Annotated in this window: 54 protein-coding genes and 2 pseudogenes (2 of these 56 running past the window's edge); 29 read left to right on the plus strand and 27 right to left on the minus strand. The window is 57.6% G+C overall.

The genetic code is table 11. The features are described 5' to 3' along the window. Both ACP7B3_RS10390 and ACP7B3_RS10395 read right to left on the minus strand, forming a co-directional pair. A protein-coding gene (locus ACP7B3_RS10390) for a hypothetical protein (protein WP_426178749.1) crosses the window boundary here: on the minus strand, positions 1 to 214 show its 5' portion. 539 nt of this gene lie to the left of the window's left edge; 214 of the gene's 753 nt are visible here — the first part of the coding sequence; its start codon is at positions 212 to 214; the stop codon falls past the left edge of the window. 769 nt (positions 215 to 983) lie between these two features. Beyond that, positions 984 to 2,231 carry a hypothetical protein gene (locus ACP7B3_RS10395; protein ID WP_426178750.1) on the minus strand — a complete coding sequence of 416 codons (1,248 nt, stop codon included), beginning with the start codon at positions 2,229 to 2,231 and terminating at the stop codon, positions 984 to 986. Positions 2,232 to 2,416: 185 nt separating this feature from the next. Here ACP7B3_RS10395 and ACP7B3_RS10400 point away from each other — a divergent pair, with 185 nt between their 5' ends. Further along, positions 2,417 to 3,736: a hypothetical protein gene (locus ACP7B3_RS10400; RefSeq protein WP_426178751.1), complete on the plus strand. Its 1,320-nt coding sequence runs from the start codon at positions 2,417 to 2,419 to the stop codon at positions 3,734 to 3,736. Positions 3,737 to 3,763: 27 nt separating this feature from the next. Here ACP7B3_RS10400 and ACP7B3_RS10405 read toward each other — a convergent pair whose 3' ends face one another. The 6 genes and pseudogenes from ACP7B3_RS10405 to ACP7B3_RS10430 all read right to left on the minus strand — a co-directional run bounded on the left by ACP7B3_RS10405 (position 3,764) and on the right by ACP7B3_RS10430 (position 11,602). Beyond that, positions 3,764 to 5,131, minus strand: a complete 1,368-nt coding sequence (locus ACP7B3_RS10405; protein ID WP_426178752.1) for a site-specific integrase — start codon at positions 5,129 to 5,131, stop codon at positions 3,764 to 3,766. Positions 5,132 to 5,135: 4 nt separating this feature from the next. Beyond that, the gene (locus ACP7B3_RS10410; RefSeq protein ID WP_426178753.1) at positions 5,136 to 5,651 is read right to left on the minus strand and encodes a hypothetical protein; all 516 of its coding nucleotides are present in this window, start codon (positions 5,649 to 5,651) and stop codon (positions 5,136 to 5,138) included. Further along, entirely contained in the window at positions 5,644 to 7,611 is a 1,968-nt protein-coding gene (locus ACP7B3_RS10415; protein WP_426178754.1) for a hypothetical protein, read from the minus strand. The genes ACP7B3_RS10410 and ACP7B3_RS10415 overlap by 8 nt, the downstream gene beginning before the upstream one ends. 11 nt (positions 7,612 to 7,622) lie before the next feature. Beyond that, complete coding sequence (locus tag ACP7B3_RS10420; RefSeq protein WP_426178755.1) at positions 7,623 to 9,854, minus strand: hypothetical protein; 2,232 nt, start codon at positions 9,852 to 9,854, stop codon at positions 7,623 to 7,625. Positions 9,855 to 10,219: 365 nt separating this feature from the next. Continuing rightward, positions 10,220 to 11,125: pseudogene (locus tag ACP7B3_RS10425) on the minus strand (YifB family Mg chelatase-like AAA ATPase); the annotation flags it as partial. Positions 11,126 to 11,338: 213 nt separating this feature from the next. After that, a complete protein-coding gene (locus tag ACP7B3_RS10430) occupies positions 11,339 to 11,602 on the minus strand; it encodes an accessory factor UbiK family protein (RefSeq protein WP_145158091.1) in 264 nt (87 codons plus the stop codon). A 423-nt stretch (positions 11,603 to 12,025) separates the two neighbouring features. Here ACP7B3_RS10430 and glnK point away from each other — a divergent pair, with 423 nt between their 5' ends. From glnK to sutA, 4 genes are all read left to right on the plus strand, one after another. Next, positions 12,026 to 12,364 carry a P-II family nitrogen regulator gene (gene glnK, locus ACP7B3_RS10435; protein WP_002555808.1) on the plus strand — a complete coding sequence of 113 codons (339 nt, stop codon included), beginning with the start codon at positions 12,026 to 12,028 and terminating at the stop codon, positions 12,362 to 12,364. Positions 12,365 to 12,398: 34 nt separating this feature from the next. Then, a complete protein-coding gene (locus ACP7B3_RS10440) occupies positions 12,399 to 13,739 on the plus strand; it encodes an ammonium transporter (protein WP_145158088.1) in 1,341 nt (446 codons plus the stop codon). Between the two features lie 209 nt (positions 13,740 to 13,948). Further along, complete coding sequence (locus ACP7B3_RS10445; RefSeq protein WP_071485166.1) at positions 13,949 to 14,374, plus strand: secondary thiamine-phosphate synthase enzyme YjbQ; 426 nt, start codon at positions 13,949 to 13,951, stop codon at positions 14,372 to 14,374. A gap of 102 nt (positions 14,375 to 14,476) precedes the next feature. Beyond that, positions 14,477 to 14,803, plus strand: coding sequence for a transcriptional regulator SutA (gene sutA / locus ACP7B3_RS10450; protein ID WP_106575834.1), 327 nt, complete (start codon positions 14,477 to 14,479; stop codon positions 14,801 to 14,803). Between the two features lie 207 nt (positions 14,804 to 15,010). Here the strand turns inward: sutA and ACP7B3_RS10455 are convergent, their stop codons facing one another. The 6 genes from ACP7B3_RS10455 to lptM are packed head-to-tail and all read right to left on the minus strand — an operon-like array spanning position 15,011 to position 19,596. After that, on the minus strand, positions 15,011 to 15,706 hold the full coding sequence (locus ACP7B3_RS10455; RefSeq protein WP_242199622.1) for an HAD family hydrolase: 696 nt from the start codon (positions 15,704 to 15,706) through the stop codon (positions 15,011 to 15,013). After that, positions 15,703 to 16,602 (minus strand): tyrosine recombinase XerC, encoded by a 900-nt coding sequence (xerC, locus tag ACP7B3_RS10460; protein ID WP_426178756.1) that lies wholly within the window; start codon positions 16,600 to 16,602, stop codon positions 15,703 to 15,705. Before xerC ends, ACP7B3_RS10455 begins: the two co-directional genes overlap by 4 nt. A 2-nt stretch (positions 16,603 to 16,604) precedes the next feature. Further along, positions 16,605 to 17,321 (minus strand): DUF484 family protein, encoded by a 717-nt coding sequence (locus tag ACP7B3_RS10465; RefSeq protein ID WP_426178757.1) that lies wholly within the window; start codon positions 17,319 to 17,321, stop codon positions 16,605 to 16,607. Between the two features lie 13 nt (positions 17,322 to 17,334). Next, entirely contained in the window at positions 17,335 to 18,165 is an 831-nt protein-coding gene (gene dapF, locus ACP7B3_RS10470; protein WP_242199631.1) for a diaminopimelate epimerase, read from the minus strand. A gap of 3 nt (positions 18,166 to 18,168) precedes the next feature. Next, positions 18,169 to 19,416: a diaminopimelate decarboxylase gene (gene lysA, locus ACP7B3_RS10475; protein ID WP_242199633.1), complete on the minus strand. Its 1,248-nt coding sequence runs from the start codon at positions 19,414 to 19,416 to the stop codon at positions 18,169 to 18,171. Positions 19,417 to 19,425: 9 nt separating this feature from the next. After that, positions 19,426 to 19,596 (minus strand): LPS translocon maturation chaperone LptM, encoded by a 171-nt coding sequence (gene lptM / locus ACP7B3_RS10480; RefSeq protein WP_106575828.1) that lies wholly within the window; start codon positions 19,594 to 19,596, stop codon positions 19,426 to 19,428. 238 nt (positions 19,597 to 19,834) lie between these two features. On the opposite strand from lptM, the gene cyaY reads away from it, so the two are divergent. The 3 genes from cyaY (at position 19,835) to rnk (ending at position 20,930) form a co-directional block, all read left to right on the plus strand. Then, complete coding sequence (cyaY, locus tag ACP7B3_RS10485) at positions 19,835 to 20,167, plus strand: iron donor protein CyaY (protein ID WP_094948747.1); 333 nt, start codon at positions 19,835 to 19,837, stop codon at positions 20,165 to 20,167. Positions 20,168 to 20,169: 2 nt separating this feature from the next. Continuing rightward, positions 20,170 to 20,388 carry a DUF1289 domain-containing protein gene (locus ACP7B3_RS10490; RefSeq protein ID WP_106575827.1) on the plus strand — a complete coding sequence of 73 codons (219 nt, stop codon included), beginning with the start codon at positions 20,170 to 20,172 and terminating at the stop codon, positions 20,386 to 20,388. A 131-nt stretch (positions 20,389 to 20,519) separates the two neighbouring features. Beyond that, the gene (gene rnk / locus ACP7B3_RS10495) at positions 20,520 to 20,930 is read left to right on the plus strand and encodes a nucleoside diphosphate kinase regulator (RefSeq protein ID WP_145158073.1); all 411 of its coding nucleotides are present in this window, start codon (positions 20,520 to 20,522) and stop codon (positions 20,928 to 20,930) included. An 11-nt stretch (positions 20,931 to 20,941) separates the two neighbouring features. Here the strand turns inward: rnk and ACP7B3_RS10500 are convergent, their stop codons facing one another. The 3 genes from ACP7B3_RS10500 to ACP7B3_RS10510 form a co-directional block, all read right to left on the minus strand. Then, complete coding sequence (locus ACP7B3_RS10500; RefSeq protein WP_426178758.1) at positions 20,942 to 23,782, minus strand: class I adenylate cyclase; 2,841 nt, start codon at positions 23,780 to 23,782, stop codon at positions 20,942 to 20,944. 168 nt (positions 23,783 to 23,950) lie between these two features. Then, positions 23,951 to 24,205 (minus strand): TIGR02647 family protein, encoded by a 255-nt coding sequence (locus ACP7B3_RS10505; protein ID WP_010207442.1) that lies wholly within the window; start codon positions 24,203 to 24,205, stop codon positions 23,951 to 23,953. Positions 24,206 to 24,356: 151 nt separating this feature from the next. Beyond that, positions 24,357 to 24,641 carry a hypothetical protein gene (locus ACP7B3_RS10510; protein WP_106575823.1) on the minus strand — a complete coding sequence of 95 codons (285 nt, stop codon included), beginning with the start codon at positions 24,639 to 24,641 and terminating at the stop codon, positions 24,357 to 24,359. A 127-nt stretch (positions 24,642 to 24,768) separates the two neighbouring features. Between ACP7B3_RS10510 and ACP7B3_RS10515 the strand changes: the two genes are divergently transcribed. Further along, positions 24,769 to 25,428: a glutathione S-transferase family protein gene (locus ACP7B3_RS10515; protein ID WP_369301886.1), complete on the plus strand. Its 660-nt coding sequence runs from the start codon at positions 24,769 to 24,771 to the stop codon at positions 25,426 to 25,428. 100 nt (positions 25,429 to 25,528) lie between these two features. Here the strand turns inward: ACP7B3_RS10515 and argH are convergent, their stop codons facing one another. Further along, positions 25,529 to 26,923 carry an argininosuccinate lyase gene (gene argH, locus ACP7B3_RS10520; protein WP_214248643.1) on the minus strand — a complete coding sequence of 465 codons (1,395 nt, stop codon included), beginning with the start codon at positions 26,921 to 26,923 and terminating at the stop codon, positions 25,529 to 25,531. A 389-nt stretch (positions 26,924 to 27,312) separates the two neighbouring features. Here argH and ACP7B3_RS10525 point away from each other — a divergent pair. The 8 genes and pseudogenes from ACP7B3_RS10525 to rsd form a co-directional block, all read left to right on the plus strand. Further along, positions 27,313 to 27,429: pseudogene (locus ACP7B3_RS10525) on the plus strand (sensor histidine kinase); the annotation flags it as partial. Continuing rightward, positions 27,426 to 28,172 (plus strand): LytR/AlgR family response regulator transcription factor, encoded by a 747-nt coding sequence (locus ACP7B3_RS10530; RefSeq protein ID WP_145158061.1) that lies wholly within the window; start codon positions 27,426 to 27,428, stop codon positions 28,170 to 28,172. The pseudogene ACP7B3_RS10525 and the gene ACP7B3_RS10530, both read left to right, overlap by 4 nt. A 137-nt stretch (positions 28,173 to 28,309) precedes the next feature. Then, entirely contained in the window at positions 28,310 to 29,251 is a 942-nt protein-coding gene (gene hemC, locus ACP7B3_RS10535) for a hydroxymethylbilane synthase (protein ID WP_119737271.1), read from the plus strand. After that, positions 29,248 to 29,997: a uroporphyrinogen-III synthase gene (locus ACP7B3_RS10540; protein ID WP_426178759.1), complete on the plus strand. Its 750-nt coding sequence runs from the start codon at positions 29,248 to 29,250 to the stop codon at positions 29,995 to 29,997. The genes hemC and ACP7B3_RS10540 overlap by 4 nt, the downstream gene beginning before the upstream one ends. A gap of 41 nt (positions 29,998 to 30,038) precedes the next feature. Further along, positions 30,039 to 31,154 (plus strand): uroporphyrinogen-III C-methyltransferase, encoded by a 1,116-nt coding sequence (locus ACP7B3_RS10545; RefSeq protein WP_145158053.1) that lies wholly within the window; start codon positions 30,039 to 30,041, stop codon positions 31,152 to 31,154. Between the two features lie 5 nt (positions 31,155 to 31,159). Continuing rightward, entirely contained in the window at positions 31,160 to 32,401 is a 1,242-nt protein-coding gene (locus ACP7B3_RS10550; RefSeq protein WP_145158050.1) for a heme biosynthesis protein HemY, read from the plus strand. A 236-nt stretch (positions 32,402 to 32,637) separates the two neighbouring features. Further along, on the plus strand, positions 32,638 to 33,159 hold the full coding sequence (locus ACP7B3_RS10555; protein WP_242199642.1) for a disulfide bond formation protein B: 522 nt from the start codon (positions 32,638 to 32,640) through the stop codon (positions 33,157 to 33,159). 209 nt (positions 33,160 to 33,368) lie between these two features. After that, positions 33,369 to 33,827, plus strand: coding sequence for a sigma D regulator (gene rsd, locus ACP7B3_RS10560; protein WP_106575814.1), 459 nt, complete (start codon positions 33,369 to 33,371; stop codon positions 33,825 to 33,827). A gap of 53 nt (positions 33,828 to 33,880) precedes the next feature. Here the strand turns inward: rsd and ACP7B3_RS10565 are convergent, their stop codons facing one another. Next, positions 33,881 to 34,558, minus strand: coding sequence for an FKBP-type peptidyl-prolyl cis-trans isomerase (locus tag ACP7B3_RS10565; RefSeq protein ID WP_145158047.1), 678 nt, complete (start codon positions 34,556 to 34,558; stop codon positions 33,881 to 33,883). A 192-nt stretch (positions 34,559 to 34,750) separates the two neighbouring features. Here ACP7B3_RS10565 and ACP7B3_RS10570 point away from each other — a divergent pair, with 192 nt between their 5' ends. Then, positions 34,751 to 35,893, plus strand: coding sequence for an AlgP family protein (locus ACP7B3_RS10570; RefSeq protein WP_426178760.1), 1,143 nt, complete (start codon positions 34,751 to 34,753; stop codon positions 35,891 to 35,893). Here the strand turns inward: ACP7B3_RS10570 and ACP7B3_RS10575 are convergent. Further along, entirely contained in the window at positions 35,890 to 36,354 is a 465-nt protein-coding gene (locus ACP7B3_RS10575) for a TIGR02444 family protein (RefSeq protein WP_426178761.1), read from the minus strand. The genes ACP7B3_RS10570 and ACP7B3_RS10575 overlap by 4 nt on opposite strands. 50 nt (positions 36,355 to 36,404) lie before the next feature. Here ACP7B3_RS10575 and ACP7B3_RS10580 point away from each other — a divergent pair, with 50 nt between their 5' ends. The 3 genes from ACP7B3_RS10580 to ACP7B3_RS10590 all read left to right on the plus strand — a co-directional run bounded on the left by ACP7B3_RS10580 (position 36,405) and on the right by ACP7B3_RS10590 (position 39,609). Continuing rightward, positions 36,405 to 38,315 carry an ATP-binding cassette domain-containing protein gene (locus tag ACP7B3_RS10580; RefSeq protein ID WP_426178762.1) on the plus strand — a complete coding sequence of 637 codons (1,911 nt, stop codon included), beginning with the start codon at positions 36,405 to 36,407 and terminating at the stop codon, positions 38,313 to 38,315. Then, positions 38,315 to 38,887, plus strand: coding sequence for a mechanosensitive ion channel family protein (locus ACP7B3_RS10585; protein ID WP_145158036.1), 573 nt, complete (start codon positions 38,315 to 38,317; stop codon positions 38,885 to 38,887). Before ACP7B3_RS10580 ends, ACP7B3_RS10585 begins: the two co-directional genes overlap by 1 nt. Positions 38,888 to 38,976: 89 nt before the next feature. Next, positions 38,977 to 39,609 carry a LysE family transporter gene (locus tag ACP7B3_RS10590; protein WP_145158033.1) on the plus strand — a complete coding sequence of 211 codons (633 nt, stop codon included), beginning with the start codon at positions 38,977 to 38,979 and terminating at the stop codon, positions 39,607 to 39,609. Positions 39,610 to 39,749: 140 nt separating this feature from the next. Here the strand turns inward: ACP7B3_RS10590 and ACP7B3_RS10595 are convergent, their stop codons facing one another. Genes ACP7B3_RS10595 through ACP7B3_RS10610 form a run of 4 tightly spaced genes read right to left on the minus strand, consistent with a single transcriptional unit; the run spans position 39,750 to position 42,893 of the window. Continuing rightward, entirely contained in the window at positions 39,750 to 40,490 is a 741-nt protein-coding gene (locus ACP7B3_RS10595) for a penicillin-binding protein activator LpoB (protein WP_426178763.1), read from the minus strand. A 3-nt stretch (positions 40,491 to 40,493) separates the two neighbouring features. After that, entirely contained in the window at positions 40,494 to 41,081 is a 588-nt protein-coding gene (lpoB, locus tag ACP7B3_RS10600; protein WP_106575805.1) for a penicillin-binding protein activator LpoB, read from the minus strand. 35 nt (positions 41,082 to 41,116) lie between these two features. Further along, the gene (locus tag ACP7B3_RS10605; RefSeq protein ID WP_106575804.1) at positions 41,117 to 41,488 is read right to left on the minus strand and encodes a YcfL family protein; all 372 of its coding nucleotides are present in this window, start codon (positions 41,486 to 41,488) and stop codon (positions 41,117 to 41,119) included. 10 nt (positions 41,489 to 41,498) lie between these two features. Next, a complete protein-coding gene (locus ACP7B3_RS10610; RefSeq protein WP_242199652.1) occupies positions 41,499 to 42,893 on the minus strand; it encodes a COG3014 family protein in 1,395 nt (464 codons plus the stop codon). A 256-nt stretch (positions 42,894 to 43,149) separates the two neighbouring features. Here ACP7B3_RS10610 and ACP7B3_RS10615 point away from each other — a divergent pair, with 256 nt between their 5' ends. Together ACP7B3_RS10615 and ACP7B3_RS10620 are read left to right on the plus strand one after the other, a co-directional pair. Further along, positions 43,150 to 45,045, plus strand: coding sequence for an FTR1 family protein (locus tag ACP7B3_RS10615; RefSeq protein WP_426178764.1), 1,896 nt, complete (start codon positions 43,150 to 43,152; stop codon positions 45,043 to 45,045). A gap of 2 nt (positions 45,046 to 45,047) precedes the next feature. After that, positions 45,048 to 45,503 (plus strand): YaiI/YqxD family protein, encoded by a 456-nt coding sequence (locus ACP7B3_RS10620; RefSeq protein WP_101273534.1) that lies wholly within the window; start codon positions 45,048 to 45,050, stop codon positions 45,501 to 45,503. A gap of 190 nt (positions 45,504 to 45,693) precedes the next feature. Here the strand turns inward: ACP7B3_RS10620 and elbB are convergent, their stop codons facing one another. Further along, positions 45,694 to 46,359, minus strand: a complete 666-nt coding sequence (elbB, locus tag ACP7B3_RS10625; RefSeq protein ID WP_145158018.1) for an isoprenoid biosynthesis glyoxalase ElbB — start codon at positions 46,357 to 46,359, stop codon at positions 45,694 to 45,696. 116 nt (positions 46,360 to 46,475) lie between these two features. On the opposite strand from elbB, the gene ACP7B3_RS10630 reads away from it, so the two are divergent. Further along, positions 46,476 to 47,711 carry a sterol desaturase family protein gene (locus ACP7B3_RS10630; RefSeq protein ID WP_426178765.1) on the plus strand — a complete coding sequence of 412 codons (1,236 nt, stop codon included), beginning with the start codon at positions 46,476 to 46,478 and terminating at the stop codon, positions 47,709 to 47,711. Here ACP7B3_RS10630 and ACP7B3_RS10635 read toward each other — a convergent pair. After that, positions 47,692 to 48,339: a DedA family protein gene (locus ACP7B3_RS10635; RefSeq protein WP_426178934.1), complete on the minus strand. Its 648-nt coding sequence runs from the start codon at positions 48,337 to 48,339 to the stop codon at positions 47,692 to 47,694. The two genes, ACP7B3_RS10630 and ACP7B3_RS10635, sit on opposite strands and share 20 nt — an antisense overlap. A 208-nt stretch (positions 48,340 to 48,547) precedes the next feature. On the opposite strand from ACP7B3_RS10635, the gene hemB reads away from it, so the two are divergent. Together hemB and ppk1 are read left to right on the plus strand one after the other, a co-directional pair. Beyond that, on the plus strand, positions 48,548 to 49,561 hold the full coding sequence (hemB, locus tag ACP7B3_RS10640) for a porphobilinogen synthase (protein WP_145158012.1): 1,014 nt from the start codon (positions 48,548 to 48,550) through the stop codon (positions 49,559 to 49,561). An 18-nt stretch (positions 49,562 to 49,579) separates the two neighbouring features. Beyond that, positions 49,580 to 51,802 carry a polyphosphate kinase 1 gene (gene ppk1 / locus ACP7B3_RS10645; RefSeq protein ID WP_106575798.1) on the plus strand — a complete coding sequence of 741 codons (2,223 nt, stop codon included), beginning with the start codon at positions 49,580 to 49,582 and terminating at the stop codon, positions 51,800 to 51,802. A gap of 138 nt (positions 51,803 to 51,940) precedes the next feature. On the opposite strand, the gene ppx is transcribed toward ppk1, so the two are convergent. Then, positions 51,941 to 53,443 carry an exopolyphosphatase gene (gene ppx / locus ACP7B3_RS10650; RefSeq protein ID WP_106576072.1) on the minus strand — a complete coding sequence of 501 codons (1,503 nt, stop codon included), beginning with the start codon at positions 53,441 to 53,443 and terminating at the stop codon, positions 51,941 to 51,943. A 483-nt stretch (positions 53,444 to 53,926) separates the two neighbouring features. Between ppx and ACP7B3_RS10655 the strand changes: the two genes are divergently transcribed. The 3 genes from ACP7B3_RS10655 to ACP7B3_RS10665 form a co-directional block, all read left to right on the plus strand. Further along, positions 53,927 to 54,574, plus strand: coding sequence for a DUF1120 domain-containing protein (locus tag ACP7B3_RS10655; RefSeq protein ID WP_145158009.1), 648 nt, complete (start codon positions 53,927 to 53,929; stop codon positions 54,572 to 54,574). Between the two features lie 123 nt (positions 54,575 to 54,697). Beyond that, positions 54,698 to 55,396: a fimbria/pilus chaperone family protein gene (locus tag ACP7B3_RS10660; protein ID WP_372241432.1), complete on the plus strand. Its 699-nt coding sequence runs from the start codon at positions 54,698 to 54,700 to the stop codon at positions 55,394 to 55,396. 70 nt (positions 55,397 to 55,466) lie between these two features. Further along, positions 55,467 to 55,729, plus strand: partial view of a fimbria/pilus outer membrane usher protein gene (locus tag ACP7B3_RS10665; protein WP_426178766.1) — the beginning only. 2,176 nt of this gene lie beyond the right edge of the window; 263 of the gene's 2,439 nt are visible here — the first part of the coding sequence; its start codon is at positions 55,467 to 55,469; its stop codon lies beyond the right edge, outside the window.

Genomic DNA, 55,729 nt, shown 5'->3' on the forward strand with positions numbered 1-55,729 from the left:
CCTCAGTGCAGGCTTTTGCAATTATTGCCTTATCAAGAGATATGATTTCATTTCCCACAGACACATTTTCACTTTGGAGAAGCCCTAAAGATCTAGGTATCTGCGGAATATAAGTAAAAATGGCGAAGAAGAGCAAAGGTGAAATCAGTACTAGCACCAAGATAAGAATTTTATATTTAGCGCATTTAGAAAGTATTTTGCTAATTCTCGTCATAAGATTTTTTACTCCTGCGTTCATTTCTAAATTGGAATGTTATTTGATATATTTTAGTCGTTTTGATATATTGGCATCGTAGTTATAAATAGAGTTCAGTTATTTATAACTTAGTAAGTCTTAGAAAACTTAGATCAAAATCTTTTTTACGTAGTAGCTGCGATCCGGTCCAACGTTTGAATAGCATCTTCCGTGATCCATGAGTTATAAGAGTAAGAAATAACCCTCATCATTAGTGAAGAGTGACTTAGGCCTTACGCCTGGGAACAGATTCTATATTGTCGTGCCATTAAGCGCTACGAATTGGATAGATCCCTTACGCTGATTCTTACCTTGTGCGGACTGAGTGCTCACGGCTTGTCCAATCGACGCCTCATCTGATGTGGTAGTAAGCTGGCTATAAAATCTTCGCCAAGATCGCTTGACTGAGACCTGCGGGAAATCGCTGCTCGCGCACTTGGTCGTCTTCATCATCCAGCCTTTGGAATCGGGCAAACGCTGTCGAGCCGGTTTCTGAAAGGCTTCAGCAAATTCATCATCGCAGAATCGACGTTTCAAAACTGCAAACCCATCCTCTAAAGCTTCTGGACGGAATGCGATCAACAAATATAGCCGCTACTTCGGATATTGAGCTTGGACTCAGCATTTTACAGCAGATGATGCCGTCCATCACTCTGAGGATGCCCTCGTGAGCTTTCTACCAAATCTTCACCAGTTCAGTTGCGCAAGAGGGGATTCCGAGTTAAATACCGAAATATCCCCCCTGACATCAATAAGGATCGAGCAATGCCTTTAATTTAGCTATGGGGAAGTCATGAGAGGGATTATAGAGCGCCGCAACTTTGCATGCTTCCGTCTGAAACGCATCCGCTCTGTAGGGCGGCTCGGGCATTTCAGGATATAGCTCGATACTGCTTGCAAGGATGAGGGCTACACCATGCTCTCTCTTAAAAAGCTTTTCGGATAGCCGGTGATATTGGCTGCTCGTCCCAAGTACGTTATCAAACGGTTCAACAGTGTCGTTAATAAATTGCAATGCTAAAGCTCCGGGGCGCGTCCCTGTAAGTTGGACATCCATTGCTTTTCTAGCAACTTTTTCGACCTCATCCCAGAGTTTAATATCGGCTTCCGAAATTACCCGAATCCCCATAAGCCGATCCTCAATGTCTGAGCACCTGACGAAGGCGACCATAGGACCAGGCAGCCGATACGCAGTATTGATGCAGGCATCCTGATGGTCTGGATCGCCGACCACCTCGCAATAATCATACTGAATACGGATGCCGTTGTTGTCGTCATAGGCTTTCCTGGATTGTATGGCACATACGAGACGGTCGATAAGCGCTTTAAATTCAGTTGCCGACTTTGGTACAGGATTAGAAATCGATATTGTGAGTATGCTGACGCGACCGTCTTCCGAAGAAAGAGTATCTGATAGCGACACCCTCTCCAGTACTGCGCCGATTACGCGATGACCGTCTGCCATTCGAACAGCGAAACCTTTGTCTCCAGCGAACGATTTGCACTCAAGCTCAAAGGGGGTAGTGCCTCCAGGAAGGTACACTAGAAGATCGAATGTTTCTATTCCTTTACTCTCCTCTGGCCACTCGATAATACATCCTCGCGAGGACAAAGTGGCTGCCATGTAAAGTTCAAATTGCAGCGCTCTCATATCAGCCGCAAATTTAAATCCGCCTGTAAATCTCTTCTTCAGATCAGGCGGCCCAAGTCCACCCTGCTCAACGACATCCCATAGATCCAGCACTCGCTTTGAAAACAACATTGCTTCAAGCATGGTGTTCCACTCATACCCGACTGGTTGATCGTAATGGTGGCGTTCCCAGAAAGTGAGCCCAAAGGCAATAGGGTTTTCTACCTGCTCTTGTCCTCCACGCCCAGCAATTTGTCGGCTGAGTAGCTCAATATCATTAACTGTTTTACGCCATGGTTTCTTTGGGAGCAATGTGGCGACACGCTCATAGATTGCCGGAAACTCAGTGATAAATGGTGCAGTCATGTGGGGCCGTTTCTCCGTTGACGCTTAGGAAATGCGCATTTTGGCCAACCTGTGGACCAGCCACGATCAAATTTCTGCCCAAGTTTGGGTAGGTGTGTTGGCCAGACGATTACAGTTAAAGACTGTAGGCTAGGGCTCTACTTTTATCGATGTTTTTGATGAGCTAGGTCGAGGGTTTGCAGATAATGATGAACCGCTTTGGGCGAGATACATCACACCTTGAGGGCCCTAGACATGGGAAGCCGGCAGGGTACGCTACAGATTGTCTAGAGGCTGTTGAGAGACTTTTCGGAAAGGAATGGCTTGAGCAACCGGATGGGCATCGTCTTCAAAGGCTTTGGGAAAGGAGGGACTGGCTAGCAACCTGCGAACTGTTTGGCTTAGGCAAATCAATCCAAAATTTGCTACCAAAACACGAGGGGTGGCTCCAGAACACAGCTAAGAAAATCCGTTCAGGAATTGAAAATGCGCATGGGTTCATCACTGAAATTCTCATTTGTGGCTCTATCGGTGTCCGTGAGGGGGAGGTCTATCCAGCACCGGGAAACCAGAAGGGATTTGACCTAGTCGTAGACTTTGCTAGCGGATTTAAGTACTACATATCAATCAAAAGCCAGGGAATGGCCGCTCACGAAGCGGAATTCCACAATTTGAGTGATCGATTGAAAGAAGCGTTTGCCAAACGCTTGGATCACATAGGGCTTAATGGAGAGTTGTATATTGAATCTAATCAATATATTAAGCCAAGCACACTTGAGTTTCTAATAGATTTCGTGGGTAGTAGGTTGTCACGGCCAGATGAGTATACTTACGCAGGCTGCAAGATGATTTTCCGAGAGATGCTCTCTGGCCACAAAAAGTATGCGCGCTCTCATAAGTCTAACCATGTTTTTATAAAATGCCCGCAACATCGAAACGCTCTTTTGAATGCAAAAGACAAACTTATTAAAGCAGCGGAAAACCTGAAAAAATCTTTGCCTGTTTCAGATTGCTATGCTCGACATCTGTGGGTAAGGGTCCACAGCTCAACTGATATCTATGTTCTAGAAGAGGCGGCAAAGGTAATGCTGGAAGATCTCTCCAAGGACTATGGCTTCGATAGTGTGCACTTATTCCAAACATCTGTGGTCAGAGTTGCTGAAAAAAGTCAAATTGTGACATGCTGGAAATCTGTAGCATCTAAGTTTCATAGGGGTTCTGTTTGGGCTATGCAGGAGGGTAGAGTTAGGCCACTTAGCTTTGGGCTGCCAGTGGGGCTAATATCTAAGGAACCGTCCAAGACTTACATTACTAATGGTACAGAGAGCATGTTGATGCCGCCTGGCTTTTACATGTACCAAAAGGCAGATATTTATCATTTAATGGAGCAGGATGGGGATGCCATGGTTGGTGAATGGTCGTCGCCAGCGTCAGGCATACGCCACCATATCGTTTATACTACGGATGAACAGAATGCATTACTAACTTCTCCAAGTGTTGAAGTAGAGGAAACACTGATCATCTGAAGGTGACCAAGATCTAATACCATAAAATTAATTAAGTATTGAATCAATCCTTGGTTTGATGGCTTCATGCTCTAGCCCATTATCTAAGTCCGTCCTTAATTGCTCCAGCGCTCGCTTGACCGCCTCAATATCTAGGGTTTCTCGTACCCGTTTATTGATGCGGTCGATTTCGAAGTACTCATCAAAAGAAAGATCTATATAATGCTCAAGGCTCTCAAGCCTTTTCTGCCCTGTGTATTCAAGGATCTTACTTTTATAATGATCAAAGTTAAGGATTCGGGATCTGAACTCTTCTTTATCTTTGATTTCATGGCTCGTTATGAAAGAAACGAACATCTTCGTAATGAACCGATGCCGGAACATATGTGGATGCGCGCGACCTGTGATGCCCGCAGCAAGCCGTAATGACCTAACTTCTTGTGTCAGGGTGTTGCACTTCAAGGGTTCACCTGTTCTTTCGCTTATCAGCAAAAACCCATGATCTTTTTCCTTAGGTAATTTATTTCTTACGATGATCGAGCGATTTTTCTCGATGAATTCAATAATGAACTTTAGATCTGTACGAGTAATCGGAATAAACCGCTTAGCCGTTTTATTACCGCCCTGTTTTACAGATTTTAATTCTAAAAGCGGCTCTTTCATCTTCAATGCTTCATAGATAGCTGCCACTGTCAAACTGCCAACTTCGCTGCGGCGTCCGCCAGTAATTTCTAGAAGAAGCAACATGACGTATCTACGCTTTTTTATGTAGGAAGATGTTGACGCCTGTTGTACAGCCGATTTTAATCGTCTGATATCGACTGTAGCTATGGCATTTCGTTTTTTGGGTCCGCTTGGCTCAGGAAATGAGTGATGATGCCAATAAGTTTTTATAACTGTCGATGTAACGCCGTAAGAGCTTCCCCCGGACTGTATTTTATGCTCTCGTTTTTCTGCTTTGATTCGTTCATGCGTGCCTATCCCAGATGCTCCGTTGTAAAGTTTTCCTACAAACCCAAGAAAATCTAGAGACCTCCGGCCTACCGCGATTACAGTATCCTCATTTCGCTTAGGGATTCCCGCTGCTCCCGCGTGCTGTTCACCACGAATAGAGGTCATGAAAGCCTCGAAACGCTTGTCGGTTAGCTTATGAAGTTCTAATCTGTTCAACCACACGTATCGTAGAATCGGTGCCAACTGATTAGCATATGTGGCGAGAGTGCCTCCACCATTGAGTCGCGAATGGCCATCATGGAAGAGCTTAAGCATCCAGAGATTAGCAGGAATATTCCAATTTCCATCAGGCCAAAAGATCTTAGGAATATTGTCAGCGTCTACAAATTCTAAATCTCCTTTTCCGCGTAGCGAAAATGGAAGCCTGAAGCCTTGCTCAGTTAGTGAATAGATTCTGGGCACGCGCTCACCGTTTATCACTATAGGACAGCATTTCTAGAACCTCCAGCCGCTCTAAATTAAACGCTTCTCGGTATTCAGGCTTATTTGTAAGACGAACATATTTTTCACACAGGCCGATGCTCAACCGCAATGCTTGCGTCAATATCAGTAGATTTCCTTCTAAGCGCTGCTTGCTTTCCTTGAGTTCTCCTATTTCCCTCAGGAGCGATGGCTTATTCCGTTTTTCAGAACTACTCATCGAAGAAAGTTGATCTTTCAAGTGTGAAAGGGCTCGCAGGCGAAGGGTCTCTAGACGTTGAAAACCCTCATCGAAACATTCTGTACATGCTGTCTTTAATGCATTGAGTGAAATTGGTTCTATGCCTAACTCTGGCCGCGTGAGTGAGGCCATTGCGCCCTGTGATTTGAGTTGGACAGCGATTATTTTACATTCAGCGTAGTCAGGCGGGGCTTGGATAATTGACTGTAGAAACTTCGATAGCTTTAATGCCTTTCTACTTGCACGGGTATTTTTAGGCATGGGCAATCTCATATTTGAATTGAAGTTTTACGCCATTGTCTTGCTGGAGAAAATCTGGCTCCATCACGACTTGACCCATTTCAAACATATGAGCAAGGTAGGATTCGAACTCTTCGCGATCTAGCAAACTAAATGAAGATGTACCGAAGCGTGCCCTCACTGCATCTTCAAGCTTGGAGTGTGTTTCGTTACCTCGAATAAGAAATTCTGCTGTGAACTCCGCCTTGATTGTGTTCAGCACTGCTCCTGGTATGTACTCAGTTATATAACGGTAGACATGTGCTTTGTCCGTGTGGGCCAAAAACCATCGAAGGACATCCAGATCGCCGAATGCCGACCAATAAAACGCTTGAGCAAACATCCTCCGGAGCTGATGCTGTCTAAAGTTAAAGCTTCGTTTAGTCTTGTCACATCTTAGACTAAAATACTCACAGACCTTGTCAAAAGCGCGGTTGTAGTTGGTATGGGACACACTTGAAAAGCTAATATTCTTAGGGCGAGGAATGGAAAAAAATTTGGAGGCGACGGCACCGAGTGAGGCCATTCTTATTTGGAAATCACCTACTAAGTCTGACAGTTTCATACAAATTTCCGGAATGGGTCGTTCGGTATATTCTCTAGTGTCCCCAAAACCAGATTTACCTATGTAGAAACCAAATGTTAAGGGCTCCCTATTAAAGTTTTCACATGTGCTGTTCATCAACTCATCTTGGCGACGCGCAGTTAGAGTGCCGATGATAATTTGTACTGCTCCATAGAGTATTACAACATAATCGTGCAGCCCTCGCCTTAGTAGATTATCCGGATAATCCGACTGTCTTATGTTTTTTGACCAAGTACTGATATCCAGTTCCTGAAGTGTTTCCGGTATAAATTTACTAATCCCGTGCTTTTTTACAAATGCTACAAGGTCCATTTTTTCTTGTTTTGATGCTTCAACTACATCGGCAAATGCTTCTAGTAAGTGCTTGCCATACTGTAAGACGAACTCGATGGAGTTACGTAATCCAAGCAGGCCAATCTCAATAGGAATTGATCTATACATGTCAGGCTCCGGCAGATTAAAAAATTTTGCGGAAACCTCTACTACGTACTCGATGACTGAATCTTCGGGTGACTCATACCCAAACATTTCAAGGTACTTGAGAGACTCTATGCAAGATCTATATGTTGAGTAGTTCTGTTTGATCATCCTCTCGTGCTTGGTGCGAACTGGAGCATAAATGTTTTCCTCAGCAGCAACTTCTTCTTCCCAGTTTTTAAAATCTAAGTGCGCTGGTATTGTAAAGTTTCGATAACCATAAAGAGTATTTTTATAAATATTGTCAACTATATGTTTGTAAGCTTTTGCTGGATTGCGAATGGCTTCTTTTATTGTTATACAGGAATCATTTAGAATGAGCTTTTGTATATTTTTGTACTGATCATCAGTAAGGGCTATGTCCGAGCAAATGGTGTTGAAGCACTCATTTTGAGCTTGTGCCAAAAGCTTTATATGGTTCTCTAAAGAGGTCGGCCAATTGTAGAATCTTGCGGCTGTTGTGTTTTCGCTTGTAATCTTGTTGAGAAGATTTCTAACAATTTGCTCGTTTATAGCGTTGAGCCCGTATTTTCTAATTACGGGTGCATGTTGGCTTTTCAGAAGATAGTCCAATATTCCCACGATTATTAAAATTCGTGTTGTTATTCTTTTTTTTGACGCTCCGCCAAGTTTTATATGCTCGGATGCTTGTATGGCTATCCAGGCCTTGATTTGCCCTAGCAGAACGCTGTTCTTCTTGTGATTGAGCTTTGAACCGTCATCTAGCGTTAAATCAAAACTTATGTGTTTTGAGATTCCTGCGATGAACCATTTATCTGCTTCGTAACTAGAGTGCAGAAGTTTAAAATCTTTTGTAGGCGCCACTTCGCGTTCTTCTATTAGAAAGCTTAATTCTGGCGGGATCGTTAGCTGGGCCATGAGTGCGCTCTCTATGCTGCCTTTGCTTTTATATTGCCTAGCATATATTGGAAGTCGGGCCTGGCGCATTCTTCCGACTCGATGTGGGTAATCAAGTGCTTGGCTATTTTAGACCAGTAACGATCGCTTGCAGTTAGTTGGTCTGCATCTGACGCTCTGGCGATTTTTAACATGGAGTTGAGAACCACTTCATCAATACAGAAGATCACCTCTTTTTGAGCGTCTGCCACTTCAGTTTTTGAGTTATCTATGGTTGTTTTTCGGACTTTGAGAGCGTGCTTACTGAGAAATTGATGCATTTCTTTTTTGGTTTTGAAATCAGTGGCTGCAAGTGCGTAAGCGCTTCCCTCCATTGCTTCCAAAATTAAGCCTTGTTGGAACACTCTAATCCATCTATCGTTAAAGAATGTAATCAGGGGCTTGGGTATATAGCGTTTGAGTAACTTGTAATCGAAACGCGTGTGCCCAAGCGCTCTGCTTGCTTCAATTAAGCTTTCAGTTTCTATGTACTTTGCTACCCCGCCTAGCGCTCTTACGGCTGTAAGAGTGCAATATTGCGATAGCGTCTGGGCGTGGTCTTGAGATGCTCCCAAGTCTTTGAGATCATCCACCATTTTCTGCCTAAGCAAGGTACTAACAGTGAGAGTTGTTGGGCCTTTAGGTTTTTGAAATCCACCGCTGGTGCTTATGAATAATTTGCGGGATAGAGGATTATTCTTTTTCTTAAGATATTCTCTCACTGGCTCAGTTAAAGCTATAAGCGTGGTGACAGCTCGATAAGTCTGCTCATTTAAGAGGATTTTTTGTTGTGCAAATTCTGCACCTTTCCGGTATTTGTTGCCTACTAGATACCACCCTGCGTCTGTATGTTCCAAGCCTGAGACCATTCCCATCTTGTCATAGAGGTTGCATTCAGTCAAAAAATCTGGAGTGATTTCGCTATGATGAGCAATCAGAAAGTATGCGAAAGGGACGATATTGTTCGTAGTAGGCAGAGGAAGTATTTCTGCGACTTGCTTAAGGGGCGCGTCATAGAACTTTGCGAGCCTTAGATCATGATGGGTGGCGAACCCGATTCGCTTATAAGTTTCGAAACAGTGAGCTTCCAGAGACTTGGCATTATCAAATGCCTGCAACTCTTCAGCAAGTGAAACCCTAGCGTATTGCTGAGTGAGTTTTTCCTGTTTACGCGTGACGCAGTCAATCTTTACCTTCGCCCAGCGTTTCACCAACTCTAGATCATGCTGAACCTGACCAAAGATAAGTTTGATTGCTTCGTCGTCGGTGACTTCAAGCGGTATAGGGAATGTAAGCTTAATGTTTTCCTCACGCCCATCGTCCCTGGTTATTTGATTGGGTGTATGCGTACCGTTGAATGTCGGCGTGCCAACTGGCATGCCTTTATAGGGGGCTGCAAGCAGTCCAGATTTTATTAGTCTTTTCGCAAATGGATCAATTGAGTATAGCCATGTGTTACTAATTGTTTTCAGCTTACTGCCATTACCGTTCTCATAGCACTTTGTGAAATAATGACTTCTAAAGGACATCAGGAATTGTTTGGATTTTTTGGGGTCTTGCAAATTCTGCTCATTATAAGTATTCGCATTTTCAGCTAAATACTCAATAAGCGAATGGGCGCCGTGGATAGTTATAGCGCGTTGGTTGATTACAATTGACTTGTAAGTTTCATAAAAACGCTTACTGAATTCATATCCAAAACTTTTATAGAGTCTCCCAAGCCTCAGGTAAGAGAGCTTACCTGTCTGATTGACTACGGGCCAACTGCTCCAGTACCACAAGGCTTCGGGGCATTTATCCATATTTTCGAACTTAGTAATTGCCTGTCTCCTCTCAGCAAGCTTCATACGTGCAGGTTCTACACGCGGATTACTTGAAAGTTCGGGGCGGCTAGCTACGATCATGGACTTGATGAGTCGCCAGACGCGGCTGTAGCGCGAGCGCCTTGATGAATCAACTTCTATAAACTGATCAGACCAAATGGCCCCTTCTACGACAATATTGATTTCGTCCAGCTGGGTTCGGAAGTCAAGGGTTGAGCGCAGCTTTCGTCTAATTAGCTGTAGAATGCACTCAATAATGCGCATAAAAATGAAAGCGTCTTTGGCTAGAGCTTTATCAGATAGCTTGTTTAATTCGCTACTAATGAACTCTACAATTGGAAGCTCCATGCTTTCAAAAGGATGGTGTTTATAGTTTTCTAAGTTTCTTAGCAGCGGCTTCATCATCGCTTCCTATTTGCGCACGTCGAAGAGGCTATATTGGAGTCATTCTATTTTCAACCCCCCCGCTTGTTAAAAAATATCATTGACGCGCTAGTTATATAATATGAAATTATATATTCCCCGCGTTATTGTTATGGCATTAATTCTTGTGTTGTTAATTTATTGGCGCGTGACATTTTTGTGCTTATGTTTTGTGAAGGTGCCAGCATGTTCTATCCAATTCGGGAGGTAAGTGTTAGCTCGTAATTACTTAGAACTGACAACTTAGACGTTTGACATTCTGTTTCTTTCTTCTGGTTGCAGGGGTTCGGAATACGGGGCCTCTCAACCAGCTGACAATTTCTGCTAAACAGCGAAACGAATCACTCATCCAGAAACAACACGCCGTGGTGGGCGAGGGTGATTTCCCCCGGTTGCGGTTTTGATCCGCCGCCCACCAGCGCCGGCCCCGAGGCTGAGTGGTGTGGCTGACGGAACGGGCGGTGCGGCCAATGGCTCAGTGGTGCGAGGCTGACCACTGACTGGATCGCCGCCACTTCCAGCGCTTCCTGCTCGCTCAACGGCGGCAGCAACCCCGGCAGCCGGCTGGCCAGCAAGGTCTTGCCGGTGCCGGGCGGCCCGCTGAACAGCAGGTTATGCGCGCCCGCCGCAGCGATCAGCAGCGCGCGCTTGGCCGCCAGTTGCCCTTGTACTTCGCTCAGGTCTGGATAGGGCTTGTTCAGGTACTGCAAGCCATCAGACTTGTAGGGCTCGATTTGCACCTGCCCATTCAGGTGCGCCACCACCTGCAGCAAGTGATCCACCGCAATCACCTTCAACCCGGAGGCCAGGCACGCCTCCTCGGCATTCGCCCGCGGCACTATCACGGTGCGCCCGGCCTTGCGGGCTGCCAGCGCTGCCGGCAACACGCCTTTCACTGCGCGTACTTCGCCGGACAATGCCAATTCGCCCAGGCATTCCACGTCATCGAGCATCAACGCCGGCACCTGCACACTGGCCGCCAGGATCCCTAAGGCAATCGCCAAATCAAAACGCCCGCCGTCCTTGGGCAGGTCGGCGGGCGCGAGGTTGAGGGTGATGCGCCGGGCTGGGTATTGCAGCGCGCAATTGAGGATGGCGCTGCGCACGCGGTCCTTGCTTTCCTTGACGGCGGTTTCCGGCAGGCCCACCAGTGTCAGGGACGGCAGACCATTGGCCATGTGCACTTCAACCGTGACGGCAGGGGCTTCGACGCCGATCTGGGCGCGGCTGTGGACGATGGCGAGGGACATGCTCGTTCCTTGAAAGAGAGGCCGCTTCCTGCGGGTTTTTCAAGGGTAGACGAGGTAGGGAATAGCGAGGCGGGGGAGGTTTTACAGAACGTATCCTGAGAGCGAGGCAGAGCAAATGTGGGAGCTGGCTTGCCTGCGATGGCATCGACTCGGTGTAACTGATACACCGAGGCGCCCGCATCGCAGGCAAGCCAGCTCCCACATTGACCGTGTTTATTCAGCAGCAGGTGGCGTCAGCCGTGCTTCCAGCTCAGCGACTTTGGCTTCCAAACTCTCCAGCCGTGCACGCGTGCGGGCCAGCACCACCATTTGGCTATCAAACTCTTCACGGCTCACCAGGTCGAGTTTGCTGAAGCCGCTTTGCAGCAGCGCCTTGAACTGGCTTTCGATTTCGTTGCGGGGCAGCGGGGTATCGCCGCTGAACAGGCGAGAGGCGTGGCCGCTCAGGGCGTCGAGGAGATCTTTGGGCGCGAGCATGGGAAACATTCCGGAAAAACTGTTGGCGGGCAGTGTATCACGCAGCGTCTATAGTCTTTTTCACCGCCTGGAGCGCACGCTTTTCGCGCAGTGCTCCGGGCGGCCGCGCACTGTTTTTGTGCGCATTGGCGTCGCCAAAACGCCCCGCGGGTGGGCATAAGTGGGCAAAGGACTGATTTCAGTGATTTTTACGGAGCTGGCAAGGTTTCTGCTTAGACGATCATGACCCATGCACTGATGCAGTCGCTGTGACGAATGCAGTGCGCCGACGGATCAGGGGTACAGGTTTCGTCACCAGTGGTTCGCTGGCGTCGCAACGGCAAATGCCGAGGCGACGACGCGTTACAAAGCCAGGCACTGCGCTTAGACTTGAGACGGGTTTGTTTTCCTGGGGCAAGTCCACCAATTCGGGAGAGAGTTTTCATGAAGCTAGTCACTGCCATCATCAAGCCGTTCAAGTTGGACGATGTACGCGAGTCGCTGTCCGAGATCGGCGTGCAGGGCATTACCGTTACTGAGGTCAAAGGCTTCGGTCGGCAGAAGGGTCACACCGAGCTGTATCGCGGCGCGGAATACGTGGTCGATTTTCTGCCAAAGGTGAAGATTGATGTCGCCATTGACGACAAGGATCTTGACCGGGTTATCGAGGCGATAACCAAGGCCGCCAACACCGGCAAAATCGGTGACGGCAAGATCTTCGTGGTCAATCTGGAACAGGCTATTCGCATCCGTACCGGCGAAACCGATACCGACGCAATCTAAGCCGCCAAACCCCAACGCCCCAGGAGAAAACAATATGACTCTGCGTAAATTCGCAGGGCTAGGAGCCCTGTTGTCCCTCGTAATGCCGGCCCTGGCCATGGCGGCGGACCCAGTACCTGCTCCAGTCCTCAATTCCGGCGACACCGCGTGGATGCTCACGTCCACCGCGCTGGTACTGTTCATGACCATTCCAGGCCTCGCGCTGTTCTACGGCGGCATGGTTCGCTCCAAAAACATTCTTTCCGTGATGATGCAGTGCTTCGCCATCACCGGTCTGATCACCATTTTGTGGTTCGTTTACGGCTACAGCATGGCGTTCGACACTACCGGTATGGAAGCAGGCGTCGTCAACCTCAACTCGTTCGTGGGCGGCCTGTCCAAACTGTTCCTGTCGGGTGTCACCCCGGCGAGCATCACCGGCCCTGCGGCGCTGTTCCCTGAGGCGGTGTTCGTCACTTTCCAGATGACGTTCGCCATCATTACGCCTGCGCTGATCGTCGGTGCCTTCGCCGAGCGTATGAAGTTCTCCGCGATGCTGATCTTCATGGGCGTCTGGTTCACCCTGGTCTACGCACCGATTGCGCACATGGTGTGGGGCGGTCCGGGTTCGTTGCTGGGCGATTGGGGCGTGCTGGACTTCGCCGGCGGCACCGTGGTGCACATCAACGCCGGTGTGGCTGGCCTGGTGGCGTGCCTGGTACTCGGCAAGCGTAAAGGTTTCCCAACCACGCCGATGGCGCCTCACAACCTGGGTTACACCCTGGTCGGTGCTGCCATGCTGTGGGTCGGTTGGTTTGGCTTCAACGCCGGTTCTGCGGCTGCGGCCAACGGCACTGCCGGTATGGCGATGCTGGTCACTCAGATTGCGACCGCTGCTGCCGCGCTGGGCTGGATGTTTGCCGAGTGGGTCACTCACGGTAAGCCAAGCGCACTGGGCATCGCCTCGGGCGTCGTTGCCGGTCTGGTTGCAATTACCCCGGCTGCGGGCACCGTGGGCCCAATGGGCGCCCTGGTGATCGGTCTGGCGGCGGGCGTAGTGTGCTTCTTCTGCGCCACTACCCTGAAACGCAAACTCGGCTACGACGACTCCCTGGACGCCTTCGGCGTGCACGGTATCGGCGGTATCCTCGGCGCGATCCTGACCGGCGTGTTTGCGGCGCCTTCTCTGGGCGGCTTCAACGCGGCGACCACTGACATCGCAGCGCAAGTCTGGATCCAGTGCAAAGGCGTCGGCTTCACCGTGATCTACACGGCTATCGTGACCTTCATCATCCTCAAGGTGCTGGACATGGTCATGGGCCTGCGGGTTACCGACGAAGAAGAGGCTGTGGGCCTCGACTTGGCACAACACAACGAGCGTGGCTACAACTTGTAATTACGTGAAAAAAAAGATGCCCGGCTTGCCGGGCATTTTTTTGTCTGGGGTTTGTCTGTGGCTAAAGGTGTACGGGTTTATGCCGACTTTGTGATGGGATCCACACGGCACTTTTAAGGGTGTGAATCTCTTACAGGCATGTAGGTGTATTCGGTACTTTGTTTTTTTCCAGAGCGCGCTAGAATGCGCGCCGATGGGCGGAGAACTGTATGTGGCAACAGACCTTGATAACCCTGCGGGCCAAGCCCCGGGGCTTTCACTTGGTGACGGATGAGTTGCTCGCCGGCCTGCCTGAATTGAAGGCGTGCCGTGTGGGCCTGTTGCATTTGTGGTTGCAGCACACCTCGGCTTCGTTGACGGTCAACGAAAATGCCGACCCGGCGGTTCGCCGTGACTTCGAGCGTTTTTTCAACTCGCTGGTGCCGCAAGGGCGTGCAGGGTTCGAACACAACGACGAAGGTCCGGATGATCTGCCGGCGCACTTCAAGGCCAGTCTCCTGGGCTGCCAGCTGAGTTTGCCGGTCAAGGCCGGCCGCTTGGCGATGGGGACCTGGCAAGGTGTTTATCTGGGCGAGCACCGTGATCATGGCGGTGCTCGTAAAGTCCTCGCCACCTTGCACGGTGATGGGGCATAAGCCACTGGTAATCCGGTGGATGTTGATTTTTTTCCGGCGACCTCGACAGAGGGTGAAGCTGGGCTATAACTAATCTGCTTTTCGCAAGTCATGAGGTAGAACATGAGCGACGATGATCTGGAAAACGACGAACTCGAAGTCGGTGACGACGACGAGGCCGAAGAAGGTCTTGAGGCGGCAGCTGAGGACGTTGCTGACGACGACGGTGGTGATGATGCACCTGTCCCGGCAGCCAAAGGCAAAGCCAAGGCCGCTGTTTCGGTAGATGAACTGCCAAGCGTTGAAGCCAAGAACAAAGAGCGCGATGCGCTGGCCCGTGCGATGGAAGAATTCCTCGCCAAAGGCGGCAAAGTGCAGGAAGTCGAGGCCAACGTGGTAGCAGATCCACCGAAGAAGCCGGATAACAAGTACGGTAGCCGTCCTATCTGAGGTCAGCCGCTCGCTTGCATGAAAAAGCCCGCCGTCGCTGCGGGCTTTTTCATGGATGTAATAAATCCTACGGGTCACCACCCATCAAATGTGGGAACGGGCGTGCTCGCGAAAGTGCTCTGTCAGTTGCTGATGGGCTGACTGATACACCGCATTCGCGAGCAAGCCCGCTCCCACATGTTGATTTTTAGTGGTGCCGCGATAGCGTTACTGCCAACTGCGAAGCAACGGCGGCAGCTCGTTCAAGCTACGAATTTCCGCATCCGGGCGCTTATCCGCTTCCCATGCCTTGCCCGTCGGGTTGAACCACACCGCCCGCAGCCCGGCCTGCTGCGCCCCGGCGATGTCATCGCCGGGGTGATCGCCAATATGCACGGCCTGACTGGCGTCCACGCCGGCGCGTTGCAGCGCTTCCTGAAACAGTCGCGCATCCGGCTTGGCGATGCCGATATCTTCGGCGCGCAGCGCAAAGTGGAAATAGTCTGCCAGGCCCACGCGCTGCACGTCGGCGTTGCCGTTGGTGATCACGCCCAGGAGGAAATGCTGGCGCAATGCTTGAAGCATCGGCTCGGCCTCAGGAAAAGGCGTGAGCTGATGCCGGGCATGAATGAACGCCTCATAGCACACGTCTGCCATTTGCGTGGCCTCGGGCTGTGGATAACCCGCCTCTTCAAACGCGTGCATCAACACGCGGTGGCGCAGGAGGCTGATGCGGTACTTGAGCTCGGGATGGCGCTCCAGCACCTGCTGGCGAAGGCTGGCGAAATGCTCAAGAGGCAAATCGCCGACCTTGGAGGCATGGGTCGCCAGCCATTCGCGCATCGACGCTTCGGCGCCGATGATGACGGGTACGTTGTCCCAGAGTGTGTCGTCCAGGTCGAAGGTGATCAGCTTGATACTCATGAGTCGCCGCCCTTGATGCGTTTGGCCCGTGGATGGGCGCTGTCGTACACCGTAGCCAGGTGCTGGAAGTCGAGGTGGGTGTAGATCTGCGTGGTCTTGATGTCGGCGTGGCCGAGCAGCTCCTGCACCGCGCGCAGGTCCTGGGACGATTCCAGCAGATGGCTGGCAAAGGAATGTCGCAGCATGTGCGGGTGCAGATTCTGCCCCAGCTCGCGCTCACCGGCGAGCTTGACCCGCACCTGGATCGCCCGTGGACCGAGGCGTCGGCCTTGCTGGCTGACAAACACCGCGTCGTCCGCGGGGTTGGTCAACAGACGCAGCGGCAACCACAGCTGCAAGGCTTCCCGAGCCTTGCGGCCGACCGGCAGCACACGGGTCTTGCTGCCTTTGCCGAGCACTTGCACCAGGCCGTCCGCCAGGTCCAGTTGATCGAGGTTCAGGCCGGTTAATTCTGACAAGCGCAGGCCCGAGGAATAGAACAGCTCGAGGATGGCCTGGTCGCGGTGGGCAAGGAAGTCGTCTTCGACGGCACCGTCGAGCAATTGCAGGGCACGATCGGTATCGAGGGTTTTGGGCAGGCGCCGTTCGCCCTTGGGCGGGGCCAGGCCATTGGCTGGGTCGTGATCGCACAGGCCTTCACGGTTGAGGTAGTGATACAGGCCGCGCACCGCCGAAAGCAATCGCGACAGGCTGCGTGAAGACTGGCCCTGCTGGTGCAGTCGCGCGATGAGGCTGCGCAGGCTCTGGATTTCCAGGGCTTTCCAGCTGGCGATCTGTTGTTTTTCGCAGTACGCCAGGACCTTGTTCAAGTCCCGCCGATAAGCTTCCAGCGTATGGGGCGACACCTGGCGCTCGTTGCGCAGGTGAGCGCAATAAGCGTCCAGTTGCCGTTCCATGGCTAGCGCACCGCGCGCAGGGCGGTGGTGAAGCGCGGCAGTACCCGGCCGAGCACTTCAGCGATGTAGGTCAAAAACAGCGTGCCTACAGAGCTTTTGTAGTGCTGCGGGTCACGGCTGGCAATCGCCAGTACGCCGTGCAGGCCTTGATGGCTGAGGGCGACTACGGCGGTGGAGCCGATCTGCTTGCGCTGCTCGGCGCCAAACAGGAAATCCAGCTCATGCTCACGCAAGGTGCCGCTGATGGTCTTGCCTTCAGAGAGCAAGCCGCCAATCGCGGTTTGCGCTTCGCCACCGCTGACCCAGCGACCCACCGGCATCGGGTTGTCGCTGAACAGGATCAGGCTCACAAACGGCACCTGGAAGTCCTGGCGCAGGCTGTCTTCCACGGCAATTACCGTTTCTTCCAGGCTGGTGGCGTCCATCAGGGTAAGAATCAGGCGACGGGTCTTGTCGAAAAGTCGGTCGTTGTCGCGGGCCACGTCCATCAACTGCGAGAGCCGATGACGCATTTCGATATTGCGCTCGCGCAGGATCTTCATCTGCCGCTCTACCAGCGACACGGTATCGCCGCGCTGGTGGGGAATGCGCAGGGCCGGCAACAGCTCTTCGTGTTCGACGAAGAAGTCCGGATTAGCCTCAAGGTACGCCGCGACAGCAGCGGCCTCCAGACTTTCGCTCGGGGGTGCTTGGGCGGGTACTTGAGGCTTGTCGGTCATTAGCTTTGCTCACTCATAGGCGGACCTGTCCTTCGTATACGCGCGAGGCCGGCCCGGTCATCATCACCGGGTGGCCAGGGCCTGCCCATTCGATGGACAAGCGTCCGCCGGGCAGGTCGATCAACAGTGGCGAATCCATCCACCCCTGGCTGATCGCGGCCACGGCCGCAGCGCAAGCGCCGGTGCCGCAGGCCTGGGTTTCGCCGGCGCCGCGTTCCCATACACGCAATTGTGCGCGGGAACGGTCGATCACCTGCAGGAAGCCCACATTGACCCGTGCCGGAAAGCGCGGGTGATGTTCGATTTTCGGCCCCAATTCATGCACCGGGGCGTTATTGATGTCGTTGACCCGCAGCACGGCGTGCGGGTTGCCCATCGACACTGCGGCGATATCCACGTGCTTGCCATCAACGTCCAGCGCATAACTGGTCGCTTGCTCGGTGGCCTGAAACGGAATATCCGCCGGCACCAGACGTGGCTCGCCCATGTTGACGCTGATCTGGCCGTCGCTGCGAATATCCAGCTCGATCACGCCGCTTTTAGTCTCGACGCGAATCTGGCGCTTGGCGGTCAAGCGCTTGTCCAGCACAAAACGCGCAAAGCAACGCGCACCGTTGCCGCACTGTTCCACTTCGGAACCGTCGGAGTTGAAGATCCGGTAACGGAAATCCACTTCCGGGTTGCTCGGCGCCTCGACGATCAGCAATTGATCAAAGCCAATGCCGGTGTGACGGTCGCCCCATTGTTTAGCGTGCTTGGGCAGGATGTGCGCGTGCTGGCTGACCAGGTCGAGGACCATGAAATCGTTACCCAGCCCGTGCATCTTGGTAAAACGCAGCAGCATGGCTTACTCCGGCAGCAGGCTTTCGCCAGCATACAACTCGGCTACCGTCTCGCGGCGACGCACTTCAAACGCTTGATCACCGTCCACCAGCACCTCGGCGGCACGGCCGCGCGTGTTGTAGTTGGAACTCATGACAAACCCATAGGCACCGGCCGAATGCACGGCCAGCAGGTCGCCTTCTTCCAGGGCCAGCTGACGCTCCTTGGCCAGGAAGTCACCGGTCTCGCAGATCGGGCCGACGATGTCGTAATTACGGCCTTCGCCAGCACGTGGCTTGACGGCTGTCACATCCATCCAGGCCTGGTACAGCGCCGGGCGGATCAGGTCGTTCATCGCCGCGTCGACGATGGCGAAGTCCTTGTACTCGGTGTGCTTGAGGTACTCGACCTGGGTCAGCAACACGCTCGCGTTGGCAACGATGTAGCGGCCCGGCTCGAACATCAGGGTCAGGCCGCGGCCTTCAGTGCGCTCGCGCACGGCCTGGATGTAGTCGGCGATCTGCGGCGGTTCTTCATCGCGATAACGCACACCCACGCCACCACCCAGATCGATGTGTTGCAGGTAGATGCCGCACTCGCCCAGGCGATCGGTCAACGCCAGCAGGCGGTCGAGCGCATCCAGGAACGGTGGCAGGCTGGTCAGTTGCGAGCCGATATGGCAGTCGACACCCAGCACTTCCAGGTTCGGCAACTGCGCGGCGCGGATGTACACGTCCTCGGCGTCAGCAATGGCGATGCCGAACTTGTTCTCTTTGAGACCGGTGGAAATGTAGGGGTGAGTGCCGGCGTCGACGTCCGGGTTGACGCGCAGCGAGATCGGCGCACGAACGCCCATCTCGGCGGCGACGACTTGCAGGCGCTCCAGCTCGTCGGTGGACTCGACGTTAAAGCAATGCACGCCGACTTCCAGAGCGCGGCGCATGTCTTCGCGGCTCTTGCCGACGCCGGAGAAGACGATTTTGTCAGCCTTGCCGCCGGCTGCCAGCACACGCTCCAGCTCGCCACGGGAGACGATGTCGAAACCGGCGCCCAGGCGCGCCAGGACATTGAGTACACCCAGGTTGGAGTTGGCCTTGACCGCGTAGCACACCAAGTGTGGAACGCCGTTCAGTGGGTCGGTAAACGAACGGTATTGGGCTTCGATGTGCGCACGCGAGTACACATAGGTCGGGGTGCCAAAGCGCTCGGCAATCGCGGACAACGCCACGCCTTCCGCGAACAGCTCGCCGTCCCGGTAGTTAAAAGCGTCCATGGGTTTCCCTTATTGATAGGTGTCGTGCTTATGCGCTTTTGACGGCTTTTGTGACGACTGCGCCTGGTCATTCGGGTCTTTGCTGTCATCGGGCAGGTAGAGCGGGCCTTTTTGACCACAGGCACTGACGAGGCAAGCGACCGCGACGAGCGCAGCAAGGGAAGAGATCAGGCGCTTCATGGCGAAATCCTTGAATATGCATTAATTGCGCCCGAGTATACCGACCACCCGCCAGCTTGCCTATGCGCCGAAATACCCGTCCGGCGGGGGTTTGCCGACTTGGGCGCGAAGCAGGCTACGCTGGCCGGGGATATTTCATACCTCCATCGGTAATGAACTCGGTATCCTTTGCAATCAGCGGGGCTCGCCCGTATCGTGCGGCGCTTGAGCAAAACCAGACACTTTTGAGGTTGCCACAATGAGTTTGACCGAAGCCCGTTTTCACGACCTGGTGGATGCGACCCAGCAGGCGCTGGAAGATATTTTCGACGACAGCGGCCTGGACGTGGACCTGGAAAACTCGGCCGGCGTGCTGACCGTCAAGTTCGAAAATGGCACCCAACTGATCTTCAGCCGTCAGGAGCCGTTGCGTCAGCTATGGCTGGCGGCCCGCACCGGTGGTTTTCACTTCGATTACGACGAAGAAGAAAACCGTTGGGCGCACGACACCACCGAGGAGCTGCTGAGCGAAATGCTCGCTCGCCTCACGAAGGAACAGTCCGGCGCTGACCTGGACTTCGACGAGATCTGATGGTGACCCAGCCTGCACCCGTACGCCCGCCCAAGCCGCTGTTCAGCAATGTCAGCCCGGCGGTGCCGTCACCTTGTATCAGTTTGTGTCGCCTGGACGAGCAGAAAGTCTGCCTCGGGTGCTTCCGCCATGTGGAAGACATTCGTGAATGGCGCTCCGCCGACGATAACCGGCGCCGGGTGATCTGCGCAGAGGCCGAGCAACGCAGGGAGCGTGCCTGAGGTCGTCTTGTTTATTTGTGTCGCTGTGGTAGTGTCCGGGTACACCTCAACTCATCGAGGTCCGTGAGAACCCCGCCTTTTTCTGGCGGGGTTTTGCTTTTTTGTGCAGAAAAAAGGAGTCTGCCTGAATCATGACCGCACCTTCCATCATACTTACCCGTCTCGACGTGCAGCGTCTTGAGCAATTGATCGACCGTGTAGGCGAGGACTCGCCGGGCGTCGAAGCCCTGCAGCACGAACTCGACCGCGCCGAAGAAGTGGTTGGCCACGAGGAAGTGCCTGCAAGTGTCGTGACGATGAACTCCAGCGTGCATTGCCGTGAGCAAGGCAGCGGCAAGGACTATCACCTGACCCTGGTTTACCCCAAGGATGCCAACGCAGACGAGGGCAAGATCTCGATCCTCGCGCCGGTAGGCAGTGCGTTACTCGGCCTGAAAGTGGGCCAGCATATCGACTGGCCGGCACCCGGCGGCAAAACCCTCAAGCTTGAACTGCTCAGCGTTGAAGGCCAGCCTAAAGACGGCGGCGCGTTCTCTCTGTAACAAGAGCCGCTTTAAACCTGCTTCAGTGCGTTGTTGAGCGACAGCTCCAGCTCGGCCTTGTAACGCAGGTACAGGTTGCTCGGGCTTTGCACATCACCGAGCAGGCCGGAAAGGTCCAGGTCGGTGATGTAGCAGCGGTAACGTTCGGTTTCTCGACGTTGCCCGACGATTTCCTGGGCGACCACGGCAAACAGCTGGTCGCCAAACTCCAGTTCGCAAAACTCCCGCTGGTTGCAGTACAGGGTGATGCCCACTTGGCCGGGCGCCGCCTTGCCGATAATCGCCTGCACGTCATAAAACGGCTTATTGGCCGGGTTCTGCGGCGCGGGGCGCGGCTCGATGCCGCGTGCGCGATTGCTGCCTGATGGCAACAGTTGGTAATACAAGATTTGCACTTCGCCCAACGGCTGCTGCGTATCCAGCGGCGCCAGCGCTTCGCGGCGATAGATGATCGATTGCAGAAAACGCTGCAACGGCGCCAACAGGCTCTGCTCATCATGAAACGGCAGGCGTTGCTGCCAGAGCGCGTTGAACTCATCCAGCACATACAACTCGGCAAAACCTTCATTGATCCGGTAGAACACCTGCACGCAATCGGCCAAGCCCATCGGCAGCAGCAGCGCCAGGTCGTGGTCTTCCAGGGCCATGGCGTCCAGGTGCAGTGGGCTGTAGCTGGCGAGTTCTTCGCTGAGGTAGGCAATCAGCGCGTCCTGGGTCGGCAGTGACACATGGGTGGCCTGACCCGGCATCAGCTCCATCACGTGGTAGTGCTGCTGCACCTGCAATAGGTAGCGGTGATTGGACTGGCTAAGCAACAGGTTTTGCGCGGTGTCGAAAATTTCTTCTACCCGCTGGGCAATGAACTGCGCACGGTTGTGACAGAAGCAGCGCACTCGCAGGCGTGGCAAGTGGTCCGACGGCAGTTGATTGAGGTAGTCACGCAGGCAGTCGAGCAGTGCGTGGGGGCCGTCGTAGCGGCTGACCATGACCTCGTTCCAGCTATTGAGCGTGACCTGATCCAGAGTCAGCACCAGGTTGTCGCGCACGCCGGCATAGCTCAGGGAGTCGGTGCGTTCGGTGGTCATCAGGATGTTCAAGTCGCGATGATGTTTGAGCGGGTCGACACCAACGTTGATCAGCAACAGCACTTCTTCCGGCACCGCCGAGCGCAACAGGCGATCCTCATCGACGCTGGCCAGGGGCAGGGCGATGGTTTGTTGCAGGCTGCCCAGCAGGTGGAACAGCTCGAATTCGGTCATGTCACTGACGCCCGGGTGCAGTGCCAGACGGGTGCTGCTGTCGATCACGCCGTTGCGATGGCACCAGGTGAGCATTTCCAAGAGGTCGCGGCTGCGCTTGATCGGCGCGAAGTGCTCCCATTCCAGCGCCGTAAGGTTGCCGTTGTACAGGCCCCAGTGATACTGGCCCGGTTCCTTGCGATTGGGGGACTGCACCAGCGTGAGCGTGTCTTCGGCCAAGTCGGGCGCGATGCCGGGGTTGATGAACTCGACCTTGCTGGCCTTGCGTTCGAACGCTGCATAGAGGCGCCGGCCCAGCACGTTCAGATCGCGCTTGTTGATCAGGCTGGCGGTTTGCTCGGTGCGGGCGAACTGGGTGAGGAAGCGGTAGCTGTAATTCAGTTCGTTGACCAGTGCGCGGCGCTCGGAGGCGACCTGGCGCACTTTCCACTGGCTGCGGCTGTCCAGCAGAGCCAGTTGGCGTTGGTCCCAACCCCATTCATTGGCCAGGCGCTCCAGCAGGCGGCGTTGCCAGCCGGTGCTGCGTTGGCCGACGCTGAGCTTGCGATTGACCTTCAGGTACAGCGCGCGCCGCACCAGTTCGAGGCGCTCCGGCTCATTGCGCGCCTTGAGGTATTCCTCGATGCGGCGGTAAACCACGATGTACGGGTCCAGCTCGTCCAGGTCCACCTGATTGGCGAATACGGCGCGCTTGAAGCGCAGGCTCAGGCAGTACACGTTCGGGTGCTCGCTGGCATAAACCTCGGTCAGCAGCAGCTTGAGCACCGATTTGTAGGGCGACTCGATGCCCTTGAACAACTGCCACAGCCCGGCGCCGATGAATTCGCCCGGAGGGATGTGGGCCAGGTGCCCAAGGTCCAGGGTCTCGTCGGCGCGGATAAATCGTTTGGAAATCAGCGTATGGGTGAACTCGGCGTAGCGGCGTTCCTCGTACACCGGCACCAGCCACCAGATCGGCGTGCGCCCGGCCAGCCAGATGGCGGTGCGGTAGAACTCATCCAGCAGCAGGTAATGCTGGGTGGTGCCGCAGTCGTCGGAGCTCAGTTGCGTGTCGCGTTCACCCAGTACAAAGCGCGTCGGTTCGATCAGAAAAAAATGCGCCTCGGCGCCCATGGTCAGGGCCCAGGCTTCCAGCAACTGGCACTTTTTGCGCAGCTCGGCCAGTTCGGTTTCGCCAAGTTCGGGCGAGTGGCAGACCCACACGTCCATATCGCTTTGGTCCGCTTGAGCCAGGGTGCCAAGGCTGCCCATCAGGTACAGGCCGAGGATGGGCCGTGGCGGATTGCCATGGCGTGGCTTGTAGGAGAACGAACGGGTCAGGCGCTGAGCTTCAGTGAGGGCCTGGGCGTCCGGTTCGAAATTGGACAGCCCGGCCGGCGTGCTGCCCGAGACATAACCTGGCAGCAGGGGGTGGTTGACGTGGAAAAACAGCGGCAACAGGGTCAACACGCTTTGCTGGCGCGGAGTCAGACCTTCGACGGCCCGGGCCATGCGGCCTTCATTGAGGGCCATGAAGCGCGCGCGCAATTGGGCCAGCACCTTGCGGTCGATGCCTTCGTCCAGGTCGGGGCGGATTTCATGGGTGCGGGTCATGTCGAACTCGTTGGCTCGCAGGGCCCGACGTGGGCGGCCGTCTAGGAGTTTACAGACACAAGCGTAGGAGGTTTAGAGGGAAATGGTTTCTGGCGTCAGAATTTTGTGCCATCCACAGCAATGCCCTCGGAATCCGCAGAAAGCGGACTCCATGGGCGGTATCAGGGATCAGGCAGCTTCTTTGGTGGTAGCAGTCGTCAGAATGGTCAGCAGGGTTTGGGCCTGCTCTGCAGCGTCCCGGCCAAGGCTGGTCAGGTAGCCCCCGTCTGGCTGGTCGATAAGGCCTTTTGCATGGAGGCGCTTGGCCGCGGCGATGGCAGTGGGAGCGGCGGTCTGGTGGACTTTCAGACCTTCCTTGGTGCTGTCCAAGGGGAAGAGTACAAGGATTTCCAGTTCGGCAACCAACTCAGGGGTATACGACATAAGGACTCCAGACTTTCTAAAATTTATTAGAGGCTAGCAGGGCATAAGGTGAACGCACTTTGCCAGGCTGTCCAGTGAGAAAGTCGTGGGTCTTGATATGGCGCAGGTTTGTGGCGAGGAAGCAGGCTTCCCGGCCACGAAAGTGCTCGATTCAGTCGTTTTCCGGGGGTAATTCCGGCAGTGCGCGCAGCGCGGTTTCATACCATTGGGTATCGAAGGCGCGGTCTTCTTCAAGCATCTTGTCGATTTCCACAGCCAGCACGTGGGCCATGAGATTCAGAATGTCTTCGCGCTCGTAGCCCACCAGGGTCAGCTTGTTGAAGGTGGCTTTGGCGGCAGGCGGGTTGTCGCTTTCGATCTGGTTTTCGATGGCCTGGGTCAGCGTGCTTTCGGTGAACTCTTCTTCGTCGTTGTCGATATCGGTCGGCTCGCTCATGGCGGGGCTCCTCAAGGAAAGGGCGCCAGTCTACCCCCATTCAGGCAGGTGATGCTGCTGGTCAGGTCGGGCCGCACGCTCTATAACTTCTGCAGCCAACCCCACACCCGGCCTGGAGGCATTCGCGATGCTCAAGCTTTACGGATTTTCGGTCAGCAACTACTACAACATGGTCAAACTGGCGCTGCTGGAGAAAGGCCTGCCGTTTGAAGAAGTGCCATTTTATGCAGGCCAGACGCCTGAAGCGCTTGCAGTAAGCCCGCGAGGCAAAGTGCCGGTGCTGGGCGTCAAGCAAGGCTTTATCAACGAAACCAGCGTGATTCTGGAGTACATCGAACACACTCAGGAAGGCCCTTCGTTGCTGCCGGCCGAGCCTTTTCAGCGGGCTCAGGTGCTGGCGCTGTGCAGGGAAATCGAGCTGTACATCGAGTTGCCCGCCCGCGCGTGTTTCGCCGAGGCGTTCTTCGGTATGCCGGTGCCGGAGGCGATCAAGGAAAAATCCAGGGCTGAGTTGCTGTTGGGGATCAGTTCTTTAGGCCGACACGGCAAGTTTGCGCCGTACGTGGCGGGGGAGAGTTTCACGCTGGCCGACCTGTATTTCATGTACAGCGTGAACCTCGCCTGTGCCGTGGGCGAGAAGCTGTTTGGCCTGGATCTGCTGGCTGAGTTGCCGAAGGCGAAAGCGCTGCTGGAGCAACTGCACGCGATGCCCAACGCGCAGAAAGTGGCGGCGGACAGGGAGGCGGCGATGCCGGCGTTTATGGCGATGATTGCGGCCAAGAAGTAGATAGGTGGAGCCTGTAAGGGAGCCATCGCGGGCAAGCCCGCTCCCACATTTTGAGTGGTGAACCTGTTCAAATGTGGGAGCTGGCTTGCCTGCGATGCTTTTAGCGGCTGGCGAGCAGTGCCTGGCCACGCACGACCGCAGCCTTGACCTGCGCCGGCGCAGTGCCGCCCACATGGTCACGCGCATTCACCGAGCCTTCCAGGGTCAGCACGGCAAACACGTCCTGCTCGATCTGGTCGCTGAATTGGCGCAGCTCTTCCAGGCTCATTTCCGCCAGGTCCTTGCCGGTGTCTACGCCGTACTTAACGGCGTGGCCGACGATTTCGTGGCAGTCGCGAAATGGCAGGCCACGGCGCACCAGGTAGTCCGCCAGGTCGGTTGCCGTGGAGAACCCGCGCAAGGCCGCTTCACGCATAATCGCGTGCTTGGGCTTGATCGCCGGGATCATGTCGGCAAATGCACGCAGCGAATCGCGCAGGGTGTCGGCGGCGTCGAACAGCGGCTCTTTGTCTTCCTGGTTGTCCTTGTTGTAGGCCAATGGCTGGCCCTTCATCAAGGTCAGCAAGCCCATCAGCGCGCCGAATACACGGCCGCTTTTGCCACGCACCAGCTCGGGCACGTCGGGGTTTTTCTTTTGCGGCATGATCGAGCTGCCGGTGCAGAAGCGGTCCGGCAGGTCGATGAACTGGAATTGCGCACTGGTCCACAGCACCAGTTCTTCGGAGAAACGCGACAAGTGCATCATCGCGATGCTGGCGGCAGCGCAGAATTCGATGGCGAAGTCGCGGTCCGACACGCCGTCCAGAGAGTTGCCGCCAACCGCGTCAAAACCCAGCAGTTGTGCGGTGTATTCGCGGTCGATTGGGTAGGTAGTGCCGGCCAGTGCGGCGCTGCCCAACGGCATGCGGTTGGCGCGCTTGCGGCAATCCACCAGGCGCTCGTAGTCGCGGCTGAGCATCTCGAACCAGGCCAGCAAGTGGTGGCCGAAGGTCACCGGTTGCGCAGTTTGCAGGTGGGTGAAACCGGGCATGATGGTGCCGGACTCACGCTCGGCCTGCTCCAGCAGACCTTTTTGCAGGCGGGTGATTTCGCCCAGGATCAGGTCGATTTCGTCACGCAGCCACAGGCGGATATCGGTAGCCACCTGGTCGTTACGGCTGCGACCAGTGTGCAGTTTCTTGCCGGTCACACCGATGCGATCGGTGAGGCGGGCTTCGATGTTCATGTGCACGTCTTCCAGGTCGACGCGCCAGTCGAACGTGCCGGCCTCGATTTCACCGCGAATGGTGGTCAGGCCATCGATGATGCTGTCGCGCTCGGCGTCGGTCAGTACGCCGACCTTGGCCAGCATCGTGGCGTGGGCGATCGAGCCCATGATGTCGTGGCGGTACAGGCGCTGGTCGAAAGTGACGGAGGCGGTGAAGCGCGCGACGAAGGCGTCGACGGGTTCACTGAAGCGGCCGCCCCAGGACTGGTTGGTCTTGTCGGTGCTCATGGATTCGCTCGTGATCTGCTTAAAAGAGGCGTGAAGGTGTGTCGCCGATAATAACAGGGTTGCACTTGGAGGCGGTGCTGCGGGTGGTCGGCATTTTTATTTGTGCCAAGGATGGCTAAGTGCCTTGCCGCCGGACGCTTCCGAGAAGAGACTGGAGCGGGCCCTAATTGAAACGATATTTGACGATTGAGCAATATCGTCTCAGCGAGCGTCTACAGTTGCACTGATAGAGCGTGAATGCACCAAAGTCGGGTGATGCGGTCATAGCCCAGACTATCCATTAAAAAAGGGGGGTATTCGGATTGTGTATCAGCAAACCCTACGACGATGCCCGAAGGCAGCAGGTCTTGGGCGCAATTGAACAGGTCCGGGTAAATATGGGTGCCGCTGCCGGGGCACTTTTTGCCGCTCGCGCTAGTCTTAGCGTGGATCGCTGTGACGCAAGTCACCGCACCTGTCTACGCTATCCTTGTGCGAGACTCACGCAGGAATCCAGCGCAATATGAATGTCCTGATCGTTGATGACGAACCCCAAGCCCGCGAGCGACTGAGCCGTTTGGTCAGTGAACTCGAGGGTTATACAGTCCTTGAACCGAGCGCCACCAACGGCGAAGAGGCGTTGACGCTGATCGACAGCCTCAAACCGGATGTGGTGTTGCTCGATATTCGCCTGCCAGGCCTTGATGGCTTGCAAGTGGCCGCCCGCCTGAGCGAGCGAGAATCGCCGCCAGCCGTGGTGTTGTGTGCAGCTCACGAAGAGTTTTCTGCGCAGACCCTGGAAGACAGCGGTGTCAGCTTTCTTGCCAAACCGGTGAGTGCTGAGGCGCTGCTCAAAGCCTTGAAAAAGGCCGAGCGTCCCAACCGCGTCCAGCTCGCCGCTTTGACCCAGCCAGCCGCTCAGAGTGGTAATGGGCCACGCAGCCATATCAGCGCGCGGACCCGTAAAGGTATCGAGCTGATTCCGCTGAACCAGGTGGTCTACTTTATCGCCGACCACAAGTACGTGACCTTGCGTCACGAGACGGGTGAAGTGTTGCTCGATGAGCCGCTCAAGGCCCTTGAGGACGAATTCGGCGACCGCTTTGTGCGCATCCACCGCAATGCGCTGGTGGCCCGCGAGCGAATAGAACGCTTGCAGCGCACGCCTCTGGGGCACTTTCAGTTGTTCCTCAAAGGGCTTAATGGCGATGCCTTGATCGTCAGCCGACGCCATGTCGCCGGTGTGCGCAAGATGATGCAGCAGCTTTAGCCAGGGGCTTTGGCGAGGTCTGCATTCTGTATCCCGGTGCGACGCGGCCAGGGAGGCCCCGCACTTGCTGATTCAAATCAAAGCGTGTTTGCCTGAGCTGTTATTATCTGCCGTATCTATTCAGTACGGATTGATCCATGTCCTCTCGCGAAATCCGCATCGCCACCCGTAAAAGTGCCCTGGCCTTGTGGCAGGCCGAATACGTCAAAGCACGCCTTGAGCAAGCCCATCCGGGGTTGAAAGTGTCTCTGGTGCCCATGGTCAGTCGCGGCGACAAGCTGCTCGACTCGCCATTGTCGAAGATTGGCGGCAAGGGCTTGTTCGTCAAGGAACTGGAAACCGCACTGCTGGAAAACGAAGCCGACATCGCCGTGCATTCGATGAAAGACGTGCCGATGGACTTCCCCGAAGGTCTTGGCCTGTATTGCATCTGCGAGCGCGAAGACCCGCGTGACGCGTTTGTTTCCAATACTTATGCGTCGCTGGATGAACTGCCCTTGGGCAGTGTCGTCGGTACCTCAAGCCTGCGTCGCCAGGCGCAGTTGCTGACTCGCCGGCCGGACCTGCAAATCCGGTTTCTGCGCGGCAACGTCAACACCCGTCTGGCCAAGTTGGATGCGGGCGAGTATGACGCGATTATTCTCGCGGCGGCTGGCCTGATTCGCCTGGGTTTCGAAGACCGCATCACCTCGGCCATCAGCGTAGAAGACAGCTTGCCCGCGGGCGGACAAGGCGCTGTGGGGATCGAATGCCGCACTGCTGACAGTGAAATTCACGCCCTGCTCAAACCCCTTGATCATCAAGACACCGAAGTCCGTGTCACGGCCGAGCGCGCGCTGAACAAACGCCTCAACGGTGGCTGCCAGGTGCCGATCGCCTGTTACGCCGTGCTCGAGGGTGAAAACCTGTGGCTGCGTGGCTTGGTAGGCGACCCCGCAGGCGGCACGCTGCTCACCGCCGAGGTTCGCGGGCCACAGCGTGATGCTACCGCGCTGGGAATCCAGGTGGCAGAAGAGCTGCTGGAAAAAGGCGCCGGTGTGATTCTGCAAAAAATCTACGGCGAGGCTGGCCCGCAGTGACCGACTGGCGTCTGTTGCTGACGCGGCCTGCCGAGGAAGCCACGGCCCTGGCCGCGACGTTGTCCGAGGCCGGCATTTTCAGCAGCAGCCTGCCATTGTTGGCGATCCAGGCCTTGCCGGTGACGGCTGAGCAACAAGCGGTCTTTTGTGATCTGGGCCGTTATAGCGCGGTCATCGTGGTCAGCAAGCCTGCCGCGCGCCTGGCCTTGCAACAGCTGGATCGGCGTTGGCCGCAGTTGCCCTGGTTCAGCGTCGGCGCGGCCACCGCACAAATACTGGCCGATCACGACCTCACTGTTCATTATCCGCAAACCGGCGACGACAGCGAGGCCTTGCTTGCACTGCCCGCCTTGCGCGAGGCTATCGCACGCCCCGAGGCCCGGGTATTGATCTTGCGTGGCGAAGGCGGGCGAGAGCTGCTGGCTGAGCGTTTACGCGAGCAAGGTGCTAGTGTCGATTATCTGGAGTTGTATCGTCGCACCCTGCCGGCTTACGACACCGGGGAGCTGATGCAACGCATACAGTTGGAACGCTTGAACGGCGTGGTGGTCAGCAGTGGGCAGGGTTTTTTGCACCTGCAAGCGTTGGCTGGCCCCGATTGGCCGCAGGTGGCGCGGCTGCCATTGTTCGTGCCCAGCCCCCGCGTCTATGAAATGGCGCGGGCCGCTGGCGCAGAAAAAGTTGTGGATTGTCGCGGTGCGAGTGCCGCGGCTTTGTTAGTGGCGTTGCGCAGCGTTGCCTTGTGAGGCAAGCCGCGCCCACTCTCTGATACGCAAAGGACGGATACGTGAGCGAAACAGCCTTGCCTAAAGATGAAACCCAGCCCGCACTTGATGCGCCGGCTGAGTCACCGGTCGCCGCGCCACGCCGTGGCAATGGCCTGGCAATCGTAGCCTTGTTGCTCGGCGCCGCAGGTGTTGCCGCTGGCGGATGGGGCATTTGGCAGGTCCGCGCCCTGCAAGCCGGCAGTCAACAGCAGTCGAGCCAGGTGCAGGCACTCGACGAGCAATCCCAGTCCCTCAAGCAGAGCCAGCAACAACTGACTACCCGGCTCGCGCAATTGCCCGGTGCAGATGAGCTGGAAGAACGCCGCCGTCTGGTAACCCAGTTGCAGGGTGATCAGCAGCGCTTGAGCCAGCGCCTGGAAACCGTGCTGGGTGCCAGTCGCCAGGACTGGCGTCTGGCCGAAGCCGAGCATTTGATCCGTCTGGCCAGCTTGCGTTTGTCTGCCCTGCAGGACATCAACAGCGCTCAGTCTCTGGTCCAGGGGGCCGACGAAATTCTGCGTGAGCAAAGCGATCCGGGTTCCTACGCCGCACGCGAGCAACTGGCCAAGAGCCTTGCCGCGTTGCGCAGTACCGAGCAGCCGGACCGCACCGGGCTTTACCTGCAACTCGCCGCGCTGCGCGATCAGGTTGTACAGCTGGCGGCTATTGCCCCGGAATACCAACTCAGCGAGCCGGCCTCTCAAGGTCGCCCGACCAGCGATACGCAAGGTCGCCTGAGCCAATGGTGGGAGGAGATTTCCCGCTACTTCCGCATCGATTTCAACCCGGACGACAACATTCGACCGTTGCTTGCCGGTCAGGGCCTGAATCAGGTACGCCTGGCGCTGAGCCTGGCCCTTGAGCAGGCGCAATGGGCTGCGCTCAATGGTGAAACGGCGGTGTACAGCCGTTCCCTGGGCGAGGCGCGCAGCGTGCTGCAAGACAACTTCAACCAGGACAACCCACAGAGCAAAGCGATGCTCGCGCGTATTGCCGAGCTTGAGCCCAAGGCCGTTTCCGTGGCCACGCCTGACCTGGCGGCCAGCCTGGCCGCGGTGCAGGCCTACCTCGAACGTCGTCATCTGTCTGCCGATGAAGCCAAGGCGTCGGCGGGCACGCCGGCGACCCAGGAGTAGAGCCGATGAAGCGTTTCTATGTGATCCTGGTCCTGGCAATTGCGATCGCCCTGGGGCTGGGCGTGGGCATTTCCAAGCACACCGGCTACGTGCTGATTACCTATCCCCATCTGCTGCATTACGAGTCGAGCCTGTGGGCGACGCTGGTGGCCGTGTTTGCCGTCGGCCTGGCGATCTATCTGATCCGTGTGTTGCTGAGCCTGCTCAGCACTTCCGGTGGTGTGGTCAACCCATGGTCGCGACGTAACCGCAGTCGCCGGGTACAAATTGCGATCGAGCAGGGCCAGATGGACCTCGCTGAAGGTCGCTGGGCCAGTGCCGAACGCCACCTGCACCGCGCCGCCGAAGCGGAGCGCCAGCCATTGTTGTACTACCTTGGCGCGGCACGTGCGGCCAATGAGCAGGGCCGTTATGAAGAGTCCGACGGTTTGCTGGAGCGCGCTCTGGAGCGCCAGCCTCAGGCTGAGCTGGCGGTTGCCTTGAGCCATGCGCAATTGCAGATGGACCGTGGCGATACAGAAGGCGCCTTGGTGACCTTGCAGGCGATGCACGAGCGTCATCCGCACAATCCGCAGGTGTTGCGCCAGTTGCAGCGTCTGCATCAGCAGCGGGGCGATTGGTCTTCAGTGATTCGCTTGTTGCCGGAGCTGCGAAAAGACAAAGTCCTTCCCGCCAGCGAGCTGGCCGAGCTGGAGCGTCGCGCCTGGGGTGAAAACCTCGGGCTGGCGGCCCAGCGTGAAGAGCAGGGCGAGGCAGGCTTGCAGTCTCTTGATCGGGCGTGGGAGCAACTCACTTCCGCCCAGCGCCAGGAGCCACAGCTGGTTCTGGCTTACGCCGAGCAACTGCGCCGGCTGGGTGCCGACGCCAAGGCTGAAGAGGTGCTGCGCAGCGCCATCAAACGCGGCTATGACAGCCACTTGATCCGGCTTTATGGTTTGTTGCGGGGCGCTGATTCGGCCCGTCAGTTGAAGTTTGCCGAAGGCTGGCTCAAGGACCACCCGGGAGATGCCAGCTTGTTGCTGACCCTGGGCCGCCTGTGCCTGCAAAACAGTTTGTGGGGCAAGGCGCGCGATTACCTTGAAAGCAGCCTGCAGGTGCAACGCAACCCTGAGGCCTGCGCTGAGCTGGCACGGCTGTTGGCCCAATTGGGTGACACCGAGCGCAGCAACCAGCTGTTCCAGGAGGGTCTGGGGCTGCTTGACAGTCGCTTGCTGGCCTCGCCGTTGCCCATGCCCGCGCGCGTCTGAAGTAGGAAAGAGGGCGAAGGTTGGCTCGGATGTTTCTGAGAGCCAACCCTTCGTTAGCCTGTAAATACTGGGTCTAAAGCGCTACGTAGTAAATTCCTACTGATAGCTGCTTAAAGTCATCCAGGGTCTGACGAGATATCCCTATGCTCTCGCGGAATTGCCTGCTCTAACGAGTATTGAAAGGGGTCAGGCCTTTCCTCTACCGTGACGGCCTATCTCTTGCGGTACGGATAACAATGTCTTTGGCCCCTTCACGCTCCTTGTTTTTCCTGGCGTTCATGGCTGGTGTGCTGACGTTGGGCGCGTCGTTTTATCTCGAGTACGGCGCGCTGCTACGCCCGTGTTTCCTTTGCCAGCTGCAACGTATTTTTCTGGCAGCCTTCACGCTGATCAATCTGGTCGCGGCGATTCATAATCCAAAGCGCTCTGCGGTTTACCTCTACGGGTTTGCCAGCATGGGCTGCGCATTGCTCGGCGCTATCACTGCCGTACGCCAGGTGCTGCTACAAAATGCCGCACCGGAGCAGACCACCGATTGCTGGCCAAGCCTGCACTACATGATTGAAAACCTGTCGCTGTGGCAAGCACTGCAATTGACCGTCAAAGGCACCGTCGATTGCGTTGAGATCAACTGGACACTGTTCGACCTCAGCGTTCCCGAATGGAGCTTGCTGTTCTTTTTGGCCATGCTGATGCTGGGCATCCTGCAGTTTTCACGGTCGTTGTTAAGTCGCAGATGGGGCGTCGCAAGGCCTTGAACGTGTGTCGCGGGTCGTAGGACGGGATTAAACACTTGTATGAACTTTCTCTCCTGCGTACCTTGAAGCCATAGTCATGCGGGCATAATCTGGCCCGCACGCATTATCGAAACCGTTTGCCAAATGCGGCCTTGTCCGGCTGCTGCTTTTATCCTTGAGTGTTGCGCGGGCACAGGCGGCAGCGCCCCCTATAGGGAAGAGAGATCATCATGCTGGAAAGTTGTCAGAATGCTCAGGAACGCTGGGGTGGGGTGCACAAGCTGATCGACAGCTGGTTGAAGGCACGTCACGAACTGGTTCGGGCCTTTGATGCTCTCGGCGCCAAGCCCGAAGCATTGGGTGAGAATCGCGAGCCGCTGCAAGACTTTTGCGCTGTGTTGGTGGACTACGTGTCTGCCGGACATTTCGGCGTCTACGAACAACTGACCAAAGAGGCGGAAGCCTTTGATGATCAGCGTGGTCTGGACTTGGCCGAGACCATCTACCCGCGCATCGACGTCATTACGGAAAAACTGCTGGTGTTCACCGAATTGTGCGATGCCGGCAAATGCGTTGCCGAAAAATTCAAAGAGCTTGGCGGGCTATTGCACGAACGTTTCGAGCTGGAAGATTGCCTGATCGAAGTGTTGCACAACGCTCACAAAGAAGAGGCCGCTACCCAGGCCTGAGCCTTGGCGGCGAGACAAAAAACGGTGCGCATGGCGCACCGTTTTTCATTGGGTCAGTGGCGAGTGCCGAGCAATTCGATCTCGAACACCAGCGGCGTATAAGCGGGGATCAACTCGCCAGCACCGTCGGCGCCATAGGCTTGGGCGGATGGGATCACCAGACGCCATTTCGCGCCGACCGGCATCTGTTGCAGCGCGCTGCTCCAGCCGCTGATCACACTGTCCAGGCGAAACCATTGCGGTTGCGTGCTCTGATCGAAGACAGTCCCGTCGGGCAACCGCCCTACGTATTTCACTTGCACCTCATCACTGGCCAACGGCTTGCTGCCGGTGCCAGGCGTCAGCTCCGTGAGCAGGATGCCATTCGATAACTCACGCACGCCGGCTGCTGCTTTTTCCTTGGATAAAAATTGCTGTTCGGCAGCGAGTGCTTTTTCACTTTGCGGCGCCTCAGCCTCGGCCGCGCTCTGTGCTTCGTGCTCGGCGAGGATCTGCTCGATACGTGCATTGTCCAGCGCCAGTGGTTTGCCCTGATAGGCTTGTTTAAGGCCATCGATCAACGCCTGAATCTGCAGGTCGGGCACTTCCTGGCGCAGTCGTTCGCCGAGGCTGGCGCCCAGGCTGTAAGCAAGGTCGTGCGGGTCTTGGGCAGTAGTTTTTGACGGCGATTGTTCTGCCGCATGGGTCATGGAAACTACCAAGCCAAGCATTAAAAAAAGGTAACGCGACATGGTTATTCTCCCGCCGAAAGTGCGACGGATTATGCCAGTGTGAGTGCGCAAAAAGTGCCGTGGTTTTTCGTTATATCGATAAGAATTTTCCTACGGTGCAACGCAAGGCAAACGATACTGTCAACATGCCCTAGCGGCGGTAAGAGCAGAGGGCTAGTATGAGCCGCACCCACGTCAGCCAGGAGGTAAACCATGTCGGCCAAACAGAAGCCTGTAAATACCCCGTTGCATTTACTCCAACAACTTTCGGGCAGCTTGCTCGAACATCTGGAAAGCGCGTGTTCCCAAGCCTTGGCTGATGCAGAAAAACTGCTCGCCAAATTGGAAAAACAACGCGGTAAAGCGCAAGAAAAGCTGCACAAATCCCGTACCAAACTGCAAGACGCCGCCACTGCCGGCAAGGCCAAGGCACAAGCCAAAGCCAAAGACGCCGTTAAGGAACTTGAGGATCTGCTGGACGCCCTCAAGGATCGCCAAGCTGAAACCCGCACCTACATTTCCCAACTCAAACGCGATGCTCAGGAAAGCCTGAAACTGGCCCAGGGCGTTGGTCGTGTGAAAGAAGCCGTGGCTAAAGCACTGGGCGCTCGCACGCCAGCAAAAGCCGTTGTGTCGAAGGCTTCGACTAAGGCCGCGTCCAAGTCCGCTGCTGCCAAGCCAGCCGCTAAAACTGCTGCTGCAAAACCGGCCGCCAAGCCAGCCGCTAAAACTGCTGCTGCAAAACCGGCCGCCAAGCCAGCCGCTAAAACTGCTGCTGCAAAACCGGCCGCCAAGCCAGCCGCTAAAACTGCTGCTGCAAAACCAGCTGCCAAGCCAGCCGCTAAAACTGCTGCTGCAAAACCAGCCGCCAAGCCAGCTGCCAAAACTGCTGCTGCAAAACCAGCCGCCAAGCCAGCTGCCAAAACTGCTGCTGCAAAACCAGCCGCCAAGCCAGCCGCTAAAACTGCTGCTGCAAAACCAGCCGCCAAGCCAGCCGCTAAAACTGCTGCTGCAAAACCAGCCGCCAAGCCAGCCGCTAAAACTGCTGCTGCAAAACCAGCTGCCAAGCCAGCCGCTAAAACGGCTGCTGCAAAACCGGCGGCCAAGCCAGCTGCCAAACCGGCTGCTGCAAAACCAGCTGCTAAGCCAGTTGCCAAACCGGCTGCTGCAAAACCAGCTGCTAAGCCAGCCGCAAAACCCGCTGCTGCAAAGCCAGCCGCCAAGCCTGCACCGGCCAAGCCTGCAACCCCGGCAGCTCCGGCTGCAACCCCGGCAGCGTCCACCGCTCCAACTGCGCCGGCCAGCAGCACGCCTGCACCGGCAGCGCCAAGCACCACCCCAACCAGCGCTTCCTAAGTGCCGGTGGCCTCGACGCGCAGCGACTGCAGCGCGTCGTGGTCAAGGTTGGCGGCTCCGGTCGCCAAGCCTTCAAGCCATCTCGATTGACCCCCTTTCTCGCCAGTCGGCCATGTTTGCGCCAGCACTTGCAGGCGCGTCAGCAACTGCCGTTCAGCTTCCAGCTCCAGGGCCTTGACCCGTTCGCGTAGCGTCGCCAATTGCGCATCCTGCTGCGCCATGGTTCGCCACTGCACGCGTACCTGTCGCAACGGTTCGACCACGTCTTGCTGCCACGGCTGCGCAATCTGGCGCAACGCCTGCATGCGTTCGGCGGTCGGTGCAACGCCGCGCTGCTCCAGCCAGGCGCCGCAGAGCAACAGGCACACATCCGCGCCTTGTGCCTGCAAGCGCAGGCAAGCAGCTTCAACGCCCGGGTGGGCATACGTCGAGAGGGCAAAGCTCCACAGGTCAGCGCACATATTCACACCCAAGCCAGCGGCCAACGAAGCTGGTAGACTCCGCCGCCATTATGATCCGACTTCAAAGCCTAACATTACAGCGTGGCCCGCAACGTCTTCTTGAAGACGCCGAGCTGACCCTGCACGCCGGTCACAAAGCCGGCCTGATCGGTGCCAACGGCGCCGGCAAATCCACGTTGTTCGCCCTGTTGCTTGGTGAGCTGACCCCGGATTCCGGGAATTGCCTGCTGCCGGCCGACTGGCGCATCGCCCATATGCGCCAGGAGATCGACACCCTGGACCGCATAGCGATCGACTACGTGCTCGATGGCGACCTGCGCCTGCGTCAGGTGCAACACGACCTGGCCGAGGCCGAGACAGCCCAGGACGGCGCCGCCCAGGCCCGCCTGCACTCGGAACTCGACAGTGCCGACGGCTACACCGCTGACGCTCGCGCCCGCAAGATGCTGGCCGGCCTGGGTTTTACCAATGAACAGATGGACCGCCCGGTCGCCGACTTCTCCGGCGGCTGGCGCATGCGCCTGAACCTGGCCCAGGCGCTGATGTGCCCGTCCGACCTGTTGCTGCTCGACGAACCGACCAACCACTTGGACCTCGATGCGATCCTGTGGCTGGAAGATTTCCTCAAGAGCTACCCGGGCACCTTGCTGCTGATTTCCCACGACCGGGATTTCCTCGACGCCGTGGTCGACAATATCGCCCACGTCGAACAGAAGAAAATCACGCTCTACCGTGGCGGCTACACCGCATTCGAGCGCGCCCGCGCCGAACGCCTGGCTCAGCAGCAGCAAGCGTTCGAGAAGCAGCAAGCGCAACGTGCGCACATGGAAAGCTACATCGCCCGGTTCAAGGCCCAGGCCACCAAGGCCCGTCAGGCCCAGAGCCGGATCAAAGCATTGGAGCGCATGGAAGAGCTGTCGGCGGCCCACGTCGATTCGCCGTTCGATTTCGTGTTCCGTGAGTCGGTGAAGATCTCCAGCCCGTTGTTGGACCTCTCGGATGCACGCCTGGGTTATGGCGACAAAACCATTCTGGAGAAGGTCAAGCTGCAGCTCACGCCGGGCGCGCGTATCGGTTTGCTCGGCCCCAACGGCGCAGGCAAGTCGACGCTGATCAAGAACCTGTCGGGTGAACTGCAACCCCTGGCCGGCCGCCTGACGCGTGGCGAGAACCTGGTGGTGGGCTACTTCGCTCAGCATCAGCTGGATTCCCTCGATTCCAAGGCCAGCCCGTTGCTGCACCTGCAGCGTCTGGCGCCGACCGAACGTGAGCAAACCTTGCGTGATTTTCTGGGTGGCTTCGACTTCCGTGGCGCACGCATCGATGAGCCGGTGTTGAATTTCTCCGGCGGCGAAAAAGCCCGCTTGGCCTTGGCCCTGATCGCCTGGGACCGGCCAAACCTGCTGCTGCTCGACGAACCGACCAACCACCTGGACCTGGAAATGCGCCTGGCGCTGACCATGGCCTTGCAGGAATTCAGTGGTGCGGTACTGGTGGTGTCTCACGATCGCCACTTGCTCAAGAGCACCACCGACAACTTCCTGCTGGTGGCTGACGGCAAAGTCGAAGAGTTCGACGGCGACCTGGACGACTACGCGCGTTGGCTGACGGACTACCGTCTGCGCAACGCGCCGGCCAGCAATACGCCGGTCAACCCGGACAAGACCGACAAGAAGGCCCAGCGCCAGGCCGCCGCCGCCCTGCGTCAGCAGCTGGCGCCGCACAAGCGCGAAGCCGACAAGCTGGAAGCCGAGCTGGGCAAGGTGCACGAGCGCCTGGCCAAGATCGAAACCAGCCTGGGCGACAGCGCCGTGTACGAGGCGGCGCGCAAGGACGAGTTGCGCGACTTGTTGGCCGAACAAGCCAAACTCAAGGTGCGTGAAGGTCAGTTGGAGGAAACCTGGATGGAAGCCCTCGAACTGCTGGAAACCCTGCAAGCGGAGCTGGAGGCGCTGTCCTGATGGAAGCGCTGCAATTGCCATTGCCGACGCAGTGGGTCGAACCGGTCTGGATCGGTGTGCAAATCCTGCTGATCCTGCTGGCGGGTTATCTCGCCCAGCGCTTCGTCGCCAAGGGCCTGAATCGTCTGGGGGAGCGTTACCCGTTCCCGCCACAACTGCTGATGCCCCTGCGTGGCGGCCTGCGCTGGCTGATCATGGGCAGCGCGTTGATCTTTGTGCTGGGCCGTCTCGGCGTGTCAGCCACGGTGCTGTGGACGGCGCTGTCGGGGTTTGTCGCGGTGGCCGCCGTGGCGTTTTTCGCCATGTGGTCGGTGCTGTCCAACCTGCTGTGCGCGATCTTGATTTTCACCGTCGGGCCGTTCCGCCTGGGTGACATTGTCGAGTTGGTGGATACCGTCGACAAACCGGGCGTCAAAGGCCGGGTCGTGGCGATCAACCTGCTCTACACCACGCTGATCGAAGTGCAGGACGCCGGCACCGACAGTGCGATGGTGCAAGTGCCTAACAGCTTGTTCTTCCAGCGCTCGGTGCGGCGTTGGCCAGGCACCCATGTGTTCCCTGGCGACCGCTAGTATTTACATCCTGTAAAAATATCTAGCCAGCCTTTGCTCGGCGGAGTTAGTTTTAGGCTCAATCGCTAACTCTCCCTCTGAGGTGTGTAATGGCACTCGACACATGGCTGGCCTTTTTTGTGGCCAGCTGGATTATTTCCCTGTCCCCCGGCGCTGGCGCCATCGCGTCGATGTCCAGCGGCCTGCAATACGGTTTCCTGCGCGGCTATTGGAATGCCATTGGCCTGCAACTGGGCCTTGCGATGCAGATTGCCGTGGTCGCGGGCGGCCTGGGTGCCATTCTGGCGGCGTCCTCGAACGCGTTTTATGCGATCAAATGGTTTGGCGTGGCGTACCTGGTGTACCTCGCGGTCAAGCAATGGCGCGCGCTGCCCATGGACATGAGCGAAGATTCGGCCATACGCCCGATCGGCAAGCCGCTGGCGATGATGTTCCGTGGCTTCCTGGTCAATGCCAGCAACCCCAAGGCCCTGGTGTTCATGCTGGCGGTGCTGCCGCAGTTTGTGAACCCGCAGGCGCCACTGCTGATCCAGTACCTGATCCTGGGCGCGACCATGATCAGCGTCGATATGATCGTGATGGCGGGCTATACGGGGCTGGCGTCGAAGGTCTTGCGCCTGCTGCGCACGCCTAGACAGCAAAGACGCATGAACCGCACCTTTGCCGGGTTGTTTGTGGGGGCTGCGGGTTTCCTGGCCAGCTTGCATCGCGCAACGACCTGAGGCTGAAAAAACCGGCTAAAAATGTGGGAGCTGGCTTGCCTGCGATAGCATCACCAAGGTGTAACTGATACACCGCGGTGCCTGCATCGCTGGCAAGCCAGCTCCCACATTTGTTTTGTGTTGCGTGTGCAATCGCAGCTTCAGCGCAGAATCTTCGGCGCTTCATCCCTGGGCAGGTTGTTGCGCAGCGCAGGCTTGCCGGGGTCTTGATACCCGCCGCCCAGTTGCTCTGCCAGTTGCCTGGCCACATCCTCACCCAAGGCTTTCGACACCTCCCTTACCACCCGTGGCCGGTTCAGGCTCACGCGCACATCACGGCTGTTCACCAGCTTGGTGTCCTGGCCTTCACCCATCGCGGTAAACGCCGAGGTGATCTCGAAGGTGCGCGTGTTGATCAGGCTGAAATCCGCCACCAGCGTCAGGCCCAGCACGGCCGAGTAGCTGTTGGTGTGGTCCAGGGCGTTGATGTCCTGGGTGAAGTCGATGTCTGACAGGGTGCCGAACAGCACGTAGTCGGCGCCCTTGAAGTTGCCGGCCTTGATGCGCGTGATCACGTCATACACATCGCCCTTGGCGTCGGCGGTGTAAGGCGTGCCCTGTACCAGTTGGAACTGGTGCGACTTGAGAATCTCGCCCTTGATATCTCCGCTGAATTTACGCAGCTCGGCCTGTTCGATGTAGCTGGTGCGGCTCTCATACTCGCTGTAGCTCGACGCACCGCTGGCCTGATAAGCGCTGGCCTGGAAGTTGTTGCTGGCCGAGACCGCGTGGATGTACTCCTCGACGCGCGCCTCGTAGGCAAGGTCAGTCACCGCGATCTTCGGGGCGGCCGAGGCGCCAAAGGCGCACAGCAGGCCGATCATGCCGATCCATGCACGCATTGCTCAGCGCTCCGTGGTTTTGCGGATTTCTTTCTCGTCCATCCATTCGGCCAGGCCGCTCTCGACGTCGATCAGCTGCAGGCTGAATTTGTAGAAGACGTCTTTGTAGTCCGAGCTGCGCTTGACGATGGAGCTGATGGAGCCTTCCAGGCGGTACTTGGCGGCGACCATATTGCCGGTCTTGCTGACGGTGGCTTTTTTGTACAGGCCGCTCTGGTTTTGCAGCTTGAGCTGGTCAACCTGGCTCTGCATATCGGTGTTGTCGCTGGCGAAGCGCGCAGTGCCGGTCTTCATCAGCTGGGTCTTGATCGACGTGGTGATCTCACGGGTGTCGATGTACTCGCTGGTCTTGTTCTTCACGTCATACACCTGCACGACCGGGCGGCCCTGCAAGATGCCGGACTGGGCCAGGGAGCGGGTCATGCTTTCGGCGATCATCTGCAGGTCGGTCGAGCCGAACTCGTTGGTGACCAATTCCACGGCCTTAGAGTCGCCGTAGCTGATGTTCTTGCCGCCAAGGACCGGCGAAGTGTTGGAGCAACCGCTGGCCAACAGGGCAACCACGGCGAGAATCGAGACGCGTGCAAACATGGGGAAATCTCTCTGAAAACTGATAGGTGAAGGCTTCAAGGCGTTTTCACTTCAAGACGAAAGTCCGCCGCCTGAGGCAGGTTGGCGATGGCCGGCAGGAAGGTGGCCTGGTTGGCGTACAGGTTCAGCACTTTCCAGGTTTCTTCATCGCCCACCGGGAAACCGTCGGCGCCCAGCCAGGCAAAGCGGTAATACATCATCTGGTTGCTGCTGGTGATGTTGCTCAGCTGCACCTTGGCCGTGAGAAAGCCATTTTCACGGGCCACACGAATGGCACCGACGGCGATGCCTTTGAACGTGCCCATCACCACGATTTTGCTGGCGGCGCTGCCAGGCTCCGGCGGCGGCGGGGTGGCGCAGCCGGCGAGCAGGACCAGCGCCAGGGCGCCGAGAATGAAATGACGCATAGCGTGCTCCTTAAGGTTGTTTGAGGGCGATGGCCTGGTTGGCAGCACTCGGCACCACATGGGCCGCGAGGCCACCGGCGAATACCTGGTTGCCGACCACGCGCAGGGTGATCACCTGATAGCGCTGGTCGGCCTTGACCGTCACCAGCGTGCCGCCCAGGGCGTTGGGCAGGCTGACCTGGTGGTCGCCGTGCTTGAGGCGCAGTCGCGTCACTTGGGTCAGGTCCGGCAGCGTGCGCCAGGTGCGCGTGTCGGCGCCTTCGGTCACGGCCGAGGCGATGCCCAGCACCAGGCCCGCCATGGGGTTGGTCTTGTTCAGGTTGTTCTGCGCCACGCCACGGCTGACCGCACGCACGGTGGTGCGCAGGATGATCCCCGGCATGTCATCACGCAGGGCGCGGCGCGACATGGCCGTGGTGCTGTTGAGTGCGGTGAGGTTCTGTTGCTTGCCGTCCACGCCGATCTGGGCAAAGGTCGCGGTGGAGTTGTCGGCCTTGATCACCGGGAACGACAGCGGGGTGATCACCAGGTTGCCATTGATCGGGATCGGCAATGGCAGGCGGATCGAATCACGTGCCGGTGCCAGGCCGCTTTGGACCACGATCAGCACGTCGGTCTCATCGGCGCCGACCTTGGACTTGTCCAGCTCAAGCAACGCCTGCTCCAGCAGCGGCGTGTTGGGGCGCAGTTCGGCGGCCTTGCGGTAGCCGGGCGCAGCCAGGTCTTTTTCGCCGAGGGCTTCGTAGACAAAGCCTGCCAGGTAATGGCTGAACGCACTCTGGTAGCTGTTTTTCAGGCCGACCACTTCCGGCGCGTCCAGTGCTTCCACCGGGTAGCCGCGCAGGTCTTTGATCTGAGTGGTGACGCCTTGGCGCTCGGCTTCGTTTTCGCGCTTGAGGTATTCCTTGTCGCGCAGGTCGGCGATCACCGCTTCGCGTTCGTGGGTCTTCTTGATCTCGGTGCGGGCACCGTCGAAGTCGTTCACGGCCAGCAGGTTCAAGGCCATCTGGGTGGTGAGCATGACTTTTTCGTAGTCATAACCTTCGTAGCGACGCACTTTGTCGTTGACCAGGAAACTGCCGAACTGGGCGAGGTACTTTTCGCTGTCGAATTTGACTGACTCTTCCCACTTGTAGACCTGCAGGTCGGCGCTGCGCCAGGCGGTCTGGCTGCCGGTGAGGTCGCCCTTGGCGCGCAACAGCTCGCCCTTTTCGAAGAAATAGAGCAGGTCTTTGTCGTCGCCGGTATTGTTTTTTTCCAGCAGGGTCAGGGCACCGTCGACATTGCCGGTGGCCAGCTGTTGGTTGGTGGCTTGCAGCTCAGTGTCGTAGCTGCGAAACATCGAACAACCGGACAGCAAGGTCACCGCCGCGAGTGCGAGCGGGGTTAAGGCGCGAAATGCCATACAAACTTCTTCCCTGAAAATAATCAGCCGATGTGCCTATTCCTCATAAAAACGAGGAATTAAATTCCCTTTCGCAATAACAGGGCGCGGCATTATAGGCGCCATTACTGGCAAAACAATGGCTTTTTGCTCCGTTTTTTGTGCGATTGCCATCATGTCGACGGCGATATTTCCATCGCCTTATCACTGACGTCTTGAGTCAAACCCCTTAACGTTAAACAATGTGTTACTTCGCATTTCCCTTTGAGATTCATTCATGACTGCCCTTTACCGTTTTCTCGCCTGGCTGCTGCTGCCGGCGCTGATGTCGTGCAGCTTTAATCTGTTGGCGGCAACTGCCGAGGGCGCGCCTCAAGCCTTGCATCTGCTCGATTACATCGGTGCCGACTACCCGCCATCGGTGGACGCGGGCACGGTCGTGGATGAATCCGAATACCGCGAACAGGTGGAATTTCTTGGGGTATTGCAGGGCCTGGTAGCGGATTTACCCGAGAAGCCCGAACGCGCCGATTTGATAAAGGGCGTCAATGAATTGCTGGCGGCGGTGACCGCGCGTGAAGAGGGCACGACCGTCGCCCACCAGGCCCGTCAGTTAGGTGCCAAGTTGGCAGTGGCGTACGAGGTCAGCCAGGCTCCGGCGATCACCCCAGACCCCACGCGCGGCGCACCGCTCTATGCCCAGCACTGCTCGGTATGCCACGGCACTGCGGGCGCTGGTGATGGCCCGGCCAGCACGGGCATGACGCCGCCGCCCGCGAACCTGCGTGACGCCGCGCGCCTGGACCGCCTGAGCCTCTACGCGATCTACAACACACTCGGTCTGGGCGTCGAGGGCACTGACATGCCGTCTTTCGCCGACCAATTGGACGACCGCCAACGCTGGGACTTGGCGACCTACATCGCCGGTTTCACCGCTGACCCGGCTGCGGCAAACAGCGAACAACCCTTCAATCTTGCCGACCTGGCCCGCCAGACCCCCAATGAAGTGCTGGCCGCAAATGGCCCGGCGGCCGCCGCGACGTTCCGCGCCCAGCGTGCGCAGCCGCCGCAGGTCAAGCGTGGCCCGGCGCAGTTGCTCGATTACACCGCGACCACGCTGGACAAGAGCCTCGCCGCGTTCCGCAACGGTGATCACGAGCAGGCCTACGACTTGTCGGTAGCCGCCTACCTGGAAGGGTTTGAGCTGGTGGAAAGCTCGCTGGACAACGTCGACGCCAACGTGCGCAAGGACACCGAGAAAGCCTTGATGGCCTACCGGCAGTCATTGCAGGACGGCCTGCCGATCGAGCAGGTGCAGCAGCGTCTGGACGTGGCCAAGGGCAAACTCACTGAATCTGCCGGCTTGCTGGGCAGCGATGGCTTGAGCTGGTCGTTGAGTTACATCTCCGGCCTCCTGATTCTGTTGCGTGAAGGTCTGGAAGCGATCCTGGTGCTGGCGGCGATTCTGGCTTTCCTGCGTAACACCGGCCAGCAATCGGCGGTGCGCAGCGTCAACGTCGGTTGGGGCCTGGCGCTGTTGGCCGGCCTGGCGACGTGGGCATTGGCGGCGTATGTGATTGACGTCAGCGGCGCCCAGCGCGAATTGCTTGAAGGCTGCACGGCACTGTTCGCCAGTGTGATGGTGCTGTGGCTTGGCGTGTGGATGCACGACCGACGCCACGCGGCGGCCTGGCAGGATTACATCAAGAGCAGCCTGGTGGGCGGCGGCGGGCGCTTCGGCTTTGCCATGCTGGCGTTCTTCTCGGTGTACCGCGAGCTGTTCGAAGTGATCCTGTTTTACGAAACCCTGTGGCTGCAAGCCGGCCCCGCCGGGCACAACGCGGTGCTGGCCGGTGGCGCCACGGCGCTGGTGCTGCTGGTGGGCCTGGCGTGGGTGATCCTGCGCGGCTCGGCGAAGCTGCCCTTGGCGTTGTTCTTCGGCATTAACGCGGCGCTGCTGTGCGCGCTGTCGGTGGTGTTCGCCGGGCATGGCGTGAAGGCCTTGCAGGAAGCCGGCATCTTCGGCACACGGCCGGTGGCGTTCTTTGACTTCGACTGGCTGGGCATCCACGCCGACGCGTATTCGTTGAGTGCGCAGGCCGTGGCGATCCTGGCGATTGTGGTGCTGTACGGCCGCAGCCGCCTGGCAGAAAAACGCCGCGTGGCAGCCTGACCATGCGCGTGTGGATCGATGCGGATGCTTGCCCACGGGCGGCCAAGGACCAGGTGGTGAAATTCGCCCTCAAGCGCCAGTTCGAGGTGGTACTGGTGGCGGGGCAAAGCCAGATCAAACCGAGCTTTGCGTGTGTGAAGTTGATCGTGGTGCCCAGTGGCCCGGATGCGGCGGATGACTACCTGGTGGAACACGCCGTGCCCGGTGAGCTGGTGATTTGCAGCGATGTGCCCTTGGCCGACCGGCTGGTGAAGAAGGGCGTCACGGCCCTTGACCCTCGCGGCAAGGAATTCAGCCCGGCCAACATGAGCGAACGGCTGGCGGTGCGTAACCTGTTCACGGATCTGCGCGAGCAGGGCCAGATGGGCGGAGGCCCGCCGCCCCATGGGGAAAAGGATAAGCAGGCGTTTGCCAATGCGCTGGACAGGATATTGACCAAGTTGATGCGCGAGGCCTGACGTTGGCGAGCGGTGTACTTGTGGCGAGCGGGCTTGCCCCGCGTTGGGGGGCGAAGCCGCCCCAAAACTTCACGCCGCAGATTAACTGACTGACCGCGTTGTCTGGATTGGGGCTGCTGCGCAGCCCAACGCGGGGCAAGCCCGCTCGCCACAACGGTGGGCTAGCCACCCTTAAGTGTTCGGGACGCGCTCAATCATTTTCGTGGGTCAATTCCAGCACCCGATCCACGAGTTTGTTGATACCTGAGGCCACCTCACTGATGTTCTTGCCGAGCATGTAGGCCGGGGTGCTCACCAGTTTGCGCGGGGTGTCCTCGACGATGTCTTCCACTGTGCAGTCGCGGTGGGTGGCGCCCATCTTGTCGAGGGCAGCGGCGGTGTCGGCGTCGTTGCCGATGGTGCACGTCACGCCGGGGCCGTAGATTTTCGCGGCCAGTGCCGGCGAAATGCAGATCAGCCCCACCGGCTTGCTCGCTTCGGCGAAGGCTTCCGCCAGCGCCAGCACCTGCGGATTGACGCTGCAACCCGCGCCTTCCACGGCAAAGTTCGACAGGTTCTTCGCCGCGCCAAACCCGCCGGGCACGATCAGCGCATCGAAATCTTCGGCGCGGGCCTCACGGATATCTTTCACGTCACCCCGAGCAATCCGCGCCGACTCCACCAGCACGTTACGCGACTCGGGCATCTCTTCGCCGGTGAGGTGGTTGATCACGTGATGTTGCGCGATATCCGGCGCAAAACATTGGACCTGGGCGCCTCGCTGGTCCAGGCGCAGCAAGGTGATCACGCTTTCGTGGATCTCTGCGCCGTCGTACACGCCACAGCCGGAAAGGATCACTGCAATCTTTTTGCTCATGAGTATTTCTCCCTATTTCATGGCGTTAAATGTCTACTAATTTGTCATCTGTTGCCAATGGGATCTCGCGCCGCTACACCTAATCTTGATCTAACAAAAACAGACCGGACTAGCCCATGGACTTCGTGCCTTACGCGGTACCGTTTTTCATTGCCTTGATCGTGGTTGAACTGCTGGCCGACCGTTGGCGCGGCGCGCGCAACTATAGGGTGGCCGACGCCATCAACAGCCTCAGCACGGGTGTGCTGTCCACCACCACGGGCTTGCTGACCAAGGGGGTCGGGCTGCTGACTTACGCCTTCGCCCTCAAGCACCTGGCGTTGGTCGAGCTGTCGGCCCAGAGTGCGTGGACCTGGGTGTTCGCCTTTGTGTTCTACGACTTCTGCTACTACTGGCTGCATCGCTGCGGCCATGAGCGCAACATCCTGTGGGCCGCGCACTCGGTGCATCACCAGAGTGAGGACTACAACCTCACCACCGCCTTGCGCCAGACCAGCACCGGCTTCTTGCTGAGCTGGATTTTCTACCTGCCCCTGGCCGTGGTGGGCGTGCCGCTGGTGGTGTTTATCAGCGTGGCCTCGCTCAATCTTCTGTATCAATTCTGGGTGCACACCCGTCACGTGCCCAAGCTTGGCTGGTTCGAATGGTTCTTCGTCACACCGTCCAATCATCGGGCTCACCATGCACAGAACGCTCTTTACATGGATCGCAACTATGGCGGCGTGTTCATTATTTGGGACCGGCTGTTCGGCAGCTTCCAGGAAGAAGACGACAACGAACCGGTGATCTTTGGCGTGACCACGCCCTTGGCCAGTTGGAACCCGCTGTGGGCCAACCTGCAGTTTTATGCACAGTTGTGGAGTGATGCGCGGCGTACCGAGCGCTGGTGGGACAAGCTGCGCATCTGGTTCATGCGCACCGGCTGGCGCCCGGCGGACGTGAAGGCCAAGTACCCGCTGACCAAGCCCGACTTGAGCCAGTTCCGCAAATTTGAAGTGCCGCTGGACGCACGCCAGCAGGTCTACGTTGCCCTGCAATTTGCGGCGTATGTGGGGTTTGGCAGCTATCTGATGAATGCAGGCGAAGGGCTGCCCACGGCGGCGTTGATCCTGGGCTGGAGCGCAATGGCGTTAGGGTTGTTCACGCTGGGCGTGGCGTTGGAGAATCGCCCCTGGGCCCTGAAGGCTGAGCTGGTGCGCCTGGGGCTGAATGTACCGTTGGTATGGCTGGCGCCGCTGGTCGGGCTATGGCCGGCCAGCAATTTGGGCTGGCTGGGCCTGGTGAGTTACAGCTTGCTCAGCGTGATCGGTCTCTACTGCTGCAGAAACCGGCTTACTCGATTGGCGTCTTAGGCGCGTCGACCTTGGCGGGCTCGGCAAGTCGCTCTGCGGCCAGCCGGGCCTTGGCATCTTCGCAGGCCTGGCGGGCAATGCGCGCGTTCTTGAAGCGGCGACGCAGCCACAGGCCCAAGCCCAGCAACAGCAGTGCTCCCAACACCCACAGCTCATATTTCTTGATGCTGCCGAGCATGCCTTCCAGCACCGCGCCAAAATGATAAGCCGCAGCGCCCAGCGCCGCCGCCCACACCGCAGCGCCAATGCCGTTGAGCAGCAAGTAGCGCAAAGGCGGGTAACCGGACAAGCCAATCGCCACCGGCATCACGGTGCGCAGCCCGTAGACGAACCGAAAGCTCAACACCCAGATATCCGGATGCTTGCGGATATGTTCCAGCGCTTTGTCGCCCATCAATTGCCAGCGCGGCTTGCGCGCCAACAGTTTGCGGCCATGCTTGCGCCCCAGGAAGTACCACAGCTGGTCACCGGCATAGCTGCCAAAGAAGGCAACGACCACCACCAGGTTGATATCCATGTATCCACGGAACGCCAGGAAGCCTGCGAGAACCAGAATGGTTTCGCCTTCGAAGAACGTGCCCAGGAAGAGCGCAAAGTAGCCGAAGTCATGCAGAAATTGTTGAAGCATGGTCTGGGGTGCTGGCGAAATGAACGCGCAGCCTACGCCTTCGTGGACATTCATGAAAGTATCGAGATGTGTCACGAAGTGAACAATTCCTACATATGCGACGAATGCGACTGCAGGTCGCATCGATAAGCACAACTGTCATTCCTTCGTCATAATGGCCGCTTATAACTGCAACGCTCGCCCGTAAACACGGGCTCAGGAGTCTGTCGTGAGCTTTACCCCTGCCAATCGCCTGTTCCCTGCTACCCGCCTGCGCCGCAATCGCCGTGATGATTTTTCTCGTCGTCTGGTGCGTGAAAACGTGCTGACGACGAACGATCTGATCTTGCCGGTGTTTGTGCTGGACGGTGAAAACCGTCGGGAAGCAGTGGCATCGATGCCAGGTGTGGAGCGCTTGACCATTGATCAGCTGCTGATCGAGGCGGCGAACTGGGTGGAACTCGGGATTCCGGCGCTGGCGCTGTTTCCAGTGACGCCCTCTGAACTCAAGTCGCTTGACGCTAGCGAAGCCTGGAACCCGCAAGGCATTGCCCAGCGTGCTACCCGCGCGCTGCGCGAGCGTTTCCCGGAGCTGGGTGTGATCACCGACGTGGCGCTGGACCCGTTCACCACCCACGGCCAGGATGGCATTCTTGACGAAGACGGCTATGTTCAAAACGACATTACCGTCGATGCGCTGGTCAAACAGGCGCTGTCCCACGCAGCCGCTGGCGCCCAGGTCGTCGCGCCGTCGGACATGATGGACGGTCGCATCCAGGCGATTCGCGAAGCCCTGGAACTGGCCGGCCACGTCAATGTGCGGATCATGGCCTACTCGGCCAAGTACGCCAGCGCCTATTACGGGCCTTTCCGCGATGCGGTGGGCTCGGCACTGAACCTGGGCAAGGCCAACAAGGCCTCGTACCAGATGGACCCGGCCAACAGCCAGGAAGCCCTGCACGAAGTGGCGGCGGATCTGGCTGAAGGCGCCGACATGGTGATGGTCAAGCCAGGGATGCCGTACCTGGACATCCTTTATCGGGTCAAAGAGGAATTCAAAGTGCCGACCTTTGTCTATCAGGTCAGCGGTGAATACGCGATGCACATGGCCGCGATCCAGAATGGTTGGTTGAGTGAAGCGGTGATCCTCGAATCCCTGACTGCCTTTAAACGTGCCGGCGCTGATGGCATTCTGACCTACTTCGCCGCCCGCGCCGCCCAATTGCTTAGAGAGCAACAATAGCCCTCACAGGAACACTCAATGAATACCGAAGGACTCTCAGAAGTTGCCGTAAAAGACGCTCACCCGGTGGTGGAACAAGTCACCGAAACCCCGCCGGAGCTGGAGCCCGCACCGCCTGCCGTGGTGGCCGAAGCGCCCGCGCCGGCCCCGGTGGTCGCGGTCACCAACCTGGATGACAGCAGCCTGTACATCCACCGCGAGTTGTCACAACTGCAATTCAACATCCGCGTGCTCGAACAGGCGCTGGATGAGTCCTACCCGCTGCTGGAGCGGCTGAAATTCCTGCTGATTTTCTCCAGCAACCTGGACGAGTTCTTCGAGATCCGCGTCGCCGGCCTCAAGAAACAAATCACCTTCGCCCGCGAACAAGCCGGTGCCGACGGCCTGCAGCCGCATCAGGCCCTGGCGCGCATCAGCGAGCTGGTGCACGGTCATGTCGACCGCCAATACGCGATCCTCAACGACATCCTGCTGCCGGAGCTGGAAAAACATCAGGTCCGCTTCATCCGTCGCCGGCACTGGACCACCAAGATCAAGACCTGGGTGCGCCGTTACTTCCGTGACGAGATTTCACCGATCATCACCCCGATTGGTCTGGACCCGACGCACCCGTTCCCGCTGCTGGTGAACAAGAGCCTGAACTTCATCGTCGAACTGGAAGGCATCGACGCCTTCGGTCGCGATTCAGGCCTGGCGATTATCCCGGCGCCGCGTCTGTTGCCACGAATCATCAAGGTACCGGAAGAGGTGGGGGGTGCTGGCGACAACTATGTATTCCTGTCGTCGATGATCCACGCGCATGCCGATGACCTGTTCCAGGGCATGAAGGTAAAGGGCTGCTACCAGTTCCGCCTGACCCGTAACGCCGACCTGGCGCTGGATTCCGAAGACGTCGAAGACTTGGCCCGCGCCCTGCGCGGTGAGCTGTTCTCGCGCCGCTACGGCGACGCGGTGCGCCTGGAAGTGGCCGACACTTGCCCTAAACACCTGTCGGACTACCTGCTCAAGCAGTTCAACCTGGCCGAGTCCGAGTTGTACCAGGTCAATGGCCCGGTGAACCTGACGCGCCTGTTCAGCATCACCGGCCTGGACAGCCACCCGGAGCTGCAATACACGCCGTTCACTCCGCAGATCCCGAAACTGCTGCAAAACAGCGAGAACATCTTCAGCGTGGTGAGCAAGCAGGACATTCTGCTGCTGCACCCGTTCGAGTCCTTCACCCCGGTGGTCGACCTGCTGCGCCAGGCCGCCAAGGACCCGCATGTTCTGGCTGTGCGCCAGACGCTGTACCGCTCCGGCGCCAACTCGGAAATCGTCGACGCACTGGTAGACGCCGCGCGAAACGGCAAGGAAGTCACCGCGGTGATCGAGTTGCGTGCGCGCTTCGACGAAGAGTCCAACCTGCAACTGGCCAGCCGCCTGCAAGCGGCCGGTGCGGTGGTGATCTACGGCGTGGTCGGTTTCAAGACCCACGCCAAGATGATGCTGATCCTGCGCCGCGAAGCCGGCGAGATTGTGCGTTACGCGCACTTGGGCACTGGCAACTACCACGCCGGCAACGCCAAGCTCTACACCGACTACAGCCTGCTGACCTCCGACGACGCCTTGTGTGAAGACGTCGGCAAGTTGTTCAGCCAGCTGATCGGCATGGGCAAGACCTTGCGCATGAAGAAGCTGCTGCACGCGCCGTTCACGCTCAAAAAGGGCATGCTCGACATGATTGCCCGCGAGACCCAGTTCGCCCTCGACGGCAAACCGGCGCACATCATCGCCAAGTTCAACTCGCTGACCGATCCGAAGATCATCCGCGCGCTGTACAAGGCCAGCCAGTCCGGTGTGCGCATCGACTTGGTGGTGCGTGGCATGTGCTGCCTGCGTCCGGGCATCGCCGGGGTCTCGCATAACATCCACGTGCGATCGATCATCGGCCGCTTCCTGGAGCACACGCGGGTGTTCTACTTCCTCAACGGCGGCGAAGAGCAGATGTTCCTCTCCAGTGCCGACTGGATGGAGCGCAACCTCGATAAGCGTGTAGAGACCTGCTTCCCGGTGGAAGGCAAGAAGCTGATCATGCGCGTCAAGAAAGAGCTGGAAAGCTACCTCACTGACAACACGCACAGCTGGAGCCTGCAGTCGGACGGCCGCTACGTGCGCAACACGCCGACCGGCAACCAGAACCCGCGCAGTGCGCAGGCGACGTTGCTGGAGAAGCTGGGTAGCCCGATTCTTGCGGTGAACTAAAGCCAACGCGCTCTGAACATGTGGGAGGGGGCTTGCCCCCGATGAAGGAGTGTCAGTCAACAGATTCATTGACTGGTCCACCGCCATCGGGGGCAAGCCCCCTCCCACATGTGTTTTTGCAGTGTTCTTTAGATCGGCTCAGCGCAGGTTCAGGCTGAACCCCACCCGCGTCAGCCATTCCGCTTCCTGGGCGAAGTCCGCCTGGGTCAGCTGGTTTTCATCCAGCCAGCCTTTGGGGAACACCACGTCCAGGCTGTCGCCGTGGGCGCGCAGGGTTACCTGGGGCATTTCCTGGGTGCCGCGGATGTGGTGGAACAGGATCGCAAAGCGCAGCAGCACGCACAGGCGAATCAGCTTGCTGCCTTCGCTGCCGAAGTCGGCAAACTTGTCCTTGGGAATGTTGCGGCGATGGCCACGCACCAGCAGGGCGAGCATCTGTTGGTCTTCGCGCGAGAAACCGGCGAGGTCCGAGTGCTCGATCAGGTAGGCGCCATGCTTGTGGTAATGGTAGTGGGCGATGTCCAGGCCCACTTCGTGCACCTTGGCGGCCCAGCCGAGCAGCTCGCGCCACACGCCGTCTGCCAGGTCCCAGTCCTCGGCCACCTGGTCGAAGGCATGCAGGGCCTTGCGCTCCACGCGCGCGGCTTGTTCGAGGTCGACGTGATAGCGCTCCATCAACGAGCTGAGGGTGCGTTCACGCACGTCTTCATGGTGATGGCGGCCCAGCAGGTCATAGAGCACGCCTTCGCGCAGGGCGCCGTCGCAGTGGTCCATGCGTTGCAGTTCGAGGGCGTCGAAAATCGCCTCGAGAATCGCCAGGCCGGCCGGGAAAATGGTGCGCCGATCAGGCTTGATACCGTCGAAGTCGATTTTCTCTGCGTCGCCCAGCTTGAACAGCTTGCGCTTGAGCCAGGCCAGGCCTTCGGCGTTGACCTCACCGGTGCCATGGCCGCCGGCTTTGAGGGCCAGGCCGATGGCGCGGATGGTGCCGGATGAGCCGATGGCTTCATCCCAGGTCAAGCGATGCAGGGCGTGTTCGATGCTCATGATTTCCAGGCGCGCCGCGGTGTAGGCCTGGGCATAGCGCGCCGGGGTGATCTTGCCGTCCTTGAAGTAACGCTGGGTATAACTGACGCAACCCATCTGCAGGCTTTCGCGCAGCAGCGGTTCGAAACGCTGGCCGATGATGAATTCGGTACTGCCGCCGCCGATGTCCGCTACCAGGCGTTTGCCGGGGGTGTCGGCCAGGGTGTGAGAGACGCCGAGGTAGATCAGGCGCGCTTCTTCGCGGCCGGAAATGACTTCTACCGGGTGCCCGAGGATGGCTTCGGCGCGGCGGATGAATTCGCCGCGGTTGCGGGCTTCACGCAAGGCGTTGGTGCCAACGATGCGCACAGCGCCCAAGGGCATGCCGTTGATCAGTTGGGCAAAGCGCTTGAGGCAATCGAGCCCGCGCTGCATGGATTCTTCATTGAGCTGGCGCTCGTCGTCGATCCCGGCAGCCAGTTGCACTTTTTCGCCGAGCCGCTCGAGGATGCGGATTTCGCCGTTCTGGGCCTTGGCCACGACCATGTGAAAGCTGTTGGAGCCCAGGTCGATAGCGGCGATCAAGGACAGATTCTTGGCTTGGGATTGCGGCATGGTTTGGGGGTCTCGGTCGATAACCTGACCATCGTGCCACGATCGAACGCTGGCGCCAACGCGTTGTGCTTCAGTAATTTGCCTGATGCTGTCTGTGGGGAATTCATGTGGGAAATGTAGGCCGGTTTTGTAAGCATGCGACGAATAAGTCAGTCGATGATGTAGGCATTTTGGCTTTTGTAGTGTTCAAGGCGGATTCTGATTTTGCCTACAATGGTTGAGTCGCTGTTCTCTTAGTTTGTTTTGTTATGGACTACCTTGTTATTAACTGAGAGCCACTGTTTATTTTCATCACTCCGACAATAACTGATGTGTTGTCCGATTTTTTAATGAGGTACCAAAGCGACAGACTGTCACTCGGCAATGTTGCCTGGGTGTTATTTATTTATCGTTATGTATGTCCGGGAAGATAAGTGGTTGGGCGATGGATTCGCCAGGACGCGAATAAACAGCGCCTGTTAACTTCGTAGTGACAGGACAAAAATGAAAACAATTGTTGGTTTGACTCTCGGTATCGCCTGCCTGGCTGCAACCCTGACCGCTCAGGCGACCACCAGCGCCCAGCTGGTCGTCAGGGGCACGATTACACCCGCCGCCTGTAACCTCAGCCTGGCCGGCAGCGGCATCATTGATTACGGCACGATTCGTTCCGGCGAATTATCCCAGACCGCGTTCAACACGCGCGAAGAGAAGACCACTTCCCTGGTGGTCAATTGCGGTACAACGCCGGCGAGGTTCGGTCTCTCCTTCACCGACTTGCAGGCGGGCAGCAAAGTGCCAGGTGTCCTGGGCCCAGGCTTTACCGAGGCGCAGAATTTTGGTCTGGGTTCCGTAGGCGCTCGGCGAACCGGTGGCTATTCGGTCACGCTCAGGGATCTGCGTTCTGCCGGTGTGGCGCTGTATCCCATCCTGCGTAATGGCGCGGGCGTTTGGCTGAGCAGCGATGGCAAAGTTGCTCAATCGCCTGCCCAGTATTCGTGGCGCAATAGCACCACCTTTACGCCGGCCTCTATTAACCAGTTGACCGGCACGCTTGCGGTGAAGGCGGTCATCAACCGGGCGCAGGATCTGGACTTGAGTCGCGATGTCTCCCTTGATGGGCGCGCCACACTGGTATTGAGTTACATCTAAACAGCGCAAAACAGCCAATCAAGAAACTGACACTTTCTGGTTGGCTGTTTTTTTGTGGGCGTTTAACTGCCCATTGTCAACTTTGTCGGTTGTGGGGGACGTCGAGTGCGTGGGTTTTCAATCATAAGTTTTATAGTGTTTTGGAGTGCAAGTGCCTGTGGTTTTTTTACCGGTGTTGCACAGGCGGACGGCATGCTGCCGGAAACAACAGTGGTGATGCTTTATGAGGAAGAGGGCGAAGCCACAATAAACATCAAGAACACCGATGCAGGGCCGGCGTTGCTTCATTCGGTGGTGGAGAACGTGCCCGAGGACCAGCAACTGCTGTTGATCGTCACCCCGCCCATCACGCGAGTGGAAGCGGGCGACACGCAGCTGGTGCGTTTTATCAGCACCCAGAGTGAGCCGCTCAAGACCCAACGCCTCAAGCGCGTGTCGTTCGAGGGCATCCCCCAGGCGCGCACGGCGGGCGGTGCGACCATCGGTATCACCCTTCGGCAGAATTTGCCGCTGATCCTGCACCCCAAAGGTTTACCTCGGCACTCAACACCCTGGGAGCTGCTGAAGTGGAGGCGGACCGGGCAGGGCCTCACGGTCCATAACGACAGTGCCTATGTGGTGCGCCTGGCGCCGCAGGTGCGGCTGCTTCCACAAGGCGCCCCGGCCACGTTGCCGCGCGCCTACCTTTTGCCCGGTGAAGCATTGACCGCACAGGTTGATGGCCCACTGGACGGTATGGCCGAGGTCGAGATCCAGCCCGCCACGGTCTATGGGTTTTCGGTAGAAAACTACCGCGCCCCGATCCACACCGATGAGGGTTGATCGGCCGATGATGAACCCTTCGAGTCACCGCATTGCGGCATTTTTCGGGCCCGGCAGGCCCACGTTGATCATGGGGTTTGCAGCCCTTTGGAGCTTGCCCGGCGTTGTTTCTGCGCTGGAGCTGGGAGAGGGCTTTGACCTTGCGGCACTGACAACCCACGGTATTGACCCAAAGGTCTCCGACTACTTTCGCAGTGCAGCGCGCTTTCGTGAAGGTGTCCATGTGGTGGGCCTGCGGGTCAATGGAAACCCGCTTGGGCTGGTGGATGCACGTTTCGATCACGAGGGGCGATTGTGTTTTACGCCTGGGCTGCTGGAAAAAGCCGGGCTGGT

It is taken from the genome of Pseudomonas sp. TWRC1-2, from assembly GCF_049896685.1.
GTDB lineage: Bacteria > Pseudomonadota > Gammaproteobacteria > Pseudomonadales > Pseudomonadaceae > Aquipseudomonas.

Bases quoted from the DNA above. Each gene is read 5' to 3' on its own strand.
- ACP7B3_RS10395 (WP_426178750.1), bottom strand. From the start codon at position 2,231: ATGACTGCACCATTTATCACTGAGTTTCCGGCAATCTATGAGCGTGTC.
- ACP7B3_RS10400 (WP_426178751.1), top strand. From the start codon at position 2,417: ATGATGAACCGCTTTGGGCGAGATACATCACACCTTGAGGGCCCTAGA.
- ACP7B3_RS10410 (WP_426178753.1), bottom strand. From the start codon at position 5,651: ATGCCTAAAAATACCCGTGCAAGTAGAAAGGCATTAAAGCTATCGAAG.
- ACP7B3_RS10415 (WP_426178754.1), bottom strand. From the start codon at position 7,611: ATGGCCCAGCTAACGATCCCGCCAGAATTAAGCTTTCTAATAGAAGAA.
- ACP7B3_RS10420 (WP_426178755.1), bottom strand. From the start codon at position 9,854: ATGAAGCCGCTGCTAAGAAACTTAGAAAACTATAAACACCATCCTTTT.
- ACP7B3_RS10430 (WP_145158091.1), bottom strand. From the start codon at position 11,602: ATGCTCGCGCCCAAAGATCTCCTCGACGCCCTGAGCGGCCACGCCTCT.
- glnK (WP_002555808.1), top strand. From the start codon at position 12,026: ATGAAGCTAGTCACTGCCATCATCAAGCCGTTCAAGTTGGACGATGTA.
- ACP7B3_RS10440 (WP_145158088.1), top strand. From the start codon at position 12,399: ATGACTCTGCGTAAATTCGCAGGGCTAGGAGCCCTGTTGTCCCTCGTA.
- ACP7B3_RS10445 (WP_071485166.1), top strand. From the start codon at position 13,949: ATGTGGCAACAGACCTTGATAACCCTGCGGGCCAAGCCCCGGGGCTTT.
- sutA (WP_106575834.1), top strand. From the start codon at position 14,477: ATGAGCGACGATGATCTGGAAAACGACGAACTCGAAGTCGGTGACGAC.
- ACP7B3_RS10455 (WP_242199622.1), bottom strand. From the start codon at position 15,706: ATGAGTATCAAGCTGATCACCTTCGACCTGGACGACACACTCTGGGAC.
- xerC (WP_426178756.1), bottom strand. From the start codon at position 16,602: ATGGAACGGCAACTGGACGCTTATTGCGCTCACCTGCGCAACGAGCGC.
- ACP7B3_RS10465 (WP_426178757.1), bottom strand. From the start codon at position 17,321: ATGACCGACAAGCCTCAAGTACCCGCCCAAGCACCCCCGAGCGAAAGT.
- dapF (WP_242199631.1), bottom strand. From the start codon at position 18,165: ATGCTGCTGCGTTTTACCAAGATGCACGGGCTGGGTAACGATTTCATG.
- lysA (WP_242199633.1), bottom strand. From the start codon at position 19,416: ATGGACGCTTTTAACTACCGGGACGGCGAGCTGTTCGCGGAAGGCGTG.
- lptM (WP_106575828.1), bottom strand. From the start codon at position 19,596: ATGAAGCGCCTGATCTCTTCCCTTGCTGCGCTCGTCGCGGTCGCTTGC.
- cyaY (WP_094948747.1), top strand. From the start codon at position 19,835: ATGAGTTTGACCGAAGCCCGTTTTCACGACCTGGTGGATGCGACCCAG.
- rnk (WP_145158073.1), top strand. From the start codon at position 20,520: ATGACCGCACCTTCCATCATACTTACCCGTCTCGACGTGCAGCGTCTT.
- ACP7B3_RS10500 (WP_426178758.1), bottom strand. From the start codon at position 23,782: ATGACCCGCACCCATGAAATCCGCCCCGACCTGGACGAAGGCATCGAC.
- ACP7B3_RS10505 (WP_010207442.1), bottom strand. From the start codon at position 24,205: ATGTCGTATACCCCTGAGTTGGTTGCCGAACTGGAAATCCTTGTACTC.
- ACP7B3_RS10510 (WP_106575823.1), bottom strand. From the start codon at position 24,641: ATGAGCGAGCCGACCGATATCGACAACGACGAAGAAGAGTTCACCGAA.
- ACP7B3_RS10515 (WP_369301886.1), top strand. From the start codon at position 24,769: ATGCTCAAGCTTTACGGATTTTCGGTCAGCAACTACTACAACATGGTC.
- argH (WP_214248643.1), bottom strand. From the start codon at position 26,923: ATGAGCACCGACAAGACCAACCAGTCCTGGGGCGGCCGCTTCAGTGAA.
- ACP7B3_RS10530 (WP_145158061.1), top strand. From the start codon at position 27,426: ATGAATGTCCTGATCGTTGATGACGAACCCCAAGCCCGCGAGCGACTG.
- hemC (WP_119737271.1), top strand. From the start codon at position 28,310: ATGTCCTCTCGCGAAATCCGCATCGCCACCCGTAAAAGTGCCCTGGCC.
- ACP7B3_RS10550 (WP_145158050.1), top strand. From the start codon at position 31,160: ATGAAGCGTTTCTATGTGATCCTGGTCCTGGCAATTGCGATCGCCCTG.
- ACP7B3_RS10555 (WP_242199642.1), top strand. From the start codon at position 32,638: ATGTCTTTGGCCCCTTCACGCTCCTTGTTTTTCCTGGCGTTCATGGCT.
- rsd (WP_106575814.1), top strand. From the start codon at position 33,369: ATGCTGGAAAGTTGTCAGAATGCTCAGGAACGCTGGGGTGGGGTGCAC.
- ACP7B3_RS10565 (WP_145158047.1), bottom strand. From the start codon at position 34,558: ATGTCGCGTTACCTTTTTTTAATGCTTGGCTTGGTAGTTTCCATGACC.
- ACP7B3_RS10570 (WP_426178760.1), top strand. From the start codon at position 34,751: ATGTCGGCCAAACAGAAGCCTGTAAATACCCCGTTGCATTTACTCCAA.
- ACP7B3_RS10575 (WP_426178761.1), bottom strand. From the start codon at position 36,354: ATGTGCGCTGACCTGTGGAGCTTTGCCCTCTCGACGTATGCCCACCCG.
- ACP7B3_RS10580 (WP_426178762.1), top strand. From the start codon at position 36,405: ATGATCCGACTTCAAAGCCTAACATTACAGCGTGGCCCGCAACGTCTT.
- ACP7B3_RS10585 (WP_145158036.1), top strand. From the start codon at position 38,315: ATGGAAGCGCTGCAATTGCCATTGCCGACGCAGTGGGTCGAACCGGTC.
- ACP7B3_RS10590 (WP_145158033.1), top strand. From the start codon at position 38,977: ATGGCACTCGACACATGGCTGGCCTTTTTTGTGGCCAGCTGGATTATT.
- ACP7B3_RS10595 (WP_426178763.1), bottom strand. From the start codon at position 40,490: ATGCGTGCATGGATCGGCATGATCGGCCTGCTGTGCGCCTTTGGCGCC.
- lpoB (WP_106575805.1), bottom strand. From the start codon at position 41,081: ATGTTTGCACGCGTCTCGATTCTCGCCGTGGTTGCCCTGTTGGCCAGC.
- ACP7B3_RS10605 (WP_106575804.1), bottom strand. From the start codon at position 41,488: ATGCGTCATTTCATTCTCGGCGCCCTGGCGCTGGTCCTGCTCGCCGGC.
- ACP7B3_RS10610 (WP_242199652.1), bottom strand. From the start codon at position 42,893: ATGGCATTTCGCGCCTTAACCCCGCTCGCACTCGCGGCGGTGACCTTG.
- ACP7B3_RS10615 (WP_426178764.1), top strand. From the start codon at position 43,150: ATGACTGCCCTTTACCGTTTTCTCGCCTGGCTGCTGCTGCCGGCGCTG.
- ACP7B3_RS10620 (WP_101273534.1), top strand. From the start codon at position 45,048: ATGCGCGTGTGGATCGATGCGGATGCTTGCCCACGGGCGGCCAAGGAC.
- elbB (WP_145158018.1), bottom strand. From the start codon at position 46,359: ATGAGCAAAAAGATTGCAGTGATCCTTTCCGGCTGTGGCGTGTACGAC.
- ACP7B3_RS10630 (WP_426178765.1), top strand. From the start codon at position 46,476: ATGGACTTCGTGCCTTACGCGGTACCGTTTTTCATTGCCTTGATCGTG.
- ACP7B3_RS10635 (WP_426178934.1), bottom strand. From the start codon at position 48,339: ATGCTTCAACAATTTCTGCATGACTTCGGCTACTTTGCGCTCTTCCTG.
- ppk1 (WP_106575798.1), top strand. From the start codon at position 49,580: ATGAATACCGAAGGACTCTCAGAAGTTGCCGTAAAAGACGCTCACCCG.
- ppx (WP_106576072.1), bottom strand. From the start codon at position 53,443: ATGCCGCAATCCCAAGCCAAGAATCTGTCCTTGATCGCCGCTATCGAC.
- ACP7B3_RS10655 (WP_145158009.1), top strand. From the start codon at position 53,927: ATGAAAACAATTGTTGGTTTGACTCTCGGTATCGCCTGCCTGGCTGCA.